This is a genomic window from Algoriphagus aestuariicola (assembly GCF_017254835.1).
Classification (GTDB): domain Bacteria; phylum Bacteroidota; class Bacteroidia; order Cytophagales; family Cyclobacteriaceae; genus Algoriphagus; species Algoriphagus aestuariicola.
On record NZ_JAFKCW010000004.1, the window covers coordinates 173,015 to 230,685 of the forward strand.

Here is a 57,671-nt window from a genome sequence, read left to right on the forward strand (position 1 = left end):
AAAAGCTTGAGAATACCTCTGATTGTTAGAACGGCAGTTTGTCCTCCTCGCTTTCGGAGTAAAAAGTATCTACCTCAGGCATGGAAGCGGCTCCACCACCATTGCTGGCTCGGTCTACCTTAAAGGCTTTAACTTCGGTATACCATCTTCCATTGTATTCGCGGCTCTCCACATCTACTCCCAGGGTGACCTGTTCACCCACTTTGAGGCCAAACTGGTCAATTTTGTCACCCCAAATCGAAACGCATACTTTTTTCGGGTATTGACCACCGGTCTCGATGATATATTCCTGCTTTCTCCAAGCGTTGCCGCTTTTGGAATTTCCGCCTACTTCAGGGAGTTGGTTGATTACTTTTCCGCTTAAATCCATGGTAATTGTTTTTACTTGATAAGATTACGAAGGTAACGATTGAAGGGAATTTTTTGGGTTCGAATGAGGGGGAAATGAAGCTTCTTTTTCCTAGGGTTTAACATTTTTTGGCATAACATTGGCCGCATTGGATCTATAACAAGCTTTAATGTCGATAGAAAAGGCTGAAAAACAACAGGTTTCCAAATTTCCTTTTGAATTTTCGCCAATGCTTGACAAGTATTCATAAAACACCTTAGATTGGATTCCATTGGCTGAATGCGGCAGCCGCTCTTAATGATTTTATTTCTTTCACTTTTAACAGATACTATGGTCTAGACTTCTACGTTGTTCATAAACCAACTGAAAATGAGTAAGCGAATAGGTCCGCAGGACAGCGAGTTGATAGCTCAGTATCGAAATGGCAGTGAAGCTGCATTTGATGTTTTGGTAGACCGTTACCAAAGTAAAGTATTTACCACAATTTACTTGATCGTTAAGGATCAGGACATAGCGGAGGATTTGCTTCAGGATGTCTTTGTAAAAGTCGTGCAGACGATCCACTCTGACCGGTACAGTGAGGAGGGGAAGTTTCAACCTTGGTTGATGCGGATTGCACACAATTTGGCAATCGACTATTTCCGAAAAGCAAAACGGTATCCGACGATTTTGATGGAGGACGGATCCAACCTTTTCAATTCTCTGCAATTCGCCGAGTCGTCCGTCGAGGACAACCGGGTAAAGGAGGAGACCTTGGAAATGGTGAAGCGACTGATAGAAGAGCTTCCTGAGGCGCAGAAGGAAGTGCTGGTGATGCGGCATTACCTTGACCTGAGCTTTCAGGAAATTGCGGATCAGACCGGCGTCAGCATCAATACCGCTTTGGGGAGAATGCGCTATGCGCTAATTCATCTAAGAAAGAAAATGAAGAAAATAAATTTTGCCTATGACAAAACCATTTACCCCAAATGACCTGGTACGATATATCTACCGGGAAATGCCGGAAGCAGAACAAGAACTCTTGATGCAAGCCTTGCAAAGCAACGACGCGCTGATGCAAGAATATGTGGAGATGCTGAGCACGATAGAGCAACTGGATCAGGTTCGCCTGCAGCCTTCCGACAAAGTAGTGAAAGCCATCAAAGAGATGGCCCATTCTACGGGACTACAGAGAGTCTAAAAGCTTTGGTAACCCTGACGAAAGTCGGGGTTTTTTATTTTTCAGTAAGTATTCCTATGGATTGTCTTTGATGAACTGGGCTGCCATAGTCAACAGAGCAGGGTAAGTGTCTGCGGTGAATCCGTGGCCTTGGCCAGGAACTACCTGGAACTGATAGGTGACGCCATTGTCTTGTAGTGCCTCTTCCAGCAGACTGGATTGTGAGAGTGGTACAACGTTGTCAAGATCCCCATGAAAAAATATAGTAGGGACGGAACTGGGCGTAATATGGCTAATGGGACTTGATTCATTGTAAAGGTCAGGATTGCTCTGAGGTGTACCTTCTAATAACTCAGACAGTAGATAGGCGGTCGGATCGCTATAGGTAAAAAGTTCGGATAGCTCCGTCGGTGGGAAAAAGGCCACGACGGATTTGACATTGCCAATGTCCGCGTGCTTATAGGCATGGAGTAAAGCCAAATGTCCTCCCGCACTTGCTCCAACCAAGACGAGGCCGCCTTCGAGATCCCATTCCGAGCTCATGCTTTCCACAAATTCAATTGCGGAAATGACATCGTTTTCCTGAGTTGGAAAAGGGTTATCGCCTGTGGCAAGGTTAAAAAGACTGTAATTCATGGAGGCATACGCGTATCCGGGGAACAGAATGCCCATGCCTGATTTGAAGGGCAAAAACTCATCCTTGCTGCCTTCTATCCATCCACCACCATGGATATAAAGGATAAGTGGGGTTTCGGCAAGATTTCTCCCCGCGGGTAGATAGATGTCCAACTGCTGTTTGTCTCCAGTTCCGTAGGAGACGTTGGTTAGTTCGAGCTCGGGTAAGGGAGTTTCGACTGGAGGCTCATCTGAACTACAGGAAAAAATAAATCCCAGAAGGATGAAGAGCAGTAATTTTTTTGCCATGATCAAAAATTTCAATTGTCTAATTTAGAACCATTTAATTAAAGATTCGATGATTTTTTTAGCCTTGAGTCCATAGGGAGGGCGGAGAAGGGTTACATTGTTGAATCCCACCCTTTGTCTGAGAACACCTTTCTCGTTGCTGAACGCCAAGAAGCCGTGGTACCCATGGGATTTTCCGATTCCGCTGTTTCCCACACCTCCAAAAGGAAGATTGTTGTGGAGAAAATGTAGCACGCAGTCGTTGATAACCGCATTGCCCGAACTCGTGTTTTTGAGAATCAAGTCTGTTTCATCACTCGAATCAAACACATAAAGCGCCAAGGGTTTCGGTTTTTGGTTTATATAGTCTATTGCTTCCTGAATGGATTCATAGGTCAGAATGGGTAGCAAGGGGCCGAATATCTCTTCATGTGAGATGTCCATTTCTTCGGTGATTCCACTCAGAATGGTCGGTTCGATAAACAATTCCCGTCTATCGTTTCCTCCACCAAAATCCGTTTTAGCTCCTTTTTCTGTTGCGTCCTGCAGGCAATTTAAGATTCTGTCGAAATGCCTCACATCTATGATTCGAGCCAAGTCCTTTGATTTTGCAATTCCCAGAAAACTCGGGTCATACATATCCTTGATTGCCAAAATCAATTCAGCCACCAGTTGGTCTTTTTTGCTTTGGTGCACCAGGATGTAGTCTGGGGCTATGCAGGTTTGGCCTAGATTTACGAATTTCCCGAAAGCTATTTTTTTTGCTGCATCTGCTATGTCCGCGGACTTGGTCACGATGGTGGGTGACTTTCCCCCAAGTTCCAGCGTGACTGGTGTGAGGTTTTTGGATGCTTTCTCCATCACAATCTTCCCTATTTTGGTGCTGCCAGTGAAGAAAATATGGTCAAAAGGAAGTGAAAGCAGCTCTTGGGAGACTTCCACTCCGCCAAGGCAGACAGTGACCTCCTCAGGCTTGAAGAGTTCTTTTACCATTTGGGCAACCAAAGCGGACGTTTTTGGAGTCAATTCTGAGGGCTTCAATACTGCGGGGCAGCCGGCTGAAATTGCCGAAACCAATGGCCCAATGGCAAGATTGAATGGATAGTTCCAGGGTGAAATAATCAACGCGCATCCCTTTGGCTCATATTGAACATAGCTGCTAGTCCCAAACATAGGCATCGGCATCGACGCTTTGCTTGGCTTCATCCAAGACTTTAGGTACTTCTTTGCGTGGTTTATCTCGGAGGTGACTGGGAAAATCTCCGATAAGTCCGTCTCTGCTATGGGTTTTTTAAAGTCATCCCAAAGAGCTTGGCGGATAGCTGACTGATTCCTTGATATCCAGTCGTTTAGAATTTTCAAACGCTCCACTCGCTCAGCGACTGAGGAAGATCTCCATGCCAAGGCTGTCTTTTTTTGCAGCTGAACAATGTCTGTAATGTCAATCGGTGGCAAAGCTTGGGTGTCCATTTGTGTAGGTTTCAAAGCTGAATATCACTTCAATATAACAAAGCACAATAGGCCAATGCATTTTTTGACTCAAATCAAAGGCTTGGAGGTGTTCGGAAGAAGTGGCCGATGATAGGCATGGGACTGTACCCGAATCCGTTGGATAATACCAAATCTGAACAATCACTGATTGAAGATGGGCAAGGAAAGAGATATTGCCCGACCGACCGCAGCAAAACCTATGAAGAAGGGATGCTGATCCGCTGCTGTTTTACCGCTGCTTTTTCGTATGTTTTGGCGTATGAAATACCTCTTTTTACTCTATTTGACTTTTTTTGGAACGGTTGCGTTCGCCCAAGAGCAGTTTGATCCCAAGGGGTCCGGACATGTTTTAATCTGGCAGGATGAATTCGACCAAAATGGGAAAGTCGATCCCGCCAAGTGGAGCTTTGAAAAGGGCTTTGTCCGAAATCAGGAACTGCAGTGGTATCAGGAAGATAATGCCAGCGTGGATGGCGGCCATCTGATCATCACGGGAAGAAGAGAGAACGTTCCCAATTCGGGATATGAGGCAGGTAAACAGGACTGGCGAAAGGCGCGCAGAGCTGCAGACTACACTTCCTCAAGCATCCACACCCGAGGAAAATTCGAGTTCAAGTATGGCGTAGTAGAAGTAAGGGCGAAAATTGACACGGCTTCCGGAATGTGGCCAGCAATCTGGACATTGGGGGTAAAAAATCCCTGGCCCGCCAACGGAGAGATCGATATCATGGAGTTTTATCGGGTGAAAAACCAACCTACCATTCTCGCCAATGCCGCCTGGGCAGACCGAGGACAATATCGGGCTATATGGGACGAGGAGAAAATCCCTTTCTGGGAGTTTTTGAGATCGGATATCGACTGGCCTTCAAAATTCCACCTTTGGAGAATGGAATGGGATGAACATTTCATCCGGCTATTTCTGGACGGCCGATTGCTCAATGAAATCGATCTTTCGAAGACACTCAACCCGGATGGCTTCAATCCCTTTCACCAACCCCATTATCTCTTGCTCAATCTGGCGATCGGCGGCAATGGAGGCGACCCGAGTGAAAGTACTTTTCCTAAGGAATATCGGGTGGACTACATTAGGGTCTATCAAAAGAGGTAAGAGGTCTGGGCGTTTCAGTCAAAGGTCTTGGAACTGTCGGCAATCATTTCGTTCAATTCCCTCATTTCTTTTTCTGTCAGATCCCTCCACGTGCCCACCGGGATGTCAAGATGGATGTTCATGATCCGGATACGCTTCAGCTGCTTGACGGTGTAGCCTAGAAATTCGCACATGCGCCGAATCTGGCGATTGAGTCCCTGAGTGAGGATGATGCGAAACTTAAACTTTGTGATCAGTTCGACTTTGCAGGGATCGGTCACTGTGCCTAGGATAGGGATGCCAGTTGACATCTTTCGGATAAAATTTGCATCAATGGGCCGATCCACCGTCACGATGTATTCCTTTTCGTGGTTGTTTTTGGATCGTAGGATTTTGTTGACGATGTCCCCCTCGCTGGTCAACAAGATCAGCCCCTCGCTGTCCTTATCCAGTCGGCCAATCGGAAATATACGCTCCGGATGTCCGATGAAGTCGATGATGTTGTTTTTTTCTCCCTTGACATCAGTCGTAGAGACAATACCAACAGGCTTGTTGAAGGCGATGTAGGTGTGGACTTTTTTTGGCTTTCCTATCAGCTTGCCGTCCACCCGCACTTCATCTTGGGGAAAAACCTTGGTGCCGAGCTCCGGAAGTTTGCCGTTGATGGTGATCCTATTTTGCTCCAGTAGCTGGTCAGCTGCTCGTCTAGAGCAAAAGCCAACCTCGCTGAGGTATTTGTTGATCCGTATCGAAGAATCCTCGCTCATAGAAAAAGAAAATGGATTTGATCCCAAAGTTACCGGATCAAATCCATTCTTGAAATTTCGGTATGGTTTACTTAAAACCCCTGGATGGCCAGCGAATCGGACACGGCCGCCAGCAATCGCTTTTCTCCCTCGAGAGGAATGGAGGCCAAGAGAGTGAAGGACTCGGCTTTTTTGGAATTAAAGGCAGCCAGATTTGCTCGGGAGATTGGTTCTGAAGGTGGGATTTCCTCAGCCAGCCAGTCTTCCTGCTTTCCATTTTTCCAGAATCTAAAACAGAGATGGGGCCCAGTGGCAAGCCCAGTACTTCCGACGTAGCCGATCACCTGTCCTTGCGATACGCGAGTGCCCTTTCTGATGCCTTTACCAATTTTGGACATGTGCAGGTATTGAGTCGTATAGGTTCCGTTGTGTTTGATTTTTACGTAGTTGCCATTGGCTGAGGTGTATCTGGCTTCTACTACGGTTCCCTCACCTACGCTTCGGATTTCTGTACCCGTCCTTGCGGCATAGTCAGTGCCCAAATGCGGCTTGTATCGTTTTTGGACCGGATGAAATCTCTTCAGGTTATATCTTGAACTGATCCGGGTGTATTCCAGTGGATCTCTCAGAAACGCTTTTTTCAATGAATTCCCGTCTTGGTCGAAGAAATTCAGCTCCCCATTTTGCTCAAAGGGAATGGCGTGGTAGGGCTTACCGTTGTGTAGGAAGTATGCGAGCTGAATGCCCGAGACATCTACCACCTTTCCGTCTACGATTTTCTCCTCATATACCACCTTGAATTCATCGCCTCTTTGCAAAGCTTGAAAATCAACAGACCAGCCGAAGAGGTCGGCAAATTTGTTGATCACAGCTACGGACACGTCCTTTTTGTCCATATCGACGTAGAGTGAGCTTTGGATAGTGCCACCTATTTCCCGAGTGCGATACTCCGCTGGCTTTTCGGCCTTGTAGATATCCATGGAGTCCAGGTTGAACACCACATACTCGGCAGGATTGGGCTCGTAGATGAAAAACTGGGCCATTTCCGAAGCGGATTGGGAAATGACCGTAAACTTTTTGTTGGCGGCGATACCCCTTACGTCAAAAACGCTCTTGGACTTTTTGGCAATCTCGTCGATGATCTGGTAGGGAACATTGAAGGGAGAAAGTATGGAGGCTAGGGTTTGGTTTTTGCTGACCGTACCTTCCACGATATTGAGGCCGGTGACGTTGATGCCGTAGAGGAAGACTTCTTTTTCCTTCTTGACAGCTGTACTGTCGATCGAGGCTACCATTTGATCCTCAGAGGGGGCCGCATCTTTGGTAGTGAGTTGGAAAATGACACCGGCTCCCAGGGTGAGAGCAAGAGCTGCGATGCCTATCCATTTATTGTTCATTAATCGCTGATTTTTAGAGAATAAGGAAGAATTTGATTTCTAATCAAGAGAAATTGTAGGGCAATTCCAAACGAATCGCTCCAGAATACGTTAGCAGCGCCAATTTTCGTGCCGCAATGTTGCAGAAACCGGCTGGGATTCCAAATCTACTGATTTTTAACTTTTTAAAATTTGTTAAAGAAATTGGGTGATCAGGAAGTAGAATCTTGCTTTTGTTGCGAATCTTACAAGTGGAAACGCTGATCTCTGGATCAATTATTTATCTTTGACCTCCCAAAAAAATCAAGGATTCAAAATGTTGAGAACTCATACTTGTGGCGAACTTCGCCTCGACCATGTAAATCTGGAAGTGACTCTTGCGGGCTGGGTTCAGCGAGTCCGTAACAAAGGCGGATTGATCTGGGTGGATCTTCGCGACAGATATGGCGTGACTCAGCTGATCTTTGAAGAAGGATCCACGGACAAAACCTTGCTGCAAAAAGCGGCCGATCTCGGTCGGGAGTTTGTCGTATCCGCTAATGGAACAGTCATCGAGCGAACTGCCAAGAACGACAAAATGCCAACCGGATCCATCGAAATCAAAGTCTCCCGGCTGGAAGTACTCAATGCGGCCAAGATCCCTCCATTCATCATTGAGGATGAGACGGACGGTGGTGACGAGCTTCGTATGAAATATCGATACCTCGACTTGAGGAGGAATGTGGTGAGGGAGAAGCTCCAACTACGCCACCGCATGATGCAGGAAACCCGCAAGTACATGGATGGTCAAGACTTCATAGAGGTGGAGACGCCTGTGCTGATCAAATCGACACCGGAAGGAGCAAGGGACTTTGTGGTGCCGAGCAGGACGAACCCTGGAGAGTTTTATGCTTTGCCCCAATCTCCCCAGACCTTCAAGCAGCTGTTGATGGTGAGTGGTTTTGATAGATATTTTCAGATTGTCAAATGTTTCCGTGACGAAGACTTGCGAGCAGACCGTCAGCCGGAGTTTACGCAGATTGACTGTGAAATGGCCTTCGTCACGCAGGAAGATATCCTGAACACTTTCGAGGGCTTGGTGAAGCACCTGTTTTCATCGGTGAAAGGAGTCGATCTCGGCTACGTTGAGCATATGACTTTTGCGGATGCGATGAAATACTATGGCAACGACAAGCCGGACCTGCGCTTCGACATGAAATTCGTCGAGCTGAATGAGGTGGCAAAAGGCAAAGGCTTTGGTATTTTTGACAATGCGGAACTGGTCGTCGGCATCTGTGCCAAAGGCGCCGCCGAATACACCAGAAAACAAATCGACGAACTGACCGAATGGGTGAAGCGTCCTCAGATCGGCGCAAAGGGGCTGATATATGCCCGATATAACGCCGATGGAACGCTGAAATCCAGTGTGGACAAATTTTATACAGCTGAGGATCTCAAGACCTGGGCCGATGCTTTCGGGGCGGAGCCCGGTGATCTGATGCTGGTGCTCAGTGGAGATGCCAAGTCCGTCAGAAAGCAACTTTCGGAGCTGAGACTGAAGATGGGCGAGGATCTGGGCCTGCGTGACCGCAGCAAGTTTAAGCCGCTATGGGTCGTCGATTTCCCGCTTTTGGAATGGGACGAGGAGACCAAGCGCTACCACGCGATGCACCATCCGTTTACGTCTCCTAAGCGTGAGGACATTCCTTTGCTGGAGACTGACCCTGGAGCTGTTCGCGCCAACGCATACGATCTGGTTATCAACGGCGTGGAAATAGGTGGCGGTTCGATTCGAATCCATGACCGCAGTACCCAGCAACTGATGTTCACGCATTTGGGCTTTAGCGATGAGGAAGCCCAAAAGCAATTTGGCTTTCTCATGGAAGCCTTCGAGTACGGTGCGCCGCCACATGGAGGGATAGCATTCGGATTTGATCGGCTTTGCGCGATTTTTGGCGGCTCTGACTCGATCCGTGATTACATTGCTTTCCCGAAAAACAATTCAGGAAGAGACGTGATGATCGACTCGCCAAGTACTATAGCAGACGAACAATTAAAGGAACTTTCGATTCGGGTGAGCCTGGAGCAAAAATAGGGAAAGGGGCTTCGGCCCTTTTTTATTTGAATTGATTTTTAGCCACCAAGAGCGCTAAGGAATTACACCAACCTTTCTTTTGAAACGTCGGCTTCTGCCTTTGTGCTCTTGAACTCCCTTTGGGATTTTGCGTTTGTTTGGAGTTTTTCAAGCTATCTGACTAGCCGCCAAATCTCTGCTTTCCTTTGTCGGTGTGGTTTTTCTCAACGGGGATTGATCAGATAGGAGCGAATTCCCATCACGATCAGCAGCTGGGCGATGGCGTAGGTTCCCATGATTACTATGCCCGATTCAGCGAAATCCTGAAAAAACCTGCTGATTGCAATCGCACCGTCTGAGATGAAAAAAAGCACCGCACCGATAAAGACCTGCCAAAACGAGGTGGCATTGCACTTTTTGTATCGCTCCCGAGCCGTTGCAACCATCGCCACGATTACGATGATGTAGGCAATCACGGGGACTTTTAGAGCGCCAAGGTTGGCATGGATTAAGTAATAAACGAATGCCGCTGAAAGATAAATGGGTAGATTGAGAAGAAAGGACTTTACGAAATTTACGTGCTCCAATCTGTTGGGACTTTGCTGCGCTATCCTGAATCCGATAATATAGCAGACGTGAGCCATCAAAAATGCCCCAAGCCCATAGACAAAAAGTTGGGACCACAACAATAGGATGTCTCCGATCCAAGAAAAGATCAGTGCCCCAAGGATCGATTTGGTGAGGAGAGTGGAAGCTATCGGCCGGGTGATTTGGTAGAAATAGGCAATCAAGCCCAGAAGAATCAACGGTTTCGAGTAAAACCTCATCGAGGAATTGCCTTCGACCAAGAAAGCCAAGTCAGCCAAGGTAGCTGCCAAAAACAAATAGAGCCAAACAATGTTTTTATCTTTCAATGGAATAATATTCTGTTTTTCGGCCAAATATAGAGGAAATTACTGCTTGTAACTGCGCCGGACGTCTCTGTGTTTGGAATTTGAAAACGGAAGTTTTTCCGAATTCTGGTCTAAGAAGATTTGCATTTTTGGGATTTTTTGTCGGATTTTTTTAAAACGCCTTCAATAATCTCAAGTTTTTGCTCAAAACAACACAAAAAATGTTGGGCATGGGGTGTTAAGCTTTCGTTAAAAAATGTGAAATTTGGATAGCAAAACTTAATGTTAACTACCCAACTTTGCTGGGGGGCAAACTTACCTTTACAGGGATTTTCTATCAAAACCAACTTTCAACAATCAAAATCTTATGAGGCAAAATTTACTGAAAAACTTGATGGCAGTGGTGATTTTGGTGCTCAGCTCCGGAATTGCCTTGTCTCAGGGTGTGACTACGTCGGGTATCTCTGGGGTAGTGACCGAGTCAAACGGAGAGCCGCTTCCCGGAGCGAATGTCGTCGCTACCCACTTGCCGTCCGGTACACGGTATGGGGCCGTTTCCAACCTGGATGGTAAGTATTCGATTCCGGGAATGCGAGTAGGGGGGCCTTACAGGCTTTCGGTTTCATTTATTGGATTTGCCACGCAGGATGTGGAAGGTATCGTCCTTTCTCTCGGCGTGTTTTCCAACGTGAACGTGATCCTGCTCGAAGATGGGCAGGAGCTGAATGAAGTGTTGGTGACCGCCAGTGCCAACAACATCTTCTCCAATGAGAGAACCGGCGCGAGCACGTCTATTGATAACCGCGCGCTGACCAAGCTACCTACCATTTCGAGAAACATCAACGACTTCACTCGACTGACTCCCCAGTCCAACGGACAGTCTTTCGCCGGTCAGGATTCCCGACTGAACAACATTACCGTTGACGGTTCCTATTTCAACAACTCCTTTGGATTGGGTAGCGGAAGCAATCCAGGCGGAAGAACGGGTGTATCCCCGATCTCCCTGGATGCGATCGAGCAGATCTCCGTCAATGTGGCCCCTTATGACGTGAGACAAGGCAACTTCACTGGCGCGGGTGTGAATACAGTTACCCGTTCCGGTACAAATGAGTTTTCGGGTTCTGCTTACTATTTCTGGAGAAACAACAACAACGTGGGTACAGAAGCAGGTGAGAACACTTTCAACCCCGGCGACTTTACATACAACCAGATTGGTTTCAGACTGGGCGGTCCTATCATCAAGGATAAACTATTCTTCTTTGCCTCCTTTGAGGACGAAAAAGAAGCAAGACCAGGCACTACCTGGAGAGCAAGGGTCGGAGATGAGCCGATTGAAGGGAACGTAACCCGCGTTCTAGCTTCCGACTTGGATCAGCTGAGCAGCTTCCTGAGAGATAATTTTGACTACGAGACAGGACCTTACCAAGGATACGACAACGAAACGCTCGGTACCAAATTTCTTGTAAAGCTCGATTACAACATCAACGACAAAAACAAGTTGAGCTTGAGATACAACCATCTAAACTCCTCCACAGATGTGTTAATGTCCAACTCTTCCTCTTTAGGCTTCGGAAACAGAAACCTGAGACCTCAAGCGCTTAACTTTCAAAACTCCAATTATAGCATCTTGGAAAACATCCGTTCGGTAGTTGCCGAATTGAACACCCGAATCAAGGACAACATGACCAACAACCTGATCGTGGGCTATACCTATCAGGATGAGAGTCGGGGCTACAAAGGGGAGTTTTTCCCAATGGTGGATATCTTGGAAGATGGAGCCACCTACACTTCGTTTGGTTTTGAGCCCTTCACCCCGAACAATGAGTTGAGGTACAAAACCTTTCAGATCCAGGATAATGTGCAGATCTTCAAAGGAAACCACACAATCACTGCTGGTTTCAGCTATGAATACTACGAGTCTGAAAACGTCTTCTTCCCAGGCTCCCAGTCTGCCTATGTATACAATTCACTGGAGGACTTCTATACCGACGCGAACAACTTTCTGGAAAATGGAAACACAGTTCCCTCAGGAGTGGACTTAAGAAGGTTCCAAGTAAGATGGAACAACATTCCAGGCTCAGACAAGCCAGTTCAGATGCTGAAAGTGAATTATGCGGGAATTTATGGACAGGATGAAATTCAGGTAAGATCTAACTTTAAGGCCACCGTAGGACTGAGGATCGATGTACCGTTCTTTGGTGAGACGGCTTTGAGAAACGAAGCTGTAGAGGCGATGAACTTTAGAAATCCCGCGGGTGAGACCGTGGAGTTCAGGACAGACCAACTGCCCGAAGCAAATATTCTTTGGTCTCCAAGAGTTGGCTTCAACTGGGATGTTTTCAACAATCTGAGAACCCAGGTTAGAGGCGGTACTGGGATTTTTACCGGTCGTCCGGCCTATGTCTGGATATCAAACCAAGTGGGTAACAACGGTATACTCACTGGCTTCGAGCAGCAAGACAATACCCTGACCAGACCATTCAATCCAAATCCTGATAACTACAAGCCAACTCAGGTTACTGGAGAGCCAGCGTCATCTTATGAATTGGCTTTGATCGAATCCAGCTTTAAGTTTCCGCAGGTTTGGAGGTCCAACATAGCAATTGACCAGCAGCTTCCAGGCGGGGTAGTGGCCACCGGTGAATTTATCTACAGCTCCGACGTGAATGGAATCGCCTACTATAACGCCAACCTTCCGGCGAGCCAAGCTTCCTACTCCGGTCCAGACAACCGACCAAGGTGGACTAGCAACAGAATCAATTCCAACATCCCCAATGCCGTCACCCTGTCCAACCAGGCTGTGGGCAACTCATGGATAGCTTCCGTTTCCTTGGAAAAGCCCTTTGCAAACGGGCTTTATGTAAAGGCTGCCTATAGCTACGGCAAGTCCAAAAACACTGTAGACCCTGGCTCCATCGCAGCGGGAACATGGTTTAACAACCCGATTGCTGGCGATCCAAACAATCCAGTGGTTGGATTTTCCAGCAATACTATGGGAAATCGGGTCTTTGCGGTGGCCTCCTATAGCAAAGACCTCTTCAAATTTGGCAACACTTCCGTTTCTCTTTTTTGGGAAGGCGTGAACCAAGGTGTAGGTAGTTACAGATTCTCAGGAGACCTGAATGGAGACGGTGGAACAAGCAATGACCTGATCTATATCCCGACAAGCACCGGCGAGATGAACTTCCAAGAGTATACTACTGGCGGTGTGACTTTCACTGCCGCGGAGCAGGCAGCTGCTTGGGAAGCCTATATCCAGCAGGATGAGTATTTGAGCGCCAACCGTGGCAAGTATGCGGAAAGGGGAGGGGCTCTTGCTCCTATGGTGTATCGGGCAGATTTTACTTTTGCTCAGCAGCTTTTCACTAATATCAACGGAAAGAAGAATACACTTGAATTCAGAATTGACATCCTGAATGTCGGCAATTTGCTGAACAAGGATTGGGGTGTAGGGCAAGCCTTCAACTCAACCCAGCCTTTGGTTGTTCCTACTTCGGCTCAAGGTGGACCGGTTGGCGCCAATGGTCAGCCGCAATACCGGTTGTTGAGCCAGGGTGGGAGCTTGATTTCAGAGACTTTCACCAAGACTGCTGGCGTTTCCGACGTTTGGAGAATGCAGTTTGGCCTAAGATATATCTTCAATTGATCTAGAATTTGAGTTGACAAAAGAGCGCTCCATGAGTTGGAGCGCTCTTTTTTTTTGTATTTTTCAACAGGTGATAAAACAAACTATGAATTTTTGATCGCCGGCAGTTTTGTTTTAAGCGTGAGGAGTAAGCCAATCGCTTCAATGGTGTCTAATCAATCCTCTATTTTATATGAAGAAGCTACAGTTTTTTTTGGTCCTTCTATTTATCGGTTTTGCCGTCCAGGCGCAGACTGACTCCCTTGTATTGAGCAACAACGACCTCATCGTAGGGGAAATCAAAAACATGGACAAGAATATTATCGGGATAGAAACAGACTATTCTGACGTGGATTTCAAGATCAAGTGGGACAATGTCAAGCGGGTCTATTCCAAAACCAACTACCTGATCACCCTTTCAGACGGCAGACGGTATAATGGTAGAATCCGCAGCCTCAATGACAGTATCGTGGAAATCGACACCCAAATGCCGGAAACTATCCTGAGTTTTTCAAAAAAGAACAACAAGGTCGAAGAGACATTTGGACAAAAAGTAGACGTACAGCGTCACCAAATCGTGTATCTCAATGCGCTCGATGATACGTTTTGGAGTAGGCTTTCCTTTAATTTCGATGTGGGGACAAACCTTACTAAGGCCAACGATTTCCGGCAGTTTACATTTAACACGGCGGCAGGGTATTTGGCGGATCGGTGGAAAGCCAATCTCAACTTCAACAGCCTGAGGTCGACCCAAGCCGAAGTAGAGCCTATTAAGCGTACAGAACTTGGAGCATCCTACAACTACTTCCTTCCTCATGATTGGTATCTGATGTATTCCCTGAATATCCTGTCCAATACCGAGCAGTTGTTGGATCTGAGAACTTCCAATATGATCGGTGCTGGCAATTATGTAGTACACACCAATAAGGCTTATTTGGGGTTTTCTGCTGGTGTTAACTTCAATAATGAAAAGTTTCAAGGAGACGAGTCGTCGACACAATCAGGGGAAGCATTTTTTGGCGCGCAGTACAATATTTTTGACATCGGTGATCTGGATCTCATGACTACCGTGGTAGGGTATCCAAGTTTGACGGAAAAGGGAAGATTCAGAACAGACTTCAAATTCGATATCCGCTACGAATTTAAGTTTGACCTCTATTTTAAAGTCGGAACGACAATGAACTATGATAATCAGCCTACCGAGGGTGCCTCTGACTTGGATTACATTTTCCAGACCACAGTAGGCTGGAGTTTATAGCCTCTAATTGAGACAATAGGAAAGTCATAAATCATTTTGGCAAATCGACATCCTCTTTTTTCCCCTTTGATAGCGGAGATTTGCCATCAGTATCTTTTATTCCCGTGTACCCATAATATGCTGTATTTTAGCTATCCAGTAAACTTTTGTCCAGTTCTGATAGTCTAAACAATTATGTTGTATCATCGGGAATACGTACATCCTCAAAGCCAGGAATGGGTGGTTTTCATCCATGGTGCGGGAGGGTCGTCTGCGGTGTGGTATAAGCAGTTGAAAGATTTCAAAAAGGAATTCAATCTTTTGCTGATTGATCTTCGGGGACATGGCAAGTCCATGGATCTGTCCCAGGCTATCTGGACTGACAAATATACCTTTGAATCGGTCACTCGGGATATAATAGAGGTTTTGGATCATCTGGGTACACCACCAGCGCATTTTATGGGAGTTTCTTTGGGGACTATCATCGCCCGACAGCTGGCAGAGATCCAGCCCCAGCGGGTCAAGTCGCTTACTATGGCCGGTGCTGTGACCAGACTCAACACGCAGAGTCGGATTCTGGTGTTTTTGGGAAATACCTTTAAGCACATAATCCCCTATATGTGGCTATACAGGCTGTTTGCATTTGTGATCATGCCGCGAAAACAGCATGCCGAATCCCGAAATCTCTTTATCCTGGAGGCGCAGAAGCTTTGCCAAAGGGAGTTTATCCGCTGGTTCAAGCTCACCCGGGACATCAATCCCCTCCTCAAATATTTCAAGGAAAAAGACCTTAAGATTCCTACCCTCTATATCATGGGAGACCAAGATGTGATGTTTTTGGAGCCCGTTAAAAACTTGGTGATAACCCATAAGAACTCTATCCTAAAAATACTCGAAAAATGCGGCCACGTGGTAAACGTGGAGCAACCTGAGCAATTCAACCATCTATCTCTGGCTTTTATCAAAAACCAAAAGCAACTTGACTTGTACCCTTAAATGAAAAAACAAACCAAAATTGCCCTTATTGTAGGAATTGTACTGATTATCGCGATTGCATTTTTCTATCCAAGACTCAACCTGAAAAGCGAGGGCGGTTCCGCCCCTGTATCCAATGGGGGAGCGGGATCCGAGCAGCCTTTGCCAGTCAATGTGGTGAAATTGCAAAGAGAGACCCTTCGAAACCAACTTCAGGTGACCGGCACCATTTTGCCGAACGAATCCGTGACACTGAGATCGGAGATCTCGGGTTTGGTGACCCGAATCGCTTTTAAAGAGGGCCAATATGTCACCAAGGGTACACCGCTGGTTTACCTCAATGACGATGAGCTTCAGGCCCAGTTTCAACGCTTGCAGTACACGCAGAAGTTGTTTGAAACTCAGGAAAATAGACAAAAACAATTGCTTGCCAGAGAAGCGATTTCGCAGGAAGAATACGACATTGCATTGAATCAATTCAACACGGCGCTGTCTGACATCAAGCTGGTGGAAGCCCAGCTGACCAAAACGGTGATCCGGGCTCCTTTCAATGGGATGTTGGGTTTGAGATTGATCAGTGAGGGGAGCGTAATCGGACCAAATGACGTGATCACTTCGGTGGTGAACATTGACCCGATCAAGATCGAGTTTTCGATACCGGAGCGATACGCCAACCAGGTGACGGTCGGCTCTCCGGTGTTTTTCTCCAACGAATCTTCGGGAGAAGAAGTGCAAGGCCAAGTCTACGCTTTTGAACCGCAGATTGACTTGGCGACAAGGACTCTGAAACTCAGAGCACAAAGTGCCAACAAAGGAGGCAAATTCCTTCCGGGGATGTTTGTGAAGATCCGCTTTATTTTGGAAGTGACCGAAGATGCGTTGATGGTTCCGGCAGAATCGGTTATCCCCGAGCTTTCAGGCTACAAGGTTTTCGTAGTCGGCGAAGGGGGCAAGGCTGAACAGCGGCTGATTGAGATTGGAACTCGGACAGAATCCCACGTGCAAGTCCTCTCAGGACTCGACGAAGGCGAGCTGGTACTCACCACAGGTGTGATGCAAGTAAGGCAAGGTATGCCGATCCAACCCAATTTACCACAATAAGTTATGGCTAGCTTATCCCACATCAGTATCAACCGGCCTGTATTGGCCATTGTCATGTCCCTTGTGATCCTGCTGTTTGGCGGGATAGGGATTTCTCTTTTAGGTATTCGCGAGTATCCGAGTGTGGATCCCCCGGTGATCAACGTCAGCACTTCCTATGTCGGCGCCAATGCAGACGTGATCGAGGCGCAGATTACTGAGCCGCTTGAGGAGCAGATCAACGGGATTCAGGGAATAAAGTCCCTAACCTCGACCAGTGCTGACGGACGTAGCAATATCACCGTCGAGTTTGAGGTTGGGGCGGATCTAGAAGCCGCTGCCAATGACGTCCGGGACAAGGTGTCCGGCGCTCAGCGAAACCTCCCTCCAGATGCTGATCCTCCAGTGGTGTCCAAAGCGGATGCCGACTCCCAGCCCATTGTCGGCGTCAACGTGAAAAGCGATTCCAGAAGCCTTTTGGAGCTTTCGGACTTGGCAGACAACGTGTTCAAAGAAAGGCTTCAGACTATTCCAGGCGTGAGCCGGGTGCAGATCTGGGGAGACAAGGAATATGCAATCCGACTCCGGATGGATCCGCTCAAAATGGCTTCCTACGGCATCACTCCTTTGGATGTCTTGAGTAAGGTGCAGAGTGAAAACGTGGAGCTTCCCTCGGGGAGAATCGAGGGCGAAAGCATCGAACTTTCCGTCAGGACAAAAAGCCGTCTCAGCTCTCCTCAGGAATTCAACAACCTCATCATCAAGGAAGACCAAAACAACATTGTCAAGTTTCAGGACATCGGCAACGCCGAGCTGTCCGCGCTTAACGAAAAGACCGTGTTGAAGCGTGGCGGAGTGCCAATGGTCGCAGTAGTCTTGGTGCCGCTTCCCGGCTCCAACAATATCGAAATCGCGGATGAATTTCACCGCAGGCTGAAGTTTATAGAAAAGGATCTTCCAGAGGATGTGGGCATAGAGATAGCCTTTGACTCCACCTCTTATATCCGCAGCTCAATCGAGGAGGTGCAGGAAACGATCATTACCGCCTTTGTACTCGTAGTGGCGATCATCTTCCTTTTCTTGAGGGATTGGCGCACGACTTTTATTCCGGTATTGACCATCCCGATCTCTCTGGTAGGGGTTTTCTTTATCATGTACTTGATGGATTTCTCCATCAATGTCCTGACTCTGTTGGGGATTGTACTGTCCATTGGACTGGTAGTCGATGATGCGATTGTCGTTTTGGAGAACATCTATACCCGTATAGAAAAAGGAGAGAGCCCCAAAAAAGCCGCGGAAGCTGGAGCCGAAGAGATCTTTTTTGCGGTAATCGCGACCACCGTAGCCTTGGCGGCGGTGTTCCTGCCGGTGATCTTCCTCACGGGTACTACGGGACGTCTTTTCAGGGAATTTGGTATTGTAGTGGCTGGGTCTGTAATTATTTCCTCTTTTGTAGCCTTGACAATGACTCCCATGCTCAGCGGCAAGATGCTGAAGTTGAGAAAAAAGCAAAATGCCTTCTACAATTTCACGGAGCCCTTTTTCGTGTGGCTCAATGACGGATACGATCGCATGCTTTCCGGCTTTATGAAGGTCAGGTGGATTTCATTTCCTTTGATTTTGTTTATGGCCTTGGGTATTTATTGGCTGTTTTCCCAGATCCCCTCTGAGCTCGTTCCTATCGAGGACAGATCCGAACTGAGGATCAACATGTCGGGACCCGAAGGGGCTACGTTTGGCTTCATGGGCACCGAAGTGGATCGGATCACGAGTATACTTCAAGAAGAGATCCCTTCCGAAGAACTCGTCGGATTGACCAGTGTGACCTCCCCGGGCTTTGGGACGGCCAACACCAACTCGGCATTTATTCGTTTGTACCTCACGGATGCGGACAAGCGGAGCCGCTCGCAGCAACAGATCTTCAATTCCGTAAACAATATCCTCAAGCAGCAAACTGCCGTTCGGGCCTTTGCCCAGCAGCCTGTTTCCATCGGTGATAGGCGTGGTGGATTGCCAGTTCAATATGTGATCCAAGCGCCTACTTTGGAAAAGCTGAAAGAGGTCATCCCTCCGTTTTTGGAAAAAGCTTCCCAAAATCCAGCCTTTATCTTTACTGATATAAACCTGAAGTTTACCAAGCCTGAACTGGAAATTGAGATTGACAGAGAAAGGGCAAGAAACATCGGCGTTTCGGTGCAGGAGATTGCCAGAACGCTCCAACTTTCCTATTCAGGTCAGCGATTCGCTTACTTCATCATGAACGGCAAGCAGTACCAAGTACTGGGTGAAATGCGCCTTCAGGATAGAAATGAGCCGATCAACCTCAGAATGCTATACGTGAGGGGAGGAGATGGTCAGCTGGTTCAGCTGGATAATCTTGTGCGTGTAGTAGAAAAGAGCACGCCACCCCAACTGTACCGCTTTAACCGATTTGTGAGCGCGACGGTGACAGCCAACCTTGCCGAGGGCTACACCATCGGTGCTGGATTGGACGAGATGGATAAGATCGCCGCCGAAGTGCTGGACGATTCCTTCTCCACGGATGTTTCAGGCCCATCCAAGGAATTCCGCGAAAGCTCCAACAGTTTGTTGTTTGCCTTTGTCTTTGCACTCATCTTGATCTATCTGGTGCTTGCGGCTCAGTTTGAAAGTTTCCTGGATCCGCTTACCATCATGTTCACTGTTCCTTTGGCCATATTTGGCGCGCTGGCGACGCTTTGGCTCTTTGATTTTACCCTAAACATCTTTAGCCAGATCGGCATCATCATGCTGATAGGCTTGGTGACCAAAAACGGTATCTTGATCGTGGAATTTGCCAATCAGCGCAAAGCTCAAGGGATGGACGTGGAGGAGGCCATATTCGGAGCTGCCGTTGCGCGATTCAGGCCAATTTTGATGACTAGTATGTCTACCATTTTGGGGATTTTGCCGATTGCTTTGGCACTGGGTGCCGGAGCGGAGAGTAGAGTACCCATGGGTGCTGCCGTCATCGGAGGTTTGACCTTTGCCACGATCCTTACCCTATTTATCATCCCGGCCATTTACACCTATCTCACTTCTAAGCAAGGAAGATTAGCAAGAATTTAATGAAAAAATTTGCCTTTTTATTCGCTTGGGGAAGTCTCCTGACCTCACTGTCGGCTATTGCCCAAGAAAATTTAGACCTAGAAAAAGCTATCCAGATCGGTCTGGAGAAAAACCTCCAGATAAAAATCGCTGTCGAAAACGTCAACCTGCGGGAAGGAGATGAAAAGATAGGAGTCGGGGAGCTCTTCATGCCGACCGTAGACGCTACCTATCTGCGGTCATTCAGCAATGAGGATGTTGTCCAGCGATTTGTCAATGACCCGGCACCAAGAGAGATCGACGACGCAAAGTCCAGAAGTGAAAACTTCAATGTGGTGGGACTTTACGGTTTCAGACCAGAGGCCATCGTGACCATGAAGCGTCTCGGTGAACTCACAGAAGTCAGCGAGCTGGAGGCCAAAATTTCCGTTGAAAATACTGTCGCGGGGATCTCCACCGCCTACTACCGCCTCATCCTGGAATTGCAGCGTTTTCAGGTCTTGAGGGAGACCTTGGATCTCAGCCGTGCGAGATTGGACATCGCCAAGGCCCAATACGAACTCGGAGGCGCTGGCAAGCGCGACTTCCTCACAGCTGAGGTGGATTACAACTCCGACTCGAGCCTTTTGCTTACGCAGGAGCAGATCATACAAAATGCGCGAGTCAACCTAAACGAGCTCATGGCCATTGATCCCCATGAAGAGTTTTTTGTGAAGGACACCATATTGGTGGGTGAGATCCAAACCTTAGCAGATTTGGAAGAAAATGCGTTTTTGGAAAACAAGCAGTTGCTTATCAACCAGCGCATGAATAATGTGGCTTTTCTCCAGACCCGGGAGTTGCAGGCGTCCCGACTGCCCATGCTCAATCTAAATGCTACCTATGCCAACAACACGTCCAATTCGGACGCCGGAATCGTCGCCCAAAACCAGCGGGCGGGATTCAACTATGGGGGGAACATCACTGTGAACCTGTTTAGCGGACTTACGCTCAACCGCAGAATTCAAAATGCCAAAGTCCAGCAGCGAATCCAGCAGAGTACTCTGGAGCAATATGAAATCCAGCTGAAATCCGATATCGCAAGAGCTTATAATACCTACTCCAACAACCTTCGGCTTCTGGAGATCGAGCGGAAAAATTTCCAAGTTGCAAGGGAAAATACTGACATCGCCTTGGAGCGTTTTCGATTGGGGATTGCTTCCTATTTGGAGTTTCGAGATGCCCAGGTCAATCTATTGACTGCCAAAAATAGATTGATCACTTCCATCTACCAGATCAAAGAGCAGGAGATCGAGCTACTGCGGCTCTCCGGAAAAATCTTCTTTGACAACAGCATGGAAGACCTGCAGCTACCTGGAGATTGATATAAAGCGGAAGCCCGAAAGCTTCCGTTTTTTCTTCGCTATTTTTAACAAATGCCTAATTTTATTTTGGCATAGCCTTTGCCAATCAGCGTGTTGGATCATCTGGGGTTGCCCCTGATAATGAAAAAAACGCTAATCGCACTAATTTCCTTCATCATTCTCCTCTTTTCCGGGGTGCAGTGCACTTTCTTCGAAGAGCGGCTTGAGAAGGCTTTTAAGCCTCCATATATTCTAGACCTTCCTGGTATCCAAACCCGTGGTACCATTCGAGTTGCCGTGGACAATAATTCCACTTCCTATTACATCTACCGAGGAAGGAGGATGGGCTATGAATTTGAGCTTATCCGGGATTTGGGAAAAAATCTCGGTGTTCAAGTAGAGTACTTGGTGATTTCGGACATCGAACAAGCCTTTCAAGCTTTGGAAGAAGGCCGAGCTGACCTGATTGCCATGAATCTTGAAAGTAGCCCCGAACGAAACAGTCGGGTTTCATTTACCCATTACCTGGGTACCATGAGCACCGTAGTGGTGGGGAAAACCGGCTCCCAACAACCGACCACTTGGGAGAAGATCGGTAAGGACACCGTATATGTGAGAAAAGGCGCAGTCTATGAAAAACAGCTCTTGGCCATCAAGGATTCGCTTCAGATGGGCTTTGTGGTAAGTGTTTCGGACGAGCATGAGGAGACGCTGATCGACCAGATAGCCGATGGAAAGATCAAGTGGACGGTGGCCGACCGAAATATCGCAAAAGCAAACCAAACCTATTATCCAGGTCTAGATGCTTCACTGAAAGTCTCAGAAGACGGTGCGATCTCCTGGGCCCTGCGGAAAAACTCACCGAAATTGCTCAACGCAGTAAATGTATGGCTGGCAGAAAAGAAAAAGAAGTTTGTCCCAGAGCTCTATGCCAAATATTTCCTCAGTCCCAGAAACAGCTTTTTCAGGGCCAACAGTCCCTTTTCTTCTCTAGGAGGCAAAAAGATCTCCGTTTTTGATGACATGATCAGAAATGCGGCGGAGGAGTTGGGCTGGGATTGGCGTCTTTTGGCGGCTTTGGTGTATAAGGAATCGGGATTTGACACCACCGCCGTTTCCTACGCTGGAGCGGAAGGCTTGCTTCAGCTGATGCCGGTGACCTTGCAGAGATTTGGCGTTACCGATCCCAATGATCCCGTACAGTCTCTCAGTGGAGGGGTCAGATATCTACAATACCTGGACAAGTTTTGGAGGGAACGGGTGCCTGACTCCAAAGAACGCATCCGCTTTATACTTGCCTCTTACAATATTGGTCAGGGTCATGTAGAGGATGCGTGGAGATTGACCATGAAATATGGGAAAAACACTCGTAGCTGGAAGGATGTTTCCCTTTTCCTCAACCTAAAAAGTGATCCTGAGTACTATCGGGATCCTATTGTGAGGAGCGGCTTTGCCAAAGGCCACATCGCGGTCAATTATGTCCGCGACGTGCTTAGCCTTTTTGAATCTTACAAAACGTTAGTTGAGCCCTGAATCTCAGTGAAGCTCAAACAGTGCTTCGACCTCGACGGGAATGTTGTCTGGAAGTGAGCCCATCCCCACTGCCGAGCGAACTCCGATTCCGTTTTCCTCTCCCCACACACTTGCGAAAAGCTCGCTGCATCCGTTGATGATAAAGGGGTGTCTTTCGAAATCCGGTGTACAGTTGACCATGCCCAGCACCTTGATCACGCGCTTGACCTTGTCCAGGCTGCCGATATTTGCCTTGATGGTGGACAGCATGGCTAGTCCGACCTGTCGAGCAGCCAGCTTTCCGGCATCCATATCCATGTCTACGCCGATTCTGCCGATGATCAGGCTGCCATCATCCTGCACCGTCCCATGACCGGAGAGATATAGGTATTTGCCATCGATAAGGCATGGCTTGTAGACGCCGAGTGGCTTTGGAGCGGGAGGAAGGCTCAGACCGAGCTTCGCAAAGTTGTTTTCAGGTGTTTCCATCAGGGTTGATTTTGGACTGAAATTAGACAAAAAGATCCAGAATGAGGACTCCAAACAAGCCTACAACGGCCACAATGGTCTCCATCAGCGACCAGGATTTGATGGTATCCTTGATGCTCACGTTGAAAAATTCCTTGTACATCCAAAATCCCCCGTCATTGAAATGGGAGAACATCAGGCTCCCCGCGCCAATGGAAAGCACAAGCAAATTCGGGTCTACATTCATAGTGGTGACCAATGGCGCGATAATCCCCGCTGTGGTCAAGCCCGCTACAGTTGCCGAACCAACGCAAATGCGGATGACTGCCGTGATCATCCACGCAAGGATGAGCGGGTGGATGTCCCAGGTTTTTAGGCTTTCGGCAATGGTTAAGCTGACACCCGTATCTGTGAAAATCTGCTTGAGGGCACCCGCACCGGCGACAATAAGCAGGATCATGGCCACATCTTTCGTAGCAATGGTGTAGATGTCCATCAGCTTCACCATGTTGGTATTTCTGAATATACCCAGCGAAAACGTAGCGTAAAGTACGGAGACTAACATCACCACGCCGGGGTCTGCAATGAAGTTAACCAGCGGACGAATCGGATCGTCCGGAGAAATGTTCAAGTTCAAGGCGGTAGTTCCAATCAATAAAATCACGGGAAGCAGTGCGGTGAAGATGCTGTTTCCGATTCCCGGCAATTCACTTTCAGGCTTAGGTTCTGATTGGAAAGTCTTGAGGGGTTCCGATTTAATGTTTTTCAGGAAAGGGGAAAATAGCGGTCCTGCGATGATGATAGTCGGAATGGCTATCAGAAAACCGTAGAAAAGTGTCAGTCCCATATTTGCTCCAAACTGTGCGACCAAGGCAGCCGGTGAAGGATGGGGAGGCAAAAAGCCGTGTGTTACCGAAAGGGCCGCAAGCAATGGAATGCCTACGTATACGGCCGGCAGCTTGTATTGATAGGAAACAGTGAAGGCCAAGGGTACGAGAAGCACGAAACCTACATTGTAAAAAAGCGGAATTCCCACGATCAAACCGGTGACGGCCATCGCCCAGGTCATGTGCTTTTCTCCGAAGATCCTCATCAGAAACCCTGCGATCCGCTGTGCCGCACCGCTTTCGGAGACTAGCTTCCCAAGCATCGCACCCGTCACGATCACGATGACCAGGTCTCCCAGCATGGCACCCATGCCTTTTTGCGCGGATTTGGCGACTTGGTCTGCCGGAAGTCCCAGCATCAGGCCAGCGGAGATGGAGGCGATCAAAAAAGCGAGAAAGGGATTGAGCTTGGCCCATACGATCAGAAGTACCAGGATCGCTATGCTGAGCAAAACAAAAACAAAGGTCATAGGTTGGTTTGGGGTTTAAAGGGTAAGATAGGCAAATCAGGGAAAAGTGCCTTTCCACCCGGAAAATATTGAACCTATTTCCTGATCAACTTGACCACCAGCTGATGTTGCTCCGATATGATCCAGACGAAGTAAATCCCGGGAGGCAGGGTTTGAATCAGCGGCTGAATATCGGCCCCAAGATACTTGGATTGAGCTACCAGCTGTCCCTGGGAGTTTTGGATGAGTAGCTGTGATCTTCTCAAGTCTAGATTTGGAGGAAGTACCAGATGCAGGGGGCCATTGGAATAGGGGTTTGGATAGATGCTCAGGCTATTGGCTTCGGCTTCGATTTGCCTTCCTACCCTCAGGACATTGCTCCAAGTGAAATTTGCTGTTTTGTCCAGCTGCTTGATTCGGTAGAAATTATCCCGACGCAAATCGGCACTTTCATCAAGAAACTGAAAATGCTCCAAAACATGGCTATTTGCCTGCGAGGCGATTTCACCAAGCTTTTCCCATCCGGATTCAATTGGATCGTGGCTCTTGTAGATTTCGAAAAAGAAATCCGACCCGTCTCCGACTACTTTCCATTTCAACAAGATGCCTTGTTTGGTTAGGCTGGCGTCTGTTTCGAGCCAGTGGACAGGTAGTACGGATGCGGTTCTGAAGCTTCCGACGGTGAAATTCTTGCCCGGCAAATCCGAGAAGCTCAGGCTCCGCCGAGCCCAAAGCTCGGTTGGGTCAATTCCAGGCAAGTGGCTGCCCGGAGCTGCGTAGCCGGTGCCAACTATCCGCAGGTCATCCACATCATCCACGATCAGTTTGTCTGCAGAGATCCGCAGTTCGAGCGGATTGGGAGTGGGCGTTATCCCCGAGAATTGAAAGTAGCTGAAAAGTCGATACAGTATCTCGGTGCCGTCAACGTCGTCAAACCCAGAATTGTATTCCGCTCCGCTGTATTCGGTGAAGGAAATCTGTAGATTCCCTCCGGCCGAGTTTCCCAGGAGCTGGACTTTACGGATGCCACCATTTCTCGTGTCTTGGAAGGGGAAGGTAGAATTTGCACCGTTCAGCGTCGCAGGGATGCCATAGTAGTGGAACTGGCCTACGTTTTTCCAAGACCCATCGAAATAGACGAATGTACCGGCTAAGCCCGTGTTGATCGAAAGATTGTTGCCCTCCAAATCCATACTTCCCTGGGTGAGTGTCAAGTCTCGCTGCACAGTAAGATCGGAATTGGGAAAGAAGTTGCCGCCGGTTTTGGTCAGAGTCAAATCCCGGACCACAAGCAGAAAGCCCAGAATTTCCTGGTCGCCGGAACCTGCCAATGTCAGGCTTGTGTTGGATGCCGTGAAATTGCCCGAGCCGCTTTTTTCCAAGTTTCCATGCAGGATCAATTGATTGGGGAGGGCGAGGTTTTGGCTTCCCTGAAGTTCGATGTCCCGGACTGAGATTGGGGTTGCCGCGTCGGCATAGGAGCTGGCTAGATAAGTCTTTCCGGTTGATCCGCCACGAAAGACGATTTTCCCATCAAGCTGGAAATTGGCCGCTTCTATTCTGGGCGCATTGCCTTCTAGAATCAGGGTGCCGCCATTTTGAAGAGTAAAGTCCTGCGCGCTGGTAGTCCCACTGGTAGATCTATTGAGTATTCCGGCATTGCATTCGGAAATAAAAGTCGCACCGGATTCAACGACCATACTACCATAGGGTCCTACTCCAAATACGGAAGTTTCTGTGTTGAACGACAGCGAAAAGCAAGTGTTTGGCAATACTGAAGTATCTATTTTTTGGAATAAGGTACCTGATCGGACGGTGAAGGCAAGGGCTTTGAGGGGAGCCTCCAGCGTCAGGGTTTCTCCTGGGTCCGCATCGAATATGACGGCAAAGCGACTTTGGGTGGTCTGGGCGCTCCAGCTATTTTTCTGAACAATCACCCGGGAGCTGCCTTTGAAAACAAGCGTGCTTGAAACGGAATTTCCGATCCAGTTTTGGCTGTTCCAGGCATTGTCGGGTGTTCCGGGGGCTGCTCCTGAAAAAGCGTTCAAGGATCCATACACATGTAGCTGAAATCCGGACAGGTTCAATTTTTGGCCTGCCCCCGTTTCAGCATTGATAAACACGCTTTTCACAGCCTCGTTGCTGGTCAATGTCAGGGTATGGGTCTGGTTGATGTAGATGTCATTGCCCTGACCGGGTTTGCTCGTGGCAGGGTTCCAAGTAATTCCATCCCAAAAAACCCAAATGGAAATGTCCGAGAAATTGCCGCTGGCGGTAGTTTTGTAGGCGTTTAGTTCTTGGGAAAAAGCCTTGCCAAGAAGCAGCCAGACCGCTGCAACTGCCAGGAATAACCAGTATATTCGGCGGGTAAAAAAATTCCTTCTGGAATCTAAAAAAGTATTAGTATCCATTAAAAAGAGGATTTAAAAAGTACTATTAATTTAAGAAAATGATCAAAAATATTAAAATAGTTTTTCTGATTTTTTTTCTGATAATCCTAGTTCCAACTAATTCCAAAGCTCAATCCCACCGTGTTAGTCTTCTGACTTGTGATGCAGGGGAGGAAATCTATACCTCTTTTGGGCACAGTGCGGTGCGGGTTCAGGATCTGAGTACCGGTCAGGATTTGGTGTATAATTATGGAACCTTTGACTTTGGAGCACCCAATTTTGTATTGAATTTTGCTGGCGGCAGGCTGGACTATTTTCTCTCTGTGTCGACTTTTGACCGGTTTATTGCCGAGTACGACTACTTCGAGCGGAGTGTTCGGGAGCAGGTACTGGATCTGAATGAGACTCAGACCAAAGATCTTGTGCAGTTTTTGCAGACCAATTACCTCCCAGAGAACAGAAACTATCGGTACGACTTTTTCTTTGATAATTGTGCGACCCGAATTCGTGACGCAATGAGGGTAATTCTCGGCGATCAACTTGTCTGGAACGAGCAAAAGCAGCTTCCCGTTGAAAAGACTTTCCGAGAATTGATAGATGAGAAGGTGCTTTACATGCCTTGGTCGGACTTGGGAATTGACATTGCGCTCGGATCGAGACTAGACCGTGACGCTACCCCGTTTGAGGAGCAATTTTTGCCATCTTACATGGAGATGGCTTTTGGCAGTGCAGAGATCATCGGAGATGGCCCCTCCCGCCCTTTGGTTAGTCAAAGTCGGGTAATATTGGATTTCCCGGATTCAGAGGAAAAAATGGCAACGTTGAATCCTTATTGGATTTTTTGGGTGATAGCTTTTGCCTTTACAGCAATGACATTTATCGGCCACAAGAAGAAAAGGCTTTTCATTGGCATTGATATCTTTGTTTTTGGGATTTTGGGAACTATTGGTCTTGTACTTGCGGCACTTTGGATTGGATCTGAGATTCCTTCAACTAAATGGAACTGGAATATTCTCTGGGCATTTCCCGGACATCTGGCGCTCGTGTATGGACTCACCAAAAAACAAATCCAACCTTGGGTAAAAAAGTATCTCCTTTTCGCGTTGATTCTAGCGGATGCGGCGGTGGTTTTTTGGATATTGGGCTGGCAGTCTTTTCACCCGAGCCTGATCCCGCTGCTGCTGGTGATCATCCTGCGTACGAACTACCTGTACTATAATCTAGGTGGCAGATCCCTGAAAGTCGCCTGATTTTCGAGTTTCGAAAACCTTTTGATCAGTCTTTGTTGTTGGGAGAAAAGCTATGGAATTTAAACTAACCTCTGATTACCAACCTACCGGCGATCAACCCAAGGCGATCGAGGAGCTTACCTCAGGAGTCAAAGCAGGCGAACCCGCTCAAGTACTGCTTGGGGTGACAGGCTCCGGCAAAACCTTTACGGTCGCCAATCTGATTCAGCAGACCCAAAAGCCGACTTTGGTTCTCAGCCACAACAAGACCTTGGCAGCGCAGCTTTATGGGGAATTCAAGCAGTTTTTCCCGGATAACGCGGTCGAATATTTCATCTCCTACTACGACTACTATCAGCCGGAGGCTTTTATCCCCAGCTCGGGCACTTATATCGAAAAAGATCTAAGCATCAACCAGGAGATTGAGAAGCTTAGGCTCAGTGCGACCTCTTCCCTGCTGACCGGAAGGAGGGACGTGATTGTGGTCGCTTCGGTGTCCTGTATCTACGGTATCGGCAATCCGGATGAATTTGGGAAAAATGTCGTCCGTCTCCAGGAGGGTGACCGAATTCCTAGAAATCAGCTGTTGTTCAAGCTGGTAGACATTCTTTACAGCAGAACACAAACGGACCTGACCCATGGTACTTTCCGGGTCAAGGGCGATACTGTCGACATTTTTGTCGCCTACGCGGATTTTGCCTACCGGATTTTCTTCTGGGGAGACGAGATCGAGGCGATCCAGCGCATAGAGCCTGCGACGGGCAAAAAGCTTTCTGACGAAAAAATCATCTCGATCTTTCCGGCTAACCTATTCGTTACCGGACGCGATACCATCCAGACTGCCATCCATGAGATCCAGGATGATATGGTCGCCCAAGTGAATTTCTTCGAGAAAGAAGGGAAATTCATGGAGGCCAAGCGCCTGCAGGAACGGACGGAATTTGATCTGGAGATGATCCGCGAGCTCGGATATTGCTCTGGGGTGGAAAACTATTCCCGGTATTTCGACCGCAGGCTGCCGGGTGCAAGGCCTTTCTGCCTGCTGGATTACTTTCCCGATGACTATCTGTTGGTGATCGACGAGAGCCATGTGACCGTCCCTCAGATTCGGGCTATGTGGGGAGGAGACCGGTCGCGCAAGGTGAATTTGGTCGATTACGGTTTCCGCTTGCCCTCAGCTTTGGATAATAGGCCATTGAAGTTTGAGGAATTTGAGCAGTTGACCAATCAGGTGATTTATGTTTCAGCTACGCCAGCCGACTACGAACTGGCGCTGACAGAAGGGGTGGTCGTTGAGCAGATCATTCGACCTACCGGTCTCTTAGACCCCACCATAGATATACGGCCCAGCCAAAACCAAATCGATGATCTTCTGGAAGAAATTGACCAAACGATCAAAACCGAAGCGCGCGTGCTGGTGACCACGCTGACCAAGCGCATGGCCGAGGAGCTTCAAAAGTTCCTGGAGCGGGCTGGTGTGAAATCCCGCTACATCCACTCAGAAGTAAAGACGCTCGATCGAGTGGAGATTTTGCGTGAGCTCAGACTCGGGATTTTTGATGTATTAGTCGGCGTCAACCTGCTCCGGGAAGGCTTGGATCTTCCGGAAGTTTCTCTTGTCGCGATCTTGGATGCCGATAAGGAGGGCTTTTTGAGAAATGAACGCTCCCTGGTACAGACTATCGGTCGTGCTGCAAGAAACTCGGAAGGCCGCGTGATCATGTACGCCGATAAGATAACAGAGTCCATGCAGGCAGCCATCGATGAGACTCGGAGAAGGCGTGCATTGCAGACAGCCTACAATGAAGAGAATGGTATCACGCCTACCACGGTGATCAAGTCTAGGGACAAGATCATGGGCCAGACCAAAGTCGCCGACTCCAAAAAAGGGACAAAATACTATGCAGAGCCCATGCCGTCTGAAGCACAGGTCGCGGCTGACCCGGTGGTCGAATATCTCAGCAAGGACAAGTTGGAAAAGCTTATTCAGCAAACTCAAAAGCTCATGGAAAAAGCCGCCAAGGAGCTCAACTTTATGGAAGCCGCTCGGCTACGGGATGAGTGGCAAGCCCAAAAATCCCGGCTTGCAGAGCTCAACCGAGGCCTCGGCAACTAGTCTGTAATAAAAGCAATCGAAGCCATGACCCTTCAGGAAGTAAAAGTCTTGGCCAACAAAGGCGAGGGGCTCAAGATCGAATTCAAGAAAAAGGCTGCATTTCCCGAGAAGATCGTGCGGGAGGTGATCGCATTGGCCAATACCGCAGGAGGGGATTTGTTGATCGGGGTCGACGATGATGGCACAGTCAGCGGTCAGCGCTACATCGAAGAGGAAATTTTTATACTGGAAAAATCTATTAGAGAGCTCATCTTTCCGGACTTGAGAGTGGAGATTTTTACCGTTAAGTTGAACGAGAAAAAGGGCGTAGCCGTATTTCGTATCCCCTTGAGCCCAGATCGCCCGCATTACCTGAATGTGGGCGACAGAAAACAATCCTACATCCGCGTGGGAGACCGCAGCGTCCAGGCCAGCCGTGAAGTTTGGGAAGTGTTGAGGAGGAACCGTGTCCCCAGGGATACGATTTTTACCTATGGTTGGAAGGAGGAGATTCTCATGAAAGCCTTGGAGGAAAAGGGACAGATCACCTTGAAAGAGTTTTCGAAATTGGCCAAGATTCCACCCTTTTTGGCCTCCAAAACACTAGTCAGGTTAGTATCTGCCAATGTCCTTGTCCTTCATCCCCAAGAAATGGAGGACTATTTTACCATCAAGTCGCAGGAAGGATGATCCCCGTTTTTTCTGAAAATCCTTCGTTTCCCTGAAGCCCTCCAGTATGGATCATCAGAATCCGGGATTGCTTTGCAAAATGGTCTTTTCCGATCAGGTCCCAAAGCGCAAAAGCCAGTTTGCCCGTATAGATGGGATCGAGGGGAATACCAAACTCGGAATGAAACCACTGTAGAAATCCGATCAGTTCAGGCTTGGTTTTTCCATAGCCTCCGAAGTGATACTCGGCATGAACGGCGTGGCTCCCTTTTGGCTTGATCTCGTATTTCGCCAGCATTTCCGAGATTTGTCGGTAAATGAAATCTCCCTTTAAGGACGAAAAGCCCAGCAGATTTTGGTGGTTTTTGATTGTCGCCGCAAGTCCTGCAAAAGTCCCCCCCGTACCGATGGAAACGCAGATATGGGAGAATCCGGCAGTTTCTTTTCCCAGGATTTCTTTTGTGCCAGCGATGGCAAGTTCGTTTGTGCCACCCTCGGGGATTAGATAAAAATCCCCAAATTCCTCTTTGAGTTTATCCAGGAATTCGGGGGAATCTTTGTTTCGATAGCTTTCCCTATCCACAAGACGAAGGACCATTCCCATTTCTTTGGCATGGCGTAGCGTAGGATTGCCCAAGTCCGCGTCTTGTCCGCGGATCACTCCGATGCTCGGAAGTCCCGCCGCATGGGCCGCCGATGCCGTGGCGAAGATGTGGTTTGAAAATGCGCCTCCAAAGGTCAGTATGGTTTTTTTGCCAGATTCTTTTGCGGCTTTGAGGTTGTATTTAAGTTTGAAAAACTTGTTGCCCGAGACCTCATCATCGATCTGGTCTAGTCGCAAAACGGCAAAATCCACAGCCTTTTTTCTTAAAAGCGGATGGGTGATGTATTGAATGGTGCCAATTGGTGGGACAAGCATTGGAGGACTTTTGCCAAAGTTAAGCCTCATCCCCCTATTTTTGCAGCCATGAGCCAACAGCCCGAAGAGGAATTCGAAGAGGATGAGTTAGAATTATATGAGCGCCACCGTATCCTCGTGGACAAGGGACAGTCATTGGTCCGCATAGACAAGTTTTTGACGGAAAAGATAGCCTATGTCACCAGAAATAAGGTGCAGCAGGCTATTGATAACGAAACAGTCCTGGTCAACGGAAAAGCGGTCAAGTCCAATTACCGCATCAAGCCGCTTGACGACATCCAGGTTTTCATGGATAAGCCCAGACGGGATACGGAGGTGATCCCCGAGGATATCCCCTTGGACATCGTGTATGAGGACAAAAGCCTGCTGATAGTCAACAAGCCTCCGGGAATGGTCGTACATCCGGCCCACGGCAACTGGAATGGTACCCTGGCCAATGCGCTAGTTTTCCACTTCCAACATTTGCCGGAAATGAAGGGCAACGAGGGCCGGCCGGGCCTGGTCCATCGAATTGACAAGGATACTTCGGGACTTTTGGTGATCGCAAAATCGGAAGAAGCGATGACGCCATTGGCGGCACAGTTTTTCCACCATACGATCCAGCGGACATACCTTGCACTTGTATGGGGCGAGCTGGAGGCTGATTCAGGTACGATTCGAGGCAACGTCGGCAGAAGTGCCAAAGACAGGAAAGTGATGGATGTGTTTCCTGACGGAAGCCAAGGTAAACACGCGGTGACCCATTGGAAAGTCGTAAAGCGATTGCGCTATGTGACGCTGGTACAATGTAACCTGGAGACGGGCCGCACCCATCAGATCCGTGCGCACATGAAGTTTATTGGACACCCTTTGTTCAACGATGCGATGTATGGGGGGGACAAGATCCGCAAGGGTACCCAGTTTGCAAAATATAAGGCATTTGTGCAGAACTGCTTCGATCTAATGCCTCGCCAGGCGCTGCATGCGATGAGTTTGGGATTTGTGCATCCGCTTACCAAAGAGCAACTCTACTTCGAGGCACAGCTGCCGGAGGATTTCTCAGCAGTACTTGAGAAATGGGAATCCTATGTCAATTTTGACTAGTTTGTTCTCAATTTTGGAAAAAAAGTCTGCCATTTATGTGAAAAACGTAAATATTGTTAGGATTAGGTATGAAAAATGTAAAAAAGTATCTTGCTGTTAACGGATCGTCAAAACCATGGAGCATAAAGTATACGATATTGATAAAATGACATAATTCAATCGTTACCATTAAAAATAATGTAAATATTCATCGAAATGTTTGAAAAGTTTGCAATGAATAGAAAAATGCATGCTATATTTGAATCATCAACGGGGATAAAAGATCCCCAATACAATGTAGGATGTTGAAACTGGCAGACAAGCCCTCCTGTCTCGGGGGTGGAGAATCTGGGATAAAGCATTTAGCGAGCTCGTAAATTTGCCTAACTACTCCGTGGAGGTTCGAATCCTTCTCCTACAGCAGGTTATTTTGGGTTTATTGTTAATTGACTAAAACCATGAAATTTTATTTCATGGTTTTTTTATTGCCCAAATTTTCCGATTTGACCCTTTGGAATCATTGAAAATCTTCTAAAAAGCTTCTTCCCGCAAAGGATTACTTTGCTGAATGTTTAATTATAACTATTTATTTTTAAAAAATATGTAAATTATTGAAAATATATTTGAATTATTTTCAATAAATAAATCAAACTGTTAACTTTGAGATATCAAAAGGGATGAACGGTCCCTCACACACAATGTAGGATGTTGAAATTGGCAGACAAGCCCTCCTGTCTCGGGGGTGGAGAATCTGGGATAAAGCATTTAGCGAGCTCGTAAATTTGCCTAACTACTCCGTGGAGGTTCGAATCCTTCTCCTACAGCAGGTTATTTTGGGTTTATTGTTAATTGACTAAAACCATGGAATTTTATTTCATGGTTTTTTTATTTCCCAATATTTCAATCGGCAAATAAGATTCTGCAACACTACAGTATGTCAGAATTAACATGAGGTAAATTCTGATTTGGTAGTCAATTGTCAAATTGATAACGAAATAGGTTTTTCTCAGGCCGTTGTTTTATGTATTTTCAATTAATTGATAAATAATTAATGATAATGTAAAAAATGAAAATAAAACTTGACGAAATTTTAATAAACCAATCGTATTTCTAATTTTGAGGCATCAAGTTCTCAAACCTATTCAAACTATTGCAAGGAGCTCGTTAGAGCTTTTTGATTATCAGGGGGTCGGGACGATTTCTGCCATAGGGCGGAAAGGTTCCTTTCTCCCATCTTATTTCTTGACATATTGTAGGATGTTGAAACTGGCAGACAAGCCCTCCTGTCTCGGGGGTGGGGAGCTCAGCACAAAGCGTAATTCAAACCGGACTATTGCCTAACTGCCTCGTGGAGGTTCGAATCCTTCTCCTACAGCACTTTTGAAAAGCAATGCCATGGCATTGCTTTTTCTTTTTTTGCCCATTTTAGTGTTATCTTTTGATTAGCCAATTCATATTTCGCTTTTATGGAATCTGGGAAAAGGAGTAAGCATTTTGCCCATCCCACTCGTAGGAAAATCCTCCGGATTGCAATGATCGTCGTGCTTTCCTTCCTTTTTCTGGAATTTTTGGTCTATTTCGGATCCAACATTTTTCTGAGAAAATATGCGCAGCAAAAGATCAACGAGGCGACCGAGGATGTCTATCTCGTAGATTTCAACCGCTTCAGTTTTTCTCTGATCCGAAGAGGCTTTTTTCTGGATGGCATCGTCATGAAGCCCGTCAATCCCAAGAACAGAAAGGAGGATCAGGCGCTGTTTGAGGTGACGCTGGATCAGATTGCCTTTCGAAACCTGTGGTATAACTTCTTTGACAAGAAGTTTACTATTGGCAAGATCTACATAGACAATCCGACGGTTGTCCTGGATTTGCCTCCCAAGGTTCCCCAAGCCGACAAGCATCCTTCGCAGGATGGAGAAGAGAAAATCTCTCCCATCAAAGCACTCGAAGAGGAGATCAAAAAGACTGTGCGAAAGGCCAATCTTGTGGGTTTGTTGATCAAAGAGGTGGAAATAGACCACGCCAACCTCTTTTTCTCCAACTTTTTGAGTCGGTCAGATCTGAAAGCCGACAATACTTCCTTATTGATCAGGAATATTGATTTTTCCACTGGTGAAGAATGGAAGACTCCCTTCAATGCGGAGGGCTTCGAGTTTGAGCTGGAAAAAGTCACCTATCCCTTAGCCGATGGAGTTCACCTGATCAGCGCAGATCGGGTGTTCATTTCCTCCCTGGACAATGTCATCGATATCGAGAGGGTTGATCTCACTCCGGACCGATCCAAAGAGAGCAGGGCCTACTACAGCGTCGGGCTCAAGGAGCTGCGAGTGGGAAATGTTGACCTAAATAAGGCCTTCATGACCTCGATTGTGGAGATCGACGAACTGATCCTGGACGATCCGGAACTGGATGTCGTGAGCAATCCCCAAGTAAGGTCAGACAGCGCAGCATCGGGTGACCTCAATGACTTCATCAAAGGAAGTTTGGAATCGGTGAGGATCAAGGAGCTGTCGATCAACAAAGGGAAGTTTGTAAGATCCGATTTGGAGGACACACTTAGGAATAGGATAGAGCTCGACGAATTGAACTTCAAGATGGTCGGATTTTACCTCGGAGAGGATTCGGTCAAACGACAAAATCAGTTTTTCTACGGGGAAGATGCGGCAATGGAAATCAAGGGAAGCCGGATCTATCTGGGAGACCAGATCCATTTGGTCACCGGAGAGGAGGTGAGCGTTTCTTCATTCAAAGATGAATTGATCGTCAGAAACCTCAGCATCCAGCCCCGTCCCGAGTCATTGGATTCACAGGATCCAGAACGACTGCTCAAGCTCGACCTTGCCGAATTCTCGGTAGAGGAGGTAGGGCTGAGGCAAATGTACAACGACGGGATTCTTCAGGCAGAGCAAATCAGGATCCTAAGGCCGCGCGTGGAATATACGGAACTGGAAAAGAAAATCTCCGACAGAAGCCGACAGGTACCCTTGGGCGAGATCGTTTCGGGTTTTTTGAAGGAAGTGTCGGTCGGTTCTTTCGCAGTTGAGGAAGGGACGATCCAATTTATAGGTTCGGGGGGACAAAGACGAAACGACATTGGATTCGAGCAGTTCAGTTTTCGCTTGGACAACATACTTTTTAAGCCGGAAGTCTCCGATGAAATCCGCGAGCAGGTCCAATTGGACGAGATTTATGTGAAGCTGGATAAATATCGATTGAAGCTGAAAGACAATCTGCATATCATCATGGCTGATCAATTGACGATAGATTCGAAAAACGAGCTGCTTGAAGTACAAAATCTGACCATCCGACCGGAAGACCAAACGAGCATCCAATCTCTGCTTGGGACGTACGGAAAGACTTCGGTGGTCGACTTTGCCGTCCCGATGTTTCGTGCCGAAGGAGTAGACATCAAATCTATTTTTTATGAGGAGGAGCTATTGGTGCATCGGATTCTGATGCCAAATCCTGTTTTCGTAATAGAGACCTATCGTGAAAAACCCAGGTCTTCAGGAGAGTCTCCGGGGTCCAATGATGAGCTCAGGGATGTGTTGCTGGGATATTTCAATGCCATAGCCGTCGACACAGTCAGCATGGACAAGGCACAGGTCCGCTATGTAAGTTATGTGGAAGGCAAGAGTTTTAATTTCGAAGAGGACAACCTTTCCCTGAGCTTGAAAAATTTTGCTTTGGATCAGGAGATGTCCGAGACAGATGACAAAACGCTGTTTTCGGATGAGATCGACTTGGTGTTCAACAATTATTCCTTTAGTCTGGCTGGTGGAAAATATGAAGTGGCGACCGATCAGCTGCAATACAATTCCCTGAGAAAATCCATAGACGTAAGGGGATTGGTAATGAGACCAAATTCCGATTTTCAGGGAAGAATCCAGCTGGGCCTACAGTTTCCCAACGTGAACTTTAAGGGTGTGGACATCGAGCAATTCTTGTTTGAAAACAGGCTGGACCTGAACAAGCTGGAGATCGACAAGGGGCAAATTGAGATCGGAATTGACAAAGAAGTGGCTGCAAGGTCTGCTTCCGCTGATTCAAGACAGCCTGCCGGACTTGGAAAGAGGTCCCTCAAAGAGGTGTTGATCGACACGATAGAGACGAGCAACTCGACGCTTGCGATCAATTATCAGTTGGATGAATCTTCGATAAACTCAATCGAAACGGATTTTGGGCTGCTTGTTCGTGGATTTAGGCTTGACTCGGCGATCACAGCGAACAAGGATGTGGGAAACTTGTACGACGAAGTCAACCTGAGTTTGAAGGAATTTAAGTTTGCGCTACCGGACAGTGTCCATACGCTGGGCTTCTCCACTGTTGACATCGGCACCACGAAGGAAGAGGTTGTGTTTTCCGATTTTTACCTCAGCCCAAAGGATCAGTTCGGAAAGCCGGGATCCCCGACCTTGGATGCAAAGATTGACCAGTTGATTCTGAAGAACAACAAGCTGGCGGAGATACAGGATACTGGAATATTGGATTTGAGGGAATTGCGACTGGTCAACCCAAAGCTGAACCTCTACTTGGATACAGCCGAAGTCCAGCATGGGCCCGAAAAAACAAAGCCAAAATCTTCCTCTTCGTTGGTTCACACCATTTTGTTGGGAGACGTTTTGCTGAAAAACGGCGAATTAGCACTCCACCGAAAAGGGCAGGGACCGATTCCTAGACTGGACTTTCGGGGGATATCAGTCGATGCACGAGCTTTGAATCTGAATCTGCTTAAAGGCGAGCAGGTCCTTGACTTAAAGGCTTTGGCAGAAAAAAATATCCAGTTTGGCTTTGAAAACTATTCCACAATCACTCCGGATAGCCTCTACAAAGTGGACTTGGGTAGGGTGGACTTTAGCCAAGGGAATTTGAGACTGGAGGACGTATATTATCGACCAGTTGACGGAAACTATGGCTTGCTGAGAAAGTTGCCTTTCCAGTCTGACGCAGTCACGGCACGTATCGGATCGATCCAACTCAATGGGATTGATGCAGAAAGCTACATTGGGAATAAGTGGATAAAGGCAACGGAGATCGTGGTGGAAAGCCCAAAGGTGGATCTTTTCAGGGACAAGCGATATCCCTTTGACAGTTCTGCGCAAAAGCCCATGCCGCAGTATTTGATGGAGAATGCCAGGATCAACGCCGATCTAGTTTCCCTGCGAGTCCGAAATGGACAAGTGCGCTATTTTGAATTTGCGCCAAAAGGCATGGTGCCTGGAATGATCTCCTTCGATAGGATCGACTTGGACATGGCGCCTTTTTATCTAAGAGAGGCGAATCAGGATTATCCCCTGGACAAACTGAGGCTAGGTATCCAGGCCTATGTCATGGATACGTCCAAGGTGAATTTGGAAGCCTTGATGTACTTCAAGTCCAAGTATCCTATGGACGTAAACGTGAGTATGGACAGCTTTGCCTTTGCAGAAACGAATGATTTTTTGTCAAAAACCCTTTTTGTCAAGGCGGTTGACGGAACGGTGACCAATGGAAGCTGGAATTTTGTACTGAATGAGGATGAAGCGAGAGGGGAGATGGAGTTTGGCTATACGGATTTGAAGATCCAGTTTTTGGATTCGCTGACCTTGGAAAGGGGGCTTGGAAAGTTGAAGATCTATACCTTTGGAGCGAATCTATTCGCAAAAAACTCCAATCCTCGGGCTCTGTCTTCCAAGATTGCCAAGCGCAGAATATATCAAGAGCGGGATAAGCGAAAGTTTGTATTTAGCGCTTGGTGGAGAGCGACTTTTAGTGGCCTCCGGGGAACCTTGGGATTTGGGAGAGCAAAAATGCCCAAGAGGAGAGAAGAGGAGTGAGGATTCGAAGAGAAGAATTCGCTGAGGCGGGTAATATCATTTTCCAATCCGATAACCACCTAGGAGCTCACTCTTCTTTGGGAAAAGGGTACGAACCGTCGAGAACCATTTCTGCGAATTCGTTTAGGGTCTGGCTGGTCTGAAGGGGAGCTTACAACTTAGCTCGGTGGACAGGCTGGTGTAAGCCATCTAATGGAGTCGAATGCACCAACTAGTGATAAAATATTTCGTTCGACTTATTTATAAACAAACAAAATTAAGCTCTTGCCAAGGGACGCGGACGGATTTAACAAAGAAGCTATTGAGCACGTGTGGTACATGCGCCCTGTTTTTTTCGTCTCAAGCATCCAGGATTCAATCGGATTCTATGTCGACAAGCTGGGTTTCATAAAGAAATGGCATGAAGCAGACGGTGAAGGCACGGTTTGTCAAGTCGACCGTGGAGGCTGTGAGATTATTTTATGTCAGGACACTACTCGCAGTAGTCGATCTCGTGTTTTCCTAGAATTGTCTCGCGATGGAGTTGACCAACTGCTTAAAGAAATTGCCGATCGTTCCGTTCCAACAAAGAAATCCTGGTGGGGATACGACGTACTTCAAATAGAAGACCCAGACGGCAATGAACTTCTTGTTTGCTTAGAAAACCTTCTATGAGGCCCGTCACGCAGACGGTATTAATGGGCAATAGATAAGATTAATTTACTCCGACAATTTCATGTGAAAAATGTGGAGTTGAGTTTTGTTCCCAATGGACAACATGTGGGCTAAATGCTAATTGACAGGAGAAAACTAAAAAAACGACTGCTGATTACTGACGAAACCCAACAGTCGTCAACAATGGGTTGTTCAATTGCGGGGTATAGGGAAAAGATATAGATTGTGTTTCAAATAGGGTTTGGTAACGTGGACAATGACGCATCAGGACGGTTTTATCATTCCGCTGCGCTTCATTTTTACAACCTCCTATACCCGCAACTGCAAATAGCCAAGCGTTGTGCACAACGCCGCGGGAAAGATTAGGTACTTCGAACAGTGGCACTTTTCCTTGACGCACATTCCCCCGCGACACCAAATCAATCAAAAAAGCCAATCGTTTCATGTTCGACGCTAACAGCAAAATACTGCGTTTGTAGATATTTATGAACGTTTGGTTGTTCATAACTGAACAATGAAAAAAACTGTTAGTTCAATTACGTATCCGAAATCAACAATTATTCAATGGCATATCATTTGACCATCATTAGACGACCAAATAGAATTGGACAACTATGCTGAAAAACAGTTCTTCATGGACAAAATCGCCTTTACTGTTTTTACTGTTTATACTTCCTCGTTTAGGGATAGCTCAGACGGGTAAAGCTCTATTAACAGATAACGCCCTCAAAACTCATCTTGACTCTTCTGTGAATATTTGTGCAAAGACCTACATGTCGGATCCAAATTCGGTAGGTCTTTCAATTGGCATTTTTCTTAATGGTAAATCTTATAAATTTAATTATGGCGAGGTAAAAAAGGGAAGTGGTAAACTCCCGACTGCCAATACTTTTTATGGTATTGGATCAATTGATAAGACATTTGCTGCAACTTTATTAGGTCAGGCTGTTCAAGAAAAAAAGATAAAGCTGAATGACGATATTAGGAAATACTTACCCACAGGATACTCAAATCTGGAATACGAAGGAACTCCGATCAGATTTGTAAATCTTGCAAATCATACGTCTGGTTTGCCCAATGCAATCAAGAAATATTCACCACAAATACAGGATAGCCTGCGCCAGTTGACGCTCGCAGACCAAGTAAACTTTTATTCGTTGTACTCCGCCGATAGTTTGCTCGCCGATCTTTATAAAGTAAGGCTTGATACTATTCCGGGTACAAGATATCAATACAATAATAATGATATAAAACTTTTAATACTGCTACTAGAAAGAATATACGGTCAATCTTATGGGCAGCTTTTGAGGGATTTTGTGAATAAAAAACTGAATATGAGTGATACCAAGACCGAACTTTCTGTTTCCGACACGTCAAGGGTCTCAACTGGTTATTTCAGAAACAAACCTGAGAATTTCGTAAACTTAAAAGGTTTCTTTGTGGGCCCAACGGTAGTTTCAACCACAAATGATATGCTGAAATATATTGAAGCTAATCTTTCTGAAAAAAATCAGGCTATTAAACTCACTCATCAGAGAACATGGACAGAAAGTGATAGTTTCTCTTTGGGATTGGGCTGGATGATTGGAGGTGAAAGCAATGGTGACCACTATATTTATCACGATGGAAATACACGAGCTGGCTATAACTCCATCTGTATATTTTATCCTAAAGACAATTTGGGAATTGTTATAATGGTCAATGAGACAAATAGCTTAAGTAAAATTGGAGATCTGGCAAACGAAATAAAAGTGAAATTGAGCTACAAATAACTTCACAAGACCACAACAATGGCAGTTCCACACATGCCGACACACAGACCAAAGCAAATCCTCAAATCATTCCGCCCTACTGTCACTTCGAGCCTCGATCGTCTTTGAGAGGCACAAATCCCATTTCGGATAGGCGCGTTCGGGGGACAAACCGTTAGGAAACAGCCCGCCGCGGCGGGGCTGTTTTAGGTTTGGGCCAGACTGTAGGGTTGGCGAAGTTACTCCGGCGTTCGGCCGAGTGCGGTTAGGACCGAGCGTTAAAGATTAATCCGTCGCGGCGGGCTAATCTAGCGAGAGCCTGTCCCGATCGCGCAGCGAATCGGGAGGCCAGCTTGCAGGGCTGGGAATGTCTTGACCTTTTGGTTCCACCCCTGCGTCCCGGCTCCTCGCTAAAAATACCCACCGGGTATTTTTTAACGCTCGGCCCTCCCCACGGTCAGTGCCTGCCTCGCCGCTAGGCGGGTCCCCGCGGACCACTGAACCATTTGGCGTCACAGCTCCGTCCTCCGGCATTGAGTTCGCTGCCGCTGCCATGTTTCCTGCGCCGGAGGCAATGGATTAGGTTTGTCTGATGCCAGGGGTTAAAACCCCCGCTTGCCCGCCGTGGCGGGGCTACAAAGATTCCGCTCCTACGGAGCTGTTTCCAGTTGTCCTGCTTCTCCCCCGATTTTTACCAGTACTGGACTTTGTACCAATCTCAACCCCGGCCTTTGGCGGACACAAATCCCAATTCGGATAGGCGCGCGGGCCGACGTGGCAGCGGGCCAGCGTCCAGCCAAGTGCGGTTGGAGCTTTGCCACGTCTTGACCTTTTGGTTCCACCCCTGCGTCCCGGCTCCTCGCTAAAAATACCCACCGGGTATTTTTTTAACGCTCGGCCCTAGGTCAAGCCAAAAGGACGTGAAAGAAAACAACCGTCGAGGTTCCTGAGGCTTCACCAAAGCTCTGTTGCTTGAATGCTGGATTGTTTACCAAATCAACCGCCTTTTCCAATCCATATCCCTGTGCTGAGGTTGAAACTTCTGATCCATTTTACCTAGTGTTAAAACCTCAGGCTACGGTATCGGCCGTACCTACGGCACGCATTCACCTATTCTGGGTCCTGACTTCGGATCCCGGCCTTTGGCGGACACACATCCTCCCCACCAGTCAGTGCCTGCCTCGCCGCTAGGCGGTTCCCCGCGGACCACTGACCATTTGGCGTCACCGCTCCGTCCTCCGGCATTGAGTTCGCTGCCGCTGCCATGTTTCCTGCGCCGGAGGCAATGGATTAGGTTTGTCTGATGCCAGGGGTTCCGCTGCGCTGCACCCCTGGCTACAAAGATTCCGCTCCTACGGAGCTGTTTCCAGTTGTCCTGCTTCTCCCCCGATTTTTACCGGGACTGGACTTTGTACCAATCTCAACCCCGGCCTTTGGCGGACACAAATCCCAATTCGGATAGGCGCGCGGGCCGACGTGGCAGCGGGCCAGCGTCCGGCCAAGTGCGGTTGGAGCTTTGCCACGTCTTGATCTTTTGGTTCCACCCCTACGTCCCGGCTCCTCGCTAAAAATACCCACCGGGTATTTTTTTAACGCTCGGCCCTAGGTCAAGCCAAAAGGACGTGAAAGAAAACAACCGTCGAGGTTTCTGAGGCTTCACCAAAGCTCTGCTGCTTGAATGCTGGATTGTTTACCAAATCAACCGCCTTTTCCAATCCATATCCCTGTGCTGAGGTTGAAACTTCTGATCCATTTTACCTAGTGTTAAACCCCCAGGCTACGGAATCGGCCATACCTACGGCACGCATTCACCTATTCTGGGTCCTGACTTCGGATCCTGGCCTTTGGCGGACACAAATCCTCCTCGCACGGCCTGTGCCTGCCTCGCCGCTAGGCGGGTCCCCACGGACTACTGAACCATTTGGCGTCACCGCTCCGTCCTCCGGCATTTTTTCTTCTGCTGTCACAATGTTTCCTGCGCCGGAGGCAACGGATCAGGTTTGTCTGATGCCAGGGGTTCCGCTGCGCTGCACCCCTGGTTACAAAGATTCCGCTCCTACGGAGCTTTTGCCGTACATCCCCTTGATAGCTCCCTCCCTTGGAGAGCCTGTCCCGATGAGCGCAGCGATATCGGGAAGAGGGGGGTGAGGTTATCGACCGAGAGTAGGCGAAAGGAAATTTTTTAATTCGATGCCAACAGGCCCAATCAGAAAGGATTTAAAGTGCAGGTTACATGTTGAATCAGCTTAAAAAAAACTAAAATATATTCTAAATCACTGTTGCTTCGTATGGTTTGCAACTATATTTTAGTCAGAGAAACAATCAAAACGTGACTGCGGAAAGTCAGGCCTGGAATTCTTCAGAAGCGACCAAAAGCTGACACATCTAGAAGCTGATTTTGGCGGAAGGGGATAGGTACTTTTGCCGTTAACGCCTACTGATTTTTTGTTTCAGATTTACCATCCTCTCCACCCAACCATCCCCACCCTGCACTTTCCAATGGAAAAAGTGAATGTCCAACTGAGTCCTGAATTCAGAACCCAAACCGTCAAGGCCGTCACAGCTATCGGCCTTTTTGTTTTTACCTATTTTGTCCTTTTCCTATTGGCACTTGGACTGACCGCATTGTGCATCATGGGGGGTATTCTCCTCATTTCGATCAAAGTTGCCATCATCACCATTGGTTTGGGTCTGGGGCTGGCCAGTTTGGGCGTGTTGATCCTGATATTCTTGGTCAAGTTTCTCTTCAAATCACACAAAACAGACAGGTCTCACCTACTTGAAATCACCCAAGCCGATGAACCGTTACTTTTTGCAATGATTGAGGATATCGTCGCCAAGGCAGGAACCTCTTTCCCCAAAAAAGTCTACCTGTCCTACGACGTCAATGCGGCGGTGTTTTACGATTCCAACTTTTGGAGCATGTTTTTTCCGGTAAAGAAAAACCTGCAAATCGGAATCGGTCTGGTCAATTCGGTCACTCAGGCTGAGCTAAAGGCGATTCTTGCGCACGAGTTTGGACACTTCTCCCAGCGTTCCATGAAGGTGGGTAGCTACGTCTATCAGGTCAATCAGGTGCTCATCAATATGCTCTACGAAAATGATTCCTTCGATCAGCTCGCTGCCAAATGGGCCAATATCACCGGCTATTTCCACATTTTTGTGGTGGTAGCCGTCAAAATCATCAAAGGGATCCAATGGATCCTGCGGAAAATGTATGAATTGGTCAATCGGGAATACCTGGGACTGTCCCGGGAAATGGAATTCCATGCCGATGAGGTCGCTGCTCATATTACCGGATTTCAACCGCTGAAAACTTCCCTTTTGCGACTTTCATTTGCCAATTATGCCTTGGATTCGGTCTTTGACTTTTACAATGGTAAAGTTTCTGAAAACCTCGGGACGCAGAATCTATTCGCAGACTACCAAATGGCAATGAACATACTGGCAAAGGAAAATGGCCTGGACCTGGAAAATAGCCTCCCCAAAGTCACCGAGGTAGAACTCAGCCGCTACAACAAATCAAAGCTGGTCATCAAGGACCAATGGGCCTCCCACCCGAGTACTGAAGATCGGGTAGCACGTTTGGAAAAATCCGGAATCACAGTGGAAGGACTGTCATCAGAGCCCGCCGGTGCACTTTTTCTGAAAATAGCGGACTATCACAAAACCTTTACCGAGCAGCTTTTCAGTACAGTGAATTATCAAGGGGAACCAACCCAACTTCTGGCAGATCAATTTTCTGAGGCTTTCGAAAAGGACTTGGTAAGAAATTCGTTCCCAAAAATCTTCAATGGGTACTACGATAACAAAAATCCGGTTTTCTTCGCCCCGGAGGAGACCAGTTCCGGTTTTGAGGAAATGTCAGACCTATTTTCCGATGAAAAAGAGGATTGGATCTATACCGCTCAAGCACTGGAAAATGATATCAGAACCCTGAATCAAATTCATAGCGGGATGCTCAAGGTAAAATCCTTCGATTACGACGGAATCAAATACAAACCCAAGCAAAGTATCGGGCTGGCAAAGAAACTCCGTCAGGAGGCTGATGCCCTGAATGCTGAAATCCGGGAAAATGACCGCGCGATACTGGGGTATTTTTATGGTGTGGAGCGCATGAAAGAATCCAAGCTGGCTGACTACCTGCAGACCTATTTCAGCTACGACAACTTTTATGCCGAGCAGATCAAGGTATATGATGAAATCAGTCAAGGCTTGGTTTTCGTCAATCAGTCCACTCCCTTTGACGTAATCAGGTTAAATTTCCTCAACCTCAAACCACTGGAGTTAACACTGAAAACGGGGATAAGAGCGATCCTGGAAGATCCAGCTTTTGCGAATGAACTGGATACCGACATGAAGGCAAATTTCGAACTGTACATCAATCATGATTGGGTTTATTTTGGCAATGAGAAGTACTTCGATGAGAAACTGGCATACTTGTTCCAAGCAAAAGAGGATTTTGGCCGCTTGCTATCAAGAGGGTATTTCCTGAGGAAAAAGGAGCTCTTGGAATACTGGGCAGGTTTAGTAAAGCTAGACTTGGAATCACTTCCAAATGGCAGTCCGGGTTCGTATGAAGTCGATAGTCAGAATTGAGATACGAAGCCGGGGGACGCAGCGTGAAGGATTAGCCCGCCGCGGCGGGCTAATCTAGCTAGAGCCTGTCCCGATCGCGCAGCGTATCGGGAGGCCAGCTAGCAGGGCTGGAGTTCTCTGCTGATACCATTTCTTATTCCTCCCGATGGCTTCAGAGGTGGGAGAGAGGGCGTCGAATCGGACCTGCATCTCCAATTCTACCACTGCTCAAGCTCCCTTTCCTGGAGAGCCTGTCCCGATGAGCGCAGCGATATCGGAAAGAGGGCGGGGGGTGAGGTAGAGAAGGAAGGGATGTGTTGAAGATGGGAAAATCCCAATGGAGATCCGGGAGATGATTAGCCCATATGCCCCAGCTTTCGGAACAGTTGAATAGCGAGCAAGACAAAAACAAAGCTGAATGGAAGGGCAAAAAGGATTAATAAATTGCTCACGGCTTCCAGCAGTCGATCTTTTCCCAATAGGACCAGCAAAGCGGTAAAGACCAAAATACTGACTCCCCAAAAAATCCGAATGCCGGGCCTTGGTTCTGTTTTCCCCTCGTCAGTGAACATGCTCAGGACGAAAATCGCCGAATCGATCGAGGTGATCAAAAAAGCAGCCACCAAAAAGGTCGCCACGAAATTGCTCAAATGAGAAAATGGAAATACCGAGAAGTAGTTTAAAAGTGAACTATAGATCGAGGAAAAAGCTTCTTTGTCAACGATTCCAGTTTGGAGCAGCTGGAAAGAATTGCCCCCAAAGACGGCAAACCAAAAGAATGTACCCAGCGACGGCACCAATAGCGTGCCGAGGATCAACTCCCGGATGGATCTTCCTTTGGAAATACGCGCAATAAAAACTCCCGTAAAGGGTGCCCAAGCCAACCAAAAAGCCCAATAGAAGTAGGTCCAATCCCTGAGAAATTCATCCCCGACTTTGGCTTTTCCTAGGTTGAGACTCATCGGGATGAAGTCAATCAAATAAGCTTCCAATCCCAATATAAAGTCCTTTAGGCTGAGGAGTGGTGCTCCCGATAGCCATGCAAAAATCAATAGCAAACTTGCCCCTCCTATTGTCAGATTGGATAGCAAACTGATCCCCCGGCGTACGCCAAAATAGGCTGAGATCATCGAGACTACCGATAGCAAGGTAATGGGAATCAGGACTGTTTCGGACGAAAATGATCTTCCCGTCCAATGCATGATTGCCTCCAAAAGTTGCCTGCTTCCCAATCCCACACCAGCCACGACACCAAAAAGCGTACACAGTACCAACAGGAAATCCATCAGCATTGACCAAACCGGATGAGTTTTGTTTCCCAACAAAGAAGAAGATCCCAAAGCTGGCCCCCCTTTTTGGTAGAGGTTGTAGGCCACGATTAAGGCCATCAGCCCGTAAAATGCCCAGGGAGTAAAGCCCCAATGGAAAAATGTGTATTCAAGTGCAAAGACCTTGGTATCCAAATGGGTTTCTCTCGGAGGGTTAAGAAAATAGAATACGGGTTCTTGCACTGCTCGAAGCATCAACCCACCTCCCATGCCTGTACTGTACAGCATGGCAATCCAGGTAAACCAACCAAATTCAGGAGGACCTTCACCCAAACGGATTTTTCCCAAGGGAAGAGCAGCAAGGATACCTAAAGTCAGCACAGCCCCTAGACCCAAAATCAGATAATAATCACCAAAATAGGCCAGCACCCAAGTGGTCCAATCGGCCAGTTGAACAGCCAATCGCTCCATGGAAAAAACCGCATACCCCAAAAAGAGCAAGAGGGCCACACCGCTGAGTTGGAGCAATCGAAGAGGGGGTGAAGAGGGGGTTTTAGAGGTCAAGTGAGTTGCGATTGAATCAAAAAGCCAAGGATTCTGTCTTCGGAAAATACCCAATCCATTGGGAAATCAGTCGAATGGTTTGGCATTTTTGGGGTTTAACTGTTCAATTTTTTGGGTCAAGTATAGTATCGGATTTTTTCCTGCCTGAAAATCCCTCTACTGAAGAGCCTGTCCCGAGCAGCTCAGCGTATCGGTAGACTGGCATGCAAAGTGAGACGCCCGACCTGCCTCAGCGTCCACAAACCACCCAGATGCCCATTTTGATTCCGCGCTCTACCCTAGACAACTATAAATCTGGCCTTCAGTCTTCTTTGCCGGTCATCTCGACGATAGGAGAGATCTCACAGGTTGGACAACCCGACAACAGCTCCGCTCACTTTAGGCTCTTCATTCTCGTCTTCCCGACTTCCTAGGCAAGATTGTTAAACAAACGCCTACCTACCACAAAACTCCAAAGGGAGGGACGGCCCTTCAGGATTCACGGTTTTTGGAGTGGTGGAAAAACCGTGAATAAAGCAGGTTAGCTCCCGAGTGCGGACAAACCGTTAATAAACAGCCCTGTGGGCTGTTTTAGGTTTGGGCCAGGTTGTAGGGAGGGGAGATCCACCTGTTTTTAGGTTTGGAACCACTCCAAAAATCCAATCGATTCGGAATAAAGGATGGATCAGAAAACACCACCGATTGGAAGTAAAGACTGGGGCCAAGGGGTTTTGGTTACTTTTTGCCCCACAAAAAGTGACAAATAAGAAAACAGCCTTTTAGGTTCCTTGATCTCAGTAGGCTGGACTGCACCGATGGTTGGTATTACCGCTTTTCTCCTTTTCAGCCTTCACATTTGAGCTTTCAAACTTCTCAGAGCCCCTCCAAAAACCCTCCCAATCTCCCTCCAATCCGTAGCCGGGTCATCCGTATTCTCAAACTCCTCAAACTCATGCCATTCATGGCTTACGGGACCGACTCCCCCTTTACAAAGGCCGGGAGGGGTGAGCGTGAAGAAACAGCCCTGTGGGCTGTTTTAGCGAGCAGCCAGCCTGCAGGGTGGGACTGAAATGGAACCTATCTCCAATTTTTCACAACTAAACGGATTTCCAGAGATCAACTTTCCCCGGAGTAGGGCAGTGGCCTCTCCGCCGTGGTTTGTGTATTCACAAACCACAGAATCGTATGGCAGGTGCTTCCACGGATATTCCCCTAGGATTGGTAAAGACCACACTACGGGTGGGCGTGATCGCTCCAACAGTGTGGATGGGAGACAATCAGGAAAAAAACATGGAAGTTCTGCTTGCGATGAAAGAGGGAGACCCCTCGACCAAACTTCCCAACAGTTCATTTATCAGGACATGGGTCACACTGGTGAAAGCCCTATTGATATCGTGATTTTACTCCTGATACGATAGTCGTGAATTAGTTACTAGAATAGCTAGTAGATGCTCATGAAGGCTATTTATCCAACTACGTGACTATTTGGAATTCCTGACATACTCAGTTGGGCTCGTGTCAAATTGCTTTTTAAAAGCAATTCGAAAGTTCCGAACACTACCGAAACCTAGCTCGTAAGCTACCTCCGAAACATTGAGTCCACTTCTAGTCAATAGCTTTGCGGCTTTATTCAACTTAGAGGTCTGGAGAAACTGGTGCGGGGACTGCCCCGTGATTCCTTTGATTTTCCTGAAAACTTGGCTGCGGCTCATGCCCAACTCTTTTACCAAAGAGTTAACGTCAAATTCTGGATTGGACAGATTGTTTTCAATAATCTGGTTGGCAGTGTCCAAAAAGGAAGAATCCAGCTCAGTCAGTCCAAAAACTGGTTGGGCTTCATCGCGTGGTTCGGAAAATAAACGCTTGAGACGCTCCCTATCTGAGATGATAGTTCTTATCCGTGTTCTTAGCACTTTTGGACTGAACGGTTTCAAGATATAATCATCCGCTCCCAGTTCATAGCCATCCTGCAAGGTGCTCTCGTTGGTTTTGGCACTCAACAATATGATGGGAATGTGGGAGGTGGAGAAGTTCTGCTTCAACAAACGGCACAGACTTAGCCCATCCATTTCGGGCATCATAATGTCAGTAACTATCAAATTGGGCTGCCAGGTATCTGCGATCAGTTTGCCTTCTACCCCATTGTTGGCTGTTTTCACCTGGAAGTATTTTTCCAAGGATTGCTCCAAAAAGGTTTGCATCTGTGGATCGTCTTCGACAATCAAAACCTTGTCTTTGGAGCTCGAAAATTGGACTTCCCCCCTGTCATAGTATTTCAGAACCTTTTTAGGCTGAGCCATCCGCAAGGCCTGATTAGACACCAATTCTTCCGAGCTAGCCATAGGAATCGTCACATAAAAAATGCTACCCAATCCTGGCTTGCTCTTTAGGGAAACCTCGCCTCCATGCAATCTCACGTATGTTCTGGCGATAGACAAGCCTATTCCAGTTCCAGGCTTATTGTGGTTCGATTGGTAGTAGGCATCAAATATCCTTTTCTGATCTTCCTCAGTTATCCCGATTCCATTGTCTTTGACTTGAATTTCGATCGAGTTGGAATCGGTCAACACTTTTAGACCGATAGAGACTTTACCTCCGGGTTTGGTAAACTTAAATGCGTTGGAAAGCAGATTGTAGATGACAATATCCATCTTATCTTCATCAAAGCACATCTCCTGATAACTTGTCTCAAACAGACTACAGATCTCTATATCATTGTCCTTTGCTAAGTACTCAAACTGTTTGATCCTTTTGGATAAAAATGATACGATGTCCACCTTACTTGGAATCAGAGAAATGGTTCCATCTTCCGATTTTCGGAAATCCAAGAGCTGGTCAGCTAGTTTCTTAAGTCTTGCCGCACTTTGATGGACTATTCGGAGATAGTGGTTACCGTCCTTATCCAATCTATAATTCTCAATAAGATTCTCGATCGGGCCAATGATCAAGCTAAGCGGCGTCCTGAATTCATGGGAAATGGTGGTGAAGAGGTCGAGCTTCAACCGGTACAAGTTCTCCTGGTTTTGCTTCTCCATGCGTTCCAATTTCAGATCATTGAGCAGTTTTAGCCTGTTCAAAGAAGCGCGGCTGACGCCAAAAATGGACAATACAATGGCGAGGAAGTAAAGTGCATAAGCCCACCAAGTTTTCCACCAAGGGGACAAGATCCGCATCGAAATCTTTGCGGGTACGTCATTCCATACGCCATCATTGTTTGATGCTTTGACGTAAAAGGTATAGTCACCGGGAGCCAAATTGGTATACCTGGCGGATCTGACATTGCCTACATAGTTCCAGTCATCGTCATAGCCCTCCATGTAGTACGCATAGCTGTTTTTTTCTGCGGAGGTATAGTTTAGAGCGGTAAAGTCGAAAGAGATATCCGATTGAAAGTGCTTTAATTCGAGTTCTTCGGTTTCAATTGCCGGCCTAGAGAGTAGGCCGTCTTTTTGGTAAGACTTAAGCGGTCTATTGTGTAGGTAGATGTCCGTAATATAGACCGGAGGCGAATAGGAGTTGGTCTTCAGACTGTCCGGGTGAAATGCCGTGACGCCATACACCCCTCCGAAGTACAGCTTGCCGTTCCTGTCGATGGCCAAACTGTTTTCATTGAATTCTATCCCATTGATCCCATCCTCGTAGCTGTAGTTGACAATCTCCATACTTGCCTTAGATAGCCTGGAGATCCCGCGGTTTGACGAGATCCAAAGATCTTGGTTACCGTCAAAAATCACCCCCTTGATCGTGTTGCTGGGCAGCCCGTGAGACACGTTGTAGTGCGTAAAACGCTCGGTCTCTACATCAAAAAAATCCAGCCCCTTGTCAGTAGCAATCCACAGGTTTCCTTGACGGTCCTTGCACAGGGAATATACTCGGGATCCCACGAGTGAATTTCTATCTGTCGGAGAGTGGGTATAGTTGGTCATTTGACCAGTTTTTTTGTCCAGAAGGCTGAACCCGTTAAAGGTGGCGATCCAAAGATGACTGGAATCTTTGGGAATGATCTGGGTGACGTGATTGTGTGGCAATGAAGCTTGCTCGCTTGGATCGTGTTTGTATTTGCCCCGAGCGCCGGTTTTGAAGTTTTGGTAGATTAACCCCTGATTTCTGGTGGCTACCCATATGGTGCCCTCTTGATCTTCAAAAAATGCCTTTACGTAGCCATCTTGGTACAGCCATTCGTTGTTCGAGTAGTTTTTGAAAACATCGTTTTTTGTTTTGTATTCACCTAGACCTTGCTGGTAATAGCCTAGCCACAGATTACCGTTTTGCGCTTCGAAAATCCCGTTGACCACATTGTCGGCTGGCTTGTTGCCATGTTTGTCGAAGTATTCGAATTTGTCGCCTTGGGGATCATAGTAGTTTAAGCCACCATGGTCAAGCCCAATCCAAACCCCTCCCTTGCTACTCGCCGCCAAACTTAAAACAGACTTGCCGCTGAGTCCGTTTTTTGGGTCTTGGGTAAATTTCCAATTTTCGAAAAGACTTTTCCGGGGATCCAAAACGCTAAGGCCTCCATTCACAGTCCCCGCCCACGTGAGGCCTGACTTGTCTTCCATCACGAAAGTAATCGCCTGGCTGCTCAAGTCCTTGTTTTCGGGGATAGGAACGAGCCGGTCAGCATTTGCCTCAAGGGAGTAGATACCCTTTCCGTCCGTGCCCACAATTATTTCACCATTTGTCCTCTTGGCCATATGGTAGATCAATTCAGGCCTTTCGCCATTTCCGGCTTCGACTTCCTCCAACTCCCTTGAGTCCAAATCATACCTGTAGATCCCTCTATGGTAAGTACTGAGGTAGACGGACCGTTCACGCAATATCAGCTTGGTGACAGAGAGACCAGAGGTCTTTGCCTCTCCGAAAAAGGCCACGTACTCCCGTGACTTTTTGTCAAAACTCTTGATTCCTCCCTGTTTGTTTCTCAAGACCCAAGCTCCATACGCGACCAAAAGCCTTCCGTCCGAGGTCTCTGCAATATCCCTTACTTCAGCCATTCCCGCTGTGGGGAATTTCAAAAAAATCTGTGACTCCGGATCAAACAGAAATAGGTTTCCTGAACCATTCCCCACCCACAACGATCCGGATTTGTCCACTAAAATCCTGGAAACCAAGTTTCCTTTGGGATCGTCTCCCGATCCCAATTGGAAGTGGCGAAATTGGTCCTGATCACGGTTGAGCAGGTTCAAGCCCTCATTGGTTCCAACCCAGATATTCCCGGATCTGTCCTCGGCTATGTCCCAAACCTCACTACCGATCAATGAAGTAGGATCCTCGGGGTTATGGGTGAAATTCCTGAAAACTACTCCGTCAAATTTGCCGACTCCCTCTTTGGTACCTATCCAGATGAAGCCCTTCGAATCCTGAAAAACACAGGTAACATAGTTGTTTAGCAAACCCTGCTCAATTGCGATTTTTTCTACGGCTGTTTGGCCAGAGGCCCTGAAAGCGACCGAGACAACCAATAGAATAATATACAGGGGGATAGTTACAAACCGGCGTTGGAAGCGCCGAATATTTTGGGTTTTCAAGTCTTAGGGAAGTTAGCGTTTGAATATACGAAAGCTATCCAAAACAGAAGCCCCAAGCTTTCATTGATAGAGAACTGAGTTTGGCTTTATCCTTCCGGAAATCAAAAAAAGGCGGCTAAAACAGCTGTTTTAGCCATGGCTGACACATTTCAGCCCCCATTTTGGCCAGAAATTTCCCCCGGAAGCCTCCCTTCCCGATTGAAATTGGCTTCACAATTCAGGTCTCTTTTCCCCATGATGAACAAAAAGTCCAAGAGGAAATATATCCAATGGCTTTCTCTTGAAATCATTTGTGCACTGGTCATTTTGGCGGTCACACTCTTCCTTATTGCTATCAATTAAAATGAACATCTCTTAATGCCCAGAAAAACAATTCCACTTCTAACCCAATAAATCCAAAAAAATGAACCACCCGCACAGCTTGATCAATCAGCATTTCTGGAGGAATATGCTGGGATTAATTTTACTAGTGTTATTAACCCCTATCGCGATGGCTCAGTCGCCGATACGGGGAAAGGTAACGGCCGATGATGGACAGGGCTTGCCAGGAGTCAACGTGCTAGTCAAGGGAACGGGCCAAGGAACCGTGACCGACTTGGGCGGCAATTACCAAGTAAGCGCCAAGGAAAGCGATATTTTGGTATTCAGCTTCATCGGCTTTCAGACTCTTGAGATAGCGGTAAAAAACCAGACCGAAATCAATATACTCCTCAAATCAGACGAGCAAAGCCTCAACGAGGTAGTCGTCACCGCGCTGGGAATCGAGCGGGAAAAAGAGGCCCTAGGCTATTCCGTTTCCGAACTGAAAGGCGATGGATTTACCCAAGCGAGGGAAATCAACGTCGCCAACGGCCTGGCGGGGAAAGTTGCCGGAGTAAACGTAAGCAACATATCATCCGGACCAGCCGGTTCTTCACGCGTGGTGATCAGGGGAGCGACCTCGCTTACGCAAAACAACCAGCCGCTCTATGTGATCGACGGGATCCCCATGGACAACAGCAACCTGGGCTCGGCAGGAATGTGGGGAGGCCGGGACCAAGGGGATGGAATCAGTAACATCAATCCAGACGACATCGAAACCATGACCGTACTCAAAGGCAACACTGCTGCCGCGCTATATGGCTCCCGGGCTTCCAATGGCGTCATCTTGATTACTACCAAAAGCGGCTCAAGCAAGGAAGGGCTGCGACTGGAGGTCAATTCCAACTTCGTCGTTGACAAAGCAATCAACCGGCTTGATACCCAAACTGAGTACGGTCACGGTTTGAACGGGAAGAAACCGACCACTTTAGCCGAAGCATTGGCCGGAGGGGATACCGCCTGGGGAGCAAAACTCGACGGAACTCCCGTTATCCAATTTGATGGGGTGGAAAGACCCTACTCCTACACTGGCGACAATTTTGCCAGATTTTACGAGGTGGGGCATACATTTACCAACACCATAGCCCTCACGGGAGGCACTGAGAAAATGGGCTTTCGATTTTCAGCCTCCGACCTCAGCAACAAGAGCATTGTGCCTAATTCTGGGATGGATCGAAACAACTTCACGCTGAATGCTCAAGGAAAAGTGAACGAAAAACTCACCTTTCAAGCGAGTGGAAGCTATATCTATCAGAACGTCCTCAATCCACCGGCACAAGGAGATTTGGTAAGCAATGTCAACTATACGGTATGGAGCTTGGCCCCTTCGATCAATGTCTTGGACCTGAAGGGCGACCCAAATCGCCTGGGAGCACGACCCGACAACGGGGCTGAATTTATGCCCGCCCAGACAGTCTATTTCGAAAATCCCTACTTCAGCGCCTATCAAAAAAGAAACGCAAGCGAGCGCACCCGGGTGCTGGGTAACATCAGTCTGACCTATGATTTCACCGATTGGCTGTTTCTGAGCGCGCGTACCGGCATCGACCAATGGAATAGGAGCTATGAAAATATGCACCCCTATGGAAGTGCCCAAGCACCACTGGGTTATATCGAGCAATCCCAGACCAAACACCATGAGATCAACAGTGATATCATGCTGGGTTCCAACTATTCCTTCAAAAATGGCTTGGCGTACAACCTGATGGTTGGTGCGTCCAAAATGGTGCAGGAGCGTTACAGCAATAGCACCAACGGGTACGACTTTGCAATCCCTTTCTTCAACAGCTTCTCCAACACCATCCGGAGAACCGGCTCGGTAGATCAATATTCGAAGGGAATCAACTCGGTATACGGATTGGCGGAAGTCTCCTACAACGCGGTCTTGTTTTTGACCCTGACCGGACGACAAGATTGGTTTAGCACACTCAATGGCAGGGGGATTTTCTACCCTTCGGTCAGCACCAGCGCAGTGTTGTCTGAGCTGGTGGACATGCCTGACTTCCTAAACTACCTAAAGCTGCGCGCTGCCTGGGCTCAGGTCGGTGGTGACACGTCCCCTTATGTCCTTAACCAAACCTATTCGCTGGGCCAGCCCCACAACGGGGTTCCTCAAGGGGGCATAACGCAAAACTTCGTGGCGAATTCCGAATTGAAACCCCTACTGGCCACAGAAGTAGAGCTGGGCTTTGAGGCCCAATTCTTCAACAACAGAATGGGAATAGATTTCACGGTCTACCAAAGAATCACCGAAGACGACATCCTACCTGCCACGATCTCAAGGACATCGGGATATCTCTCGGCGCAAGTCAACGTGGGCGAAGTGAGCAACAAAGGAATAGAGCTCCTGATCAACGGTACACCTATAGCCAAACCGAACTTCACTTGGAATGCCTCCTTAAATTTGGGCTACAACAAAAGCGAAGTGCTTAGCCTGATCAATCCGGAAGTCCACGACGAATGGCTGCAGTTGGACCAAAACAGAGCCCAAACCGCCTATATCCACAATATCGAAGGGCTCCCATACGGCCAGGTGACAGGCTACCAATACCTCAGGGATGCCTCAGGAAATATCACGCACAATGCCTCGGGACTGCCGTTGCGTGACGACGAGTCAGGATTGGTCGCATTTGGATCAGGTGTCCACCCCTTGACTGGAGGTATTACCAACAGCTTCACCATCAAAAAATTCGACATCGGATTTTTGGTTGACTACAAAATGGGAGCGGTGATATTCAGCGGAACCAATTCCTGGCTTTACAGAAGAGGGATGCACAAAAACACGTTGGTAGGAAGGGAAAATGGCATCGGTGACATCCCTGCAAGCAACATATCAGCCTACTACAACGAGATAAGAAACAAAATCGCAGAGGAGTTCATCTACGACGCCGACTTCGTGAAGCTCAGGGAAGTGACCATCGGCTACCAGCTGCCAAGCCACCTGCTCAACAAACTGAAAATCAGAAGCGGAAAGGTGTCGCTCGTGGGAAGAAACTTGCTTTTGCTCCACTCCAAAGTCGAAAACATCGATCCCGAGTCCACTTACAACGAAGGAAATGCCCAAGGGATGGACTTCTTCCAGCTTCCGCAAACCCGAAGCTATGGTGTAAACCTCAACCTGTCCTTTTAAGCTTTAGAACCCGAAATCACAAAAAAATGAAACTAAGCAATAAATACATCAGTAAACTGGCAGCCCCAGCTTTTGCGTTGTTTTTCAGCATAGGATGCGTAGAGGATCTCAAAGAACTGAACAACAATCCAAACGCAATCAACGACCTGGCCTATGGCATTCAGCTCACCAATATGCAGCTCAGCTTTACCGGGGGAGCCCATGAGATCTTTAGAACATCACTGGGGTATTGTTTTTCATCCATCCAGCAAATGGCAGACCTGGAAAGCCCCGTTTCCGGAGTATTCCTTCCGGGTGACAAGTACCTAAACGACCCGCTGTTTGCAGCTGCATTTTTCGAAGAGGCCTACATCAATGAATACCGAAACATCGCCGACTATGTCAATCGGACTGCTTCCGACCCGGCTGCGGTAAACTTTCACGCCATTGGTAGGATCTGGAAGGTCATGTCAGCCCATCGGCTGACTGACATCTATGGAGATGTGCCTTACTTTGAAGCAGGCATGGGATACATCAGCAATCAATGGTTTCCTAGCTATGATTCCCAAGAGGAAATCTATATGGACATGTTCAAAGAACTGGATGCAGCGGTCAACTCCTTTGATTCCGCTCTCGGTGGTCCTGGCAACAATGATATCCTATATGCTGGAAACCTCGAACAATGGAAAAAATTCGGCTACTCCCTGATGCTTAGACTGGCACTGAGAATCTCCAAAGCAAATCCAAGCGAGGCCGAAAGTTGGGCGAAAAAGGCCATCAACGGTGGAGTGATGACCAGCAATGAAGACTTGGCAAGAGTCACCCATCAAGTTGGAGGCCACCGAAACCCGTTCAATGCAGGCTTCAATACCCGGGACAGGATCCGATTGTCCGCCACTTTCGTCAACTGGCTCAAAGACCATGGAGACCCTCGGCTGGACATCATCAGCTGGGTACAAAACGGGGGACCTCATCAGGGGCTACCCAATGGTTACGACAAC

General features: G+C 47.6%; 36 protein-coding genes (1 of these 36 cut by a window edge). 23 read left to right on the forward strand and 13 right to left on the reverse strand.

Annotation, left to right across the window (positions count from 1 at the left end; all coding sequences use genetic code 11):
- Positions 1–25: 25 nt before the first annotated feature.
- Positions 26–370 carry a DUF3127 domain-containing protein gene (locus J0A67_RS17000; RefSeq protein WP_206570592.1) on the reverse strand — a complete coding sequence of 115 codons (345 nt, stop codon included), beginning with the start codon at positions 368–370 and terminating at the stop codon, positions 26–28.
- Positions 371–718: 348 nt separating this feature from the next.
- Here J0A67_RS17000 and J0A67_RS17005 point away from each other — a divergent pair, with 348 nt between their 5' ends.
- Complete coding sequence (locus tag J0A67_RS17005; RefSeq protein WP_206570593.1) at positions 719–1,321, forward strand: RNA polymerase sigma factor; 603 nt, start codon at positions 719–721, stop codon at positions 1,319–1,321.
- The gene (locus J0A67_RS17010) at positions 1,296–1,529 is read left to right on the forward strand and encodes a hypothetical protein (RefSeq protein ID WP_206570594.1); all 234 of its coding nucleotides are present in this window, start codon (positions 1,296–1,298) and stop codon (positions 1,527–1,529) included. The genes J0A67_RS17005 and J0A67_RS17010 overlap by 26 nt, the downstream gene beginning before the upstream one ends.
- A gap of 54 nt (positions 1,530–1,583) precedes the next feature.
- Here the strand turns inward: J0A67_RS17010 and J0A67_RS17015 are convergent, their stop codons facing one another.
- Both J0A67_RS17015 and J0A67_RS17020 read right to left on the reverse strand, forming a co-directional pair.
- Complete coding sequence (locus J0A67_RS17015; RefSeq protein WP_206570595.1) at positions 1,584–2,432, reverse strand: alpha/beta hydrolase; 849 nt, start codon at positions 2,430–2,432, stop codon at positions 1,584–1,586.
- Between the two features lie 24 nt (positions 2,433–2,456).
- Positions 2,457–3,881 (reverse strand): aldehyde dehydrogenase family protein, encoded by a 1,425-nt coding sequence (locus tag J0A67_RS17020; protein WP_206570596.1) that lies wholly within the window; start codon positions 3,879–3,881, stop codon positions 2,457–2,459.
- A gap of 280 nt (positions 3,882–4,161) precedes the next feature.
- On the opposite strand from J0A67_RS17020, the gene J0A67_RS17025 reads away from it, so the two are divergent.
- Positions 4,162–5,010, forward strand: coding sequence for a glycoside hydrolase family 16 protein (locus J0A67_RS17025; protein WP_241265239.1), 849 nt, complete (start codon positions 4,162–4,164; stop codon positions 5,008–5,010).
- Between the two features lie 14 nt (positions 5,011–5,024).
- Here J0A67_RS17025 and rluF read toward each other — a convergent pair whose 3' ends face one another.
- Together rluF and J0A67_RS17035 are read right to left on the reverse strand one after the other, a co-directional pair.
- Positions 5,025–5,756, reverse strand: coding sequence for a 23S rRNA pseudouridine(2604) synthase RluF (gene rluF, locus J0A67_RS17030; protein WP_206570598.1), 732 nt, complete (start codon positions 5,754–5,756; stop codon positions 5,025–5,027).
- A 71-nt stretch (positions 5,757–5,827) separates the two neighbouring features.
- Positions 5,828–7,132, reverse strand: coding sequence for a M23 family metallopeptidase (locus tag J0A67_RS17035; RefSeq protein ID WP_206570599.1), 1,305 nt, complete (start codon positions 7,130–7,132; stop codon positions 5,828–5,830).
- A gap of 295 nt (positions 7,133–7,427) precedes the next feature.
- On the opposite strand from J0A67_RS17035, the gene aspS reads away from it, so the two are divergent.
- Positions 7,428–9,185, forward strand: coding sequence for an aspartate--tRNA ligase (gene aspS / locus J0A67_RS17040; RefSeq protein ID WP_206570600.1), 1,758 nt, complete (start codon positions 7,428–7,430; stop codon positions 9,183–9,185).
- Positions 9,186–9,388: 203 nt separating this feature from the next.
- Here aspS and J0A67_RS17045 read toward each other — a convergent pair whose 3' ends face one another.
- Complete coding sequence (locus tag J0A67_RS17045) at positions 9,389–10,078, reverse strand: lysoplasmalogenase (RefSeq protein WP_206570601.1); 690 nt, start codon at positions 10,076–10,078, stop codon at positions 9,389–9,391.
- A 346-nt stretch (positions 10,079–10,424) separates the two neighbouring features.
- On the opposite strand from J0A67_RS17045, the gene J0A67_RS17050 reads away from it, so the two are divergent.
- The 7 genes from J0A67_RS17050 to J0A67_RS17080 all read left to right on the forward strand — a co-directional run bounded on the left by J0A67_RS17050 (position 10,425) and on the right by J0A67_RS17080 (position 22,916).
- Positions 10,425–13,703, forward strand: coding sequence for a TonB-dependent receptor (locus J0A67_RS17050; protein ID WP_206570602.1), 3,279 nt, complete (start codon positions 10,425–10,427; stop codon positions 13,701–13,703).
- A 172-nt stretch (positions 13,704–13,875) separates the two neighbouring features.
- Positions 13,876–14,940 (forward strand): DUF481 domain-containing protein, encoded by a 1,065-nt coding sequence (locus J0A67_RS17055; RefSeq protein WP_206570603.1) that lies wholly within the window; start codon positions 13,876–13,878, stop codon positions 14,938–14,940.
- Between the two features lie 174 nt (positions 14,941–15,114).
- The gene (locus J0A67_RS17060) at positions 15,115–15,915 is read left to right on the forward strand and encodes an alpha/beta fold hydrolase (RefSeq protein WP_206570604.1); all 801 of its coding nucleotides are present in this window, start codon (positions 15,115–15,117) and stop codon (positions 15,913–15,915) included.
- Positions 15,916–16,995: an efflux RND transporter periplasmic adaptor subunit gene (locus J0A67_RS17065; protein ID WP_206570605.1), complete on the forward strand. Its 1,080-nt coding sequence runs from the start codon at positions 15,916–15,918 to the stop codon at positions 16,993–16,995.
- 3 nt (positions 16,996–16,998) lie between these two features.
- Positions 16,999–20,061, forward strand: coding sequence for an efflux RND transporter permease subunit (locus J0A67_RS17070; RefSeq protein ID WP_206570606.1), 3,063 nt, complete (start codon positions 16,999–17,001; stop codon positions 20,059–20,061).
- Entirely contained in the window at positions 20,061–21,404 is a 1,344-nt protein-coding gene (locus J0A67_RS17075) for a TolC family protein (RefSeq protein WP_206570607.1), read from the forward strand. Before J0A67_RS17070 ends, J0A67_RS17075 begins: the two co-directional genes overlap by 1 nt.
- A 120-nt stretch (positions 21,405–21,524) precedes the next feature.
- The gene (locus J0A67_RS17080; RefSeq protein WP_206570608.1) at positions 21,525–22,916 is read left to right on the forward strand and encodes an MltF family protein; all 1,392 of its coding nucleotides are present in this window, start codon (positions 21,525–21,527) and stop codon (positions 22,914–22,916) included.
- 3 nt (positions 22,917–22,919) lie between these two features.
- Here J0A67_RS17080 and J0A67_RS17085 read toward each other — a convergent pair whose 3' ends face one another.
- From J0A67_RS17085 to J0A67_RS17095, 3 genes are all read right to left on the reverse strand, one after another.
- Positions 22,920–23,384, reverse strand: a complete 465-nt coding sequence (locus tag J0A67_RS17085) for a RidA family protein (RefSeq protein WP_206570609.1) — start codon at positions 23,382–23,384, stop codon at positions 22,920–22,922.
- A gap of 22 nt (positions 23,385–23,406) precedes the next feature.
- On the reverse strand, positions 23,407–24,720 hold the full coding sequence (locus J0A67_RS17090; protein ID WP_206570610.1) for a gluconate:H+ symporter: 1,314 nt from the start codon (positions 24,718–24,720) through the stop codon (positions 23,407–23,409).
- Positions 24,721–24,794: 74 nt separating this feature from the next.
- The gene (locus J0A67_RS17095; RefSeq protein ID WP_206570611.1) at positions 24,795–27,110 is read right to left on the reverse strand and encodes a T9SS type A sorting domain-containing protein; all 2,316 of its coding nucleotides are present in this window, start codon (positions 27,108–27,110) and stop codon (positions 24,795–24,797) included.
- 38 nt (positions 27,111–27,148) lie between these two features.
- Here J0A67_RS17095 and J0A67_RS17100 point away from each other — a divergent pair, with 38 nt between their 5' ends.
- From J0A67_RS17100 to J0A67_RS17110, 3 genes are read left to right on the forward strand one after another with little or no spacing between them, the layout of a single operon-like run.
- Positions 27,149–28,339 (forward strand): Lnb N-terminal periplasmic domain-containing protein, encoded by a 1,191-nt coding sequence (locus tag J0A67_RS17100; protein ID WP_206570612.1) that lies wholly within the window; start codon positions 27,149–27,151, stop codon positions 28,337–28,339.
- A 52-nt stretch (positions 28,340–28,391) separates the two neighbouring features.
- Positions 28,392–30,434, forward strand: a complete 2,043-nt coding sequence (gene uvrB / locus J0A67_RS17105; protein WP_206570613.1) for an excinuclease ABC subunit UvrB — start codon at positions 28,392–28,394, stop codon at positions 30,432–30,434.
- Positions 30,435–30,458: 24 nt separating this feature from the next.
- Positions 30,459–31,103 carry an AlbA family DNA-binding domain-containing protein gene (locus J0A67_RS17110; RefSeq protein ID WP_206570614.1) on the forward strand — a complete coding sequence of 215 codons (645 nt, stop codon included), beginning with the start codon at positions 30,459–30,461 and terminating at the stop codon, positions 31,101–31,103.
- Here J0A67_RS17110 and J0A67_RS17115 read toward each other — a convergent pair.
- A complete protein-coding gene (locus J0A67_RS17115) occupies positions 31,084–32,031 on the reverse strand; it encodes a 1-aminocyclopropane-1-carboxylate deaminase/D-cysteine desulfhydrase (protein WP_241265240.1) in 948 nt (315 codons plus the stop codon). The two genes, J0A67_RS17110 and J0A67_RS17115, sit on opposite strands and share 20 nt — an antisense overlap.
- An 18-nt stretch (positions 32,032–32,049) precedes the next feature.
- Between J0A67_RS17115 and J0A67_RS17120 the strand changes: the two genes are divergently transcribed.
- From J0A67_RS17120 to J0A67_RS23310, 3 genes are all read left to right on the forward strand, one after another.
- Positions 32,050–33,084, forward strand: coding sequence for an RluA family pseudouridine synthase (locus tag J0A67_RS17120; RefSeq protein WP_206570615.1), 1,035 nt, complete (start codon positions 32,050–32,052; stop codon positions 33,082–33,084).
- A gap of 1,445 nt (positions 33,085–34,529) precedes the next feature.
- On the forward strand, positions 34,530–38,879 hold the full coding sequence (locus J0A67_RS17125) for a hypothetical protein (RefSeq protein ID WP_206570616.1): 4,350 nt from the start codon (positions 34,530–34,532) through the stop codon (positions 38,877–38,879).
- Between the two features lie 318 nt (positions 38,880–39,197).
- Entirely contained in the window at positions 39,198–39,533 is a 336-nt protein-coding gene (locus tag J0A67_RS23310) for a glyoxalase superfamily protein (protein WP_369075095.1), read from the forward strand.
- 154 nt (positions 39,534–39,687) lie between these two features.
- Here the strand turns inward: J0A67_RS23310 and J0A67_RS17130 are convergent, their stop codons facing one another.
- Positions 39,688–40,038: a hypothetical protein gene (locus J0A67_RS17130; RefSeq protein ID WP_206570617.1), complete on the reverse strand. Its 351-nt coding sequence runs from the start codon at positions 40,036–40,038 to the stop codon at positions 39,688–39,690.
- Positions 40,039–40,147: 109 nt separating this feature from the next.
- Here J0A67_RS17130 and J0A67_RS17135 point away from each other — a divergent pair, with 109 nt between their 5' ends.
- Positions 40,148–41,305, forward strand: coding sequence for a serine hydrolase domain-containing protein (locus J0A67_RS17135; RefSeq protein WP_206570618.1), 1,158 nt, complete (start codon positions 40,148–40,150; stop codon positions 41,303–41,305).
- Between the two features lie 2,478 nt (positions 41,306–43,783).
- Positions 43,784–45,883, forward strand: coding sequence for a M48 family metalloprotease (locus J0A67_RS17140; RefSeq protein WP_206570619.1), 2,100 nt, complete (start codon positions 43,784–43,786; stop codon positions 45,881–45,883).
- A gap of 335 nt (positions 45,884–46,218) precedes the next feature.
- On the opposite strand, the gene J0A67_RS17145 is transcribed toward J0A67_RS17140, so the two are convergent.
- A complete protein-coding gene (locus tag J0A67_RS17145; protein WP_206570620.1) occupies positions 46,219–47,694 on the reverse strand; it encodes a BCCT family transporter in 1,476 nt (491 codons plus the stop codon).
- Between the two features lie 203 nt (positions 47,695–47,897).
- Here J0A67_RS17145 and J0A67_RS17150 point away from each other — a divergent pair, with 203 nt between their 5' ends.
- Both J0A67_RS17150 and J0A67_RS17155 read left to right on the forward strand, forming a co-directional pair.
- Positions 47,898–48,107 carry a hypothetical protein gene (locus tag J0A67_RS17150; RefSeq protein WP_206570621.1) on the forward strand — a complete coding sequence of 70 codons (210 nt, stop codon included), beginning with the start codon at positions 47,898–47,900 and terminating at the stop codon, positions 48,105–48,107.
- 751 nt (positions 48,108–48,858) lie between these two features.
- The gene (locus J0A67_RS17155) at positions 48,859–49,071 is read left to right on the forward strand and encodes a hypothetical protein (RefSeq protein ID WP_206570622.1); all 213 of its coding nucleotides are present in this window, start codon (positions 48,859–48,861) and stop codon (positions 49,069–49,071) included.
- A gap of 83 nt (positions 49,072–49,154) precedes the next feature.
- Here the strand turns inward: J0A67_RS17155 and J0A67_RS17160 are convergent, their stop codons facing one another.
- Positions 49,155–53,201 (reverse strand): two-component regulator propeller domain-containing protein, encoded by a 4,047-nt coding sequence (locus J0A67_RS17160; RefSeq protein ID WP_206570623.1) that lies wholly within the window; start codon positions 53,199–53,201, stop codon positions 49,155–49,157.
- 403 nt (positions 53,202–53,604) lie between these two features.
- Here J0A67_RS17160 and J0A67_RS17165 point away from each other — a divergent pair, with 403 nt between their 5' ends.
- Together J0A67_RS17165 and J0A67_RS17170 are read left to right on the forward strand one after the other, a co-directional pair.
- Complete coding sequence (locus tag J0A67_RS17165; protein WP_206570624.1) at positions 53,605–56,691, forward strand: SusC/RagA family TonB-linked outer membrane protein; 3,087 nt, start codon at positions 53,605–53,607, stop codon at positions 56,689–56,691.
- Positions 56,692–56,717: 26 nt separating this feature from the next.
- Positions 56,718–57,671, forward strand: the 5' portion of a protein-coding gene (locus J0A67_RS17170) for a SusD/RagB family nutrient-binding outer membrane lipoprotein (RefSeq protein WP_206570625.1). The gene runs 543 nt beyond the window's last position; the window shows 954 of its 1,497 coding nt (coding positions 1–954); its start codon is at positions 56,718–56,720; the stop codon falls past the right edge of the window.

Bases quoted from the DNA above. Each gene is read 5' to 3' on its own strand.
- J0A67_RS17025 (WP_241265239.1), top strand. From the start codon at position 4,162: ATGAAATACCTCTTTTTACTCTATTTGACTTTTTTTGGAACGGTTGCG.
- J0A67_RS17095 (WP_206570611.1), bottom strand. From the start codon at position 27,110: ATGGATACTAATACTTTTTTAGATTCCAGAAGGAATTTTTTTACCCGC.
- J0A67_RS17075 (WP_206570607.1), top strand. From the start codon at position 20,061: ATGAAAAAATTTGCCTTTTTATTCGCTTGGGGAAGTCTCCTGACCTCA.
- J0A67_RS17165 (WP_206570624.1), top strand. From the start codon at position 53,605: ATGAACCACCCGCACAGCTTGATCAATCAGCATTTCTGGAGGAATATG.
- uvrB (WP_206570613.1), top strand. From the start codon at position 28,392: ATGGAATTTAAACTAACCTCTGATTACCAACCTACCGGCGATCAACCC.
- J0A67_RS17085 (WP_206570609.1), bottom strand. From the start codon at position 23,384: ATGGAAACACCTGAAAACAACTTTGCGAAGCTCGGTCTGAGCCTTCCT.
- aspS (WP_206570600.1), top strand. From the start codon at position 7,428: ATGTTGAGAACTCATACTTGTGGCGAACTTCGCCTCGACCATGTAAAT.
- J0A67_RS17150 (WP_206570621.1), top strand. From the start codon at position 47,898: ATGCAAAGTGAGACGCCCGACCTGCCTCAGCGTCCACAAACCACCCAG.
- J0A67_RS17070 (WP_206570606.1), top strand. From the start codon at position 16,999: ATGGCTAGCTTATCCCACATCAGTATCAACCGGCCTGTATTGGCCATT.
- J0A67_RS17140 (WP_206570619.1), top strand. From the start codon at position 43,784: ATGGAAAAAGTGAATGTCCAACTGAGTCCTGAATTCAGAACCCAAACC.
- J0A67_RS17155 (WP_206570622.1), top strand. From the start codon at position 48,859: ATGGCAGGTGCTTCCACGGATATTCCCCTAGGATTGGTAAAGACCACA.
- J0A67_RS17035 (WP_206570599.1), bottom strand. From the start codon at position 7,132: ATGAACAATAAATGGATAGGCATCGCAGCTCTTGCTCTCACCCTGGGA.
- J0A67_RS17090 (WP_206570610.1), bottom strand. From the start codon at position 24,720: ATGACCTTTGTTTTTGTTTTGCTCAGCATAGCGATCCTGGTACTTCTG.
- J0A67_RS17080 (WP_206570608.1), top strand. From the start codon at position 21,525: ATGAAAAAAACGCTAATCGCACTAATTTCCTTCATCATTCTCCTCTTT.
- J0A67_RS17020 (WP_206570596.1), bottom strand. From the start codon at position 3,881: ATGGACACCCAAGCTTTGCCACCGATTGACATTACAGACATTGTTCAG.
- J0A67_RS17050 (WP_206570602.1), top strand. From the start codon at position 10,425: ATGAGGCAAAATTTACTGAAAAACTTGATGGCAGTGGTGATTTTGGTG.
- J0A67_RS17125 (WP_206570616.1), top strand. From the start codon at position 34,530: ATGGAATCTGGGAAAAGGAGTAAGCATTTTGCCCATCCCACTCGTAGG.
- J0A67_RS17005 (WP_206570593.1), top strand. From the start codon at position 719: ATGAGTAAGCGAATAGGTCCGCAGGACAGCGAGTTGATAGCTCAGTAT.
- J0A67_RS17000 (WP_206570592.1), bottom strand. From the start codon at position 370: ATGGATTTAAGCGGAAAAGTAATCAACCAACTCCCTGAAGTAGGCGGA.
- J0A67_RS17135 (WP_206570618.1), top strand. From the start codon at position 40,148: ATGCTGAAAAACAGTTCTTCATGGACAAAATCGCCTTTACTGTTTTTA.
- J0A67_RS17010 (WP_206570594.1), top strand. From the start codon at position 1,296: ATGACAAAACCATTTACCCCAAATGACCTGGTACGATATATCTACCGG.
- J0A67_RS17100 (WP_206570612.1), top strand. From the start codon at position 27,149: ATGATCAAAAATATTAAAATAGTTTTTCTGATTTTTTTTCTGATAATC.
- J0A67_RS17110 (WP_206570614.1), top strand. From the start codon at position 30,459: ATGACCCTTCAGGAAGTAAAAGTCTTGGCCAACAAAGGCGAGGGGCTC.
- J0A67_RS17120 (WP_206570615.1), top strand. From the start codon at position 32,050: ATGAGCCAACAGCCCGAAGAGGAATTCGAAGAGGATGAGTTAGAATTA.
- J0A67_RS17060 (WP_206570604.1), top strand. From the start codon at position 15,115: ATGTTGTATCATCGGGAATACGTACATCCTCAAAGCCAGGAATGGGTG.
- J0A67_RS17115 (WP_241265240.1), bottom strand. From the start codon at position 32,031: ATGAGGCTTAACTTTGGCAAAAGTCCTCCAATGCTTGTCCCACCAATT.
- J0A67_RS17015 (WP_206570595.1), bottom strand. From the start codon at position 2,432: ATGGCAAAAAAATTACTGCTCTTCATCCTTCTGGGATTTATTTTTTCC.
- J0A67_RS23310 (WP_369075095.1), top strand. From the start codon at position 39,198: ATGCGCCCTGTTTTTTTCGTCTCAAGCATCCAGGATTCAATCGGATTC.
- J0A67_RS17065 (WP_206570605.1), top strand. From the start codon at position 15,916: ATGAAAAAACAAACCAAAATTGCCCTTATTGTAGGAATTGTACTGATT.
- rluF (WP_206570598.1), bottom strand. From the start codon at position 5,756: ATGAGCGAGGATTCTTCGATACGGATCAACAAATACCTCAGCGAGGTT.
- J0A67_RS17130 (WP_206570617.1), bottom strand. From the start codon at position 40,038: ATGAACAACCAAACGTTCATAAATATCTACAAACGCAGTATTTTGCTG.
- J0A67_RS17055 (WP_206570603.1), top strand. From the start codon at position 13,876: ATGAAGAAGCTACAGTTTTTTTTGGTCCTTCTATTTATCGGTTTTGCC.